This is a genomic window from Gorillibacterium sp. CAU 1737, from assembly GCF_039888655.1.
In the GTDB taxonomy this organism is placed as follows: domain Bacteria; phylum Bacillota; class Bacilli; order Paenibacillales; family NBRC-103111; genus Gorillibacterium.
Genome location: NZ_JBDQQO010000001.1, coordinates 630312 through 687982 on the forward strand (window position 1 = coordinate 630312; position 57671 = coordinate 687982).

General features: G+C 54.3%; 58 protein-coding genes and 1 riboswitch (2 of these 59 cut by a window edge). Of the genes, 51 read left to right on the forward strand and 7 right to left on the reverse strand.

Annotated elements, in window-relative coordinates; genetic code table 11:
- Positions 1-727 carry the 5' portion of a DUF1385 domain-containing protein gene (locus AAFN83_RS02905; protein ID WP_347766909.1) on the reverse strand. Its footprint begins 242 nt before the window's first position, so the window shows 727 of its 969 coding nt (coding positions 1-727); its start codon is at positions 725-727; its stop codon lies off the left edge, out of view.
- A 177-nt stretch (positions 728-904) separates the two neighbouring features.
- Between AAFN83_RS02905 and aroQ the strand changes: the two genes are divergently transcribed.
- The 4 genes from aroQ (at position 905) to AAFN83_RS02925 (ending at position 4514) form a co-directional block, all read left to right on the forward strand.
- A complete protein-coding gene (gene aroQ, locus AAFN83_RS02910) occupies positions 905-1348 on the forward strand; it encodes a type II 3-dehydroquinate dehydratase (protein WP_347766910.1) in 444 nt (147 codons plus the stop codon).
- A gap of 5 nt (positions 1349-1353) precedes the next feature.
- Positions 1354-2427 carry a M24 family metallopeptidase gene (locus AAFN83_RS02915; protein ID WP_347766912.1) on the forward strand — a complete coding sequence of 358 codons (1074 nt, stop codon included), beginning with the start codon at positions 1354-1356 and terminating at the stop codon, positions 2425-2427.
- Between the two features lie 104 nt (positions 2428-2531).
- The gene (gene efp, locus AAFN83_RS02920; RefSeq protein WP_347766914.1) at positions 2532-3089 is read left to right on the forward strand and encodes an elongation factor P; all 558 of its coding nucleotides are present in this window, start codon (positions 2532-2534) and stop codon (positions 3087-3089) included.
- Positions 3090-3257: 168 nt separating this feature from the next.
- Positions 3258-4514, forward strand: a complete 1257-nt coding sequence (locus AAFN83_RS02925; RefSeq protein WP_347766916.1) for an aspartate kinase — start codon at positions 3258-3260, stop codon at positions 4512-4514.
- A 90-nt stretch (positions 4515-4604) separates the two neighbouring features.
- On the opposite strand, the gene AAFN83_RS02930 is transcribed toward AAFN83_RS02925, so the two are convergent.
- Entirely contained in the window at positions 4605-5528 is a 924-nt protein-coding gene (locus tag AAFN83_RS02930; RefSeq protein WP_347767364.1) for a DMT family transporter, read from the reverse strand.
- 111 nt (positions 5529-5639) lie between these two features.
- On the opposite strand from AAFN83_RS02930, the gene pdxR reads away from it, so the two are divergent.
- Positions 5640-7064, forward strand: coding sequence for a MocR-like pyridoxine biosynthesis transcription factor PdxR (gene pdxR, locus AAFN83_RS02935; RefSeq protein WP_347766918.1), 1425 nt, complete (start codon positions 5640-5642; stop codon positions 7062-7064).
- A gap of 80 nt (positions 7065-7144) precedes the next feature.
- On the opposite strand, the gene AAFN83_RS02940 is transcribed toward pdxR, so the two are convergent.
- On the reverse strand, positions 7145-7603 hold the full coding sequence (locus AAFN83_RS02940; RefSeq protein ID WP_347767366.1) for a DUF441 domain-containing protein: 459 nt from the start codon (positions 7601-7603) through the stop codon (positions 7145-7147).
- A gap of 270 nt (positions 7604-7873) precedes the next feature.
- On the opposite strand from AAFN83_RS02940, the gene spoIIIAA reads away from it, so the two are divergent.
- The 18 genes from spoIIIAA (at position 7874) to AAFN83_RS03030 (ending at position 21090) form a co-directional block, all read left to right on the forward strand.
- Complete coding sequence (gene spoIIIAA / locus AAFN83_RS02945; RefSeq protein WP_347766919.1) at positions 7874-8860, forward strand: stage III sporulation protein AA; 987 nt, start codon at positions 7874-7876, stop codon at positions 8858-8860.
- Positions 8854-9375: a stage III sporulation protein AB gene (locus AAFN83_RS02950; RefSeq protein ID WP_347766921.1), complete on the forward strand. Its 522-nt coding sequence runs from the start codon at positions 8854-8856 to the stop codon at positions 9373-9375. The genes spoIIIAA and AAFN83_RS02950 overlap by 7 nt, the downstream gene beginning before the upstream one ends.
- 14 nt (positions 9376-9389) lie before the next feature.
- Positions 9390-9593 (forward strand): stage III sporulation protein AC, encoded by a 204-nt coding sequence (spoIIIAC, locus tag AAFN83_RS02955; RefSeq protein ID WP_347766923.1) that lies wholly within the window; start codon positions 9390-9392, stop codon positions 9591-9593.
- Positions 9594-9602: 9 nt separating this feature from the next.
- On the forward strand, positions 9603-9992 hold the full coding sequence (spoIIIAD, locus tag AAFN83_RS02960; RefSeq protein WP_347766924.1) for a stage III sporulation protein AD: 390 nt from the start codon (positions 9603-9605) through the stop codon (positions 9990-9992).
- A 42-nt stretch (positions 9993-10034) separates the two neighbouring features.
- Positions 10035-11195, forward strand: coding sequence for a stage III sporulation protein AE (gene spoIIIAE, locus AAFN83_RS02965; protein WP_347767368.1), 1161 nt, complete (start codon positions 10035-10037; stop codon positions 11193-11195).
- Positions 11196-11209: 14 nt separating this feature from the next.
- Positions 11210-11956 carry a stage III sporulation protein AF gene (spoIIIAF, locus tag AAFN83_RS02970; protein WP_347766926.1) on the forward strand — a complete coding sequence of 249 codons (747 nt, stop codon included), beginning with the start codon at positions 11210-11212 and terminating at the stop codon, positions 11954-11956.
- Positions 11957-11965: 9 nt separating this feature from the next.
- Complete coding sequence (gene spoIIIAG / locus AAFN83_RS02975; protein ID WP_347766927.1) at positions 11966-12604, forward strand: stage III sporulation protein AG; 639 nt, start codon at positions 11966-11968, stop codon at positions 12602-12604.
- Between the two features lie 25 nt (positions 12605-12629).
- The gene (locus tag AAFN83_RS02980; protein WP_347766929.1) at positions 12630-13394 is read left to right on the forward strand and encodes a SpoIIIAH-like family protein; all 765 of its coding nucleotides are present in this window, start codon (positions 12630-12632) and stop codon (positions 13392-13394) included.
- A gap of 239 nt (positions 13395-13633) precedes the next feature.
- Positions 13634-14134: an acetyl-CoA carboxylase biotin carboxyl carrier protein gene (gene accB / locus AAFN83_RS02985; protein ID WP_347766931.1), complete on the forward strand. Its 501-nt coding sequence runs from the start codon at positions 13634-13636 to the stop codon at positions 14132-14134.
- 16 nt (positions 14135-14150) lie between these two features.
- Positions 14151-15509 (forward strand): acetyl-CoA carboxylase biotin carboxylase subunit, encoded by a 1359-nt coding sequence (gene accC, locus AAFN83_RS02990; RefSeq protein ID WP_347766933.1) that lies wholly within the window; start codon positions 14151-14153, stop codon positions 15507-15509.
- A gap of 169 nt (positions 15510-15678) precedes the next feature.
- Positions 15679-16089 (forward strand): Asp23/Gls24 family envelope stress response protein, encoded by a 411-nt coding sequence (locus tag AAFN83_RS02995; RefSeq protein ID WP_347766935.1) that lies wholly within the window; start codon positions 15679-15681, stop codon positions 16087-16089.
- A gap of 106 nt (positions 16090-16195) precedes the next feature.
- The gene (gene amaP / locus AAFN83_RS03000; RefSeq protein WP_347766937.1) at positions 16196-16756 is read left to right on the forward strand and encodes an alkaline shock response membrane anchor protein AmaP; all 561 of its coding nucleotides are present in this window, start codon (positions 16196-16198) and stop codon (positions 16754-16756) included.
- 15 nt (positions 16757-16771) lie between these two features.
- Positions 16772-16999, forward strand: coding sequence for a DUF2273 domain-containing protein (locus AAFN83_RS03005; protein WP_347766939.1), 228 nt, complete (start codon positions 16772-16774; stop codon positions 16997-16999).
- Positions 17000-17052: 53 nt separating this feature from the next.
- Complete coding sequence (gene nusB / locus AAFN83_RS03010; protein ID WP_347766941.1) at positions 17053-17520, forward strand: transcription antitermination factor NusB; 468 nt, start codon at positions 17053-17055, stop codon at positions 17518-17520.
- A 47-nt stretch (positions 17521-17567) separates the two neighbouring features.
- Complete coding sequence (folD, locus tag AAFN83_RS03015; protein WP_347766943.1) at positions 17568-18434, forward strand: bifunctional methylenetetrahydrofolate dehydrogenase/methenyltetrahydrofolate cyclohydrolase FolD; 867 nt, start codon at positions 17568-17570, stop codon at positions 18432-18434.
- A complete protein-coding gene (xseA, locus tag AAFN83_RS03020; RefSeq protein WP_347766944.1) occupies positions 18418-19836 on the forward strand; it encodes an exodeoxyribonuclease VII large subunit in 1419 nt (472 codons plus the stop codon). The genes folD and xseA overlap by 17 nt, the downstream gene beginning before the upstream one ends.
- On the forward strand, positions 19833-20099 hold the full coding sequence (gene xseB, locus AAFN83_RS03025; RefSeq protein ID WP_347766946.1) for an exodeoxyribonuclease VII small subunit: 267 nt from the start codon (positions 19833-19835) through the stop codon (positions 20097-20099). Before xseA ends, xseB begins: the two co-directional genes overlap by 4 nt.
- Before the next feature lie 82 nt (positions 20100-20181).
- A complete protein-coding gene (locus AAFN83_RS03030; RefSeq protein WP_347766947.1) occupies positions 20182-21090 on the forward strand; it encodes a polyprenyl synthetase family protein in 909 nt (302 codons plus the stop codon).
- Positions 21091-21238: 148 nt separating this feature from the next.
- Here AAFN83_RS03030 and AAFN83_RS03035 read toward each other — a convergent pair whose 3' ends face one another.
- The gene (locus AAFN83_RS03035) at positions 21239-22282 is read right to left on the reverse strand and encodes a tyrosine-type recombinase/integrase (protein WP_347766948.1); all 1044 of its coding nucleotides are present in this window, start codon (positions 22280-22282) and stop codon (positions 21239-21241) included.
- Between the two features lie 85 nt (positions 22283-22367).
- Here AAFN83_RS03035 and AAFN83_RS03040 point away from each other — a divergent pair, with 85 nt between their 5' ends.
- The 8 genes from AAFN83_RS03040 to spo0A all read left to right on the forward strand — a co-directional run bounded on the left by AAFN83_RS03040 (position 22368) and on the right by spo0A (position 31139).
- Complete coding sequence (locus AAFN83_RS03040) at positions 22368-22934, forward strand: HD-GYP domain-containing protein (RefSeq protein ID WP_347767370.1); 567 nt, start codon at positions 22368-22370, stop codon at positions 22932-22934.
- A 101-nt stretch (positions 22935-23035) separates the two neighbouring features.
- Positions 23036-24919, forward strand: a complete 1884-nt coding sequence (dxs, locus tag AAFN83_RS03045; protein ID WP_347766950.1) for a 1-deoxy-D-xylulose-5-phosphate synthase — start codon at positions 23036-23038, stop codon at positions 24917-24919.
- Positions 24864-25787, forward strand: a complete 924-nt coding sequence (locus AAFN83_RS03050) for a TlyA family RNA methyltransferase (RefSeq protein WP_481810464.1) — start codon at positions 24864-24866, stop codon at positions 25785-25787. The genes dxs and AAFN83_RS03050 overlap by 56 nt, the downstream gene beginning before the upstream one ends.
- A 148-nt stretch (positions 25788-25935) precedes the next feature.
- Complete coding sequence (locus tag AAFN83_RS03055) at positions 25936-26424, forward strand: hypothetical protein (protein ID WP_347766952.1); 489 nt, start codon at positions 25936-25938, stop codon at positions 26422-26424.
- 5 nt (positions 26425-26429) lie between these two features.
- The gene (gene ahrC / locus AAFN83_RS03060; protein ID WP_347766954.1) at positions 26430-26879 is read left to right on the forward strand and encodes a transcriptional regulator AhrC/ArgR; all 450 of its coding nucleotides are present in this window, start codon (positions 26430-26432) and stop codon (positions 26877-26879) included.
- A 6-nt stretch (positions 26880-26885) separates the two neighbouring features.
- Positions 26886-28610 carry a DNA repair protein RecN gene (gene recN, locus AAFN83_RS03065; RefSeq protein ID WP_347766956.1) on the forward strand — a complete coding sequence of 575 codons (1725 nt, stop codon included), beginning with the start codon at positions 26886-26888 and terminating at the stop codon, positions 28608-28610.
- A gap of 140 nt (positions 28611-28750) precedes the next feature.
- The gene (gene spoIVB / locus AAFN83_RS03070) at positions 28751-30082 is read left to right on the forward strand and encodes a SpoIVB peptidase (protein WP_347766957.1); all 1332 of its coding nucleotides are present in this window, start codon (positions 28751-28753) and stop codon (positions 30080-30082) included.
- Positions 30083-30341: 259 nt separating this feature from the next.
- The gene (gene spo0A, locus AAFN83_RS03075; protein ID WP_347766959.1) at positions 30342-31139 is read left to right on the forward strand and encodes a sporulation transcription factor Spo0A; all 798 of its coding nucleotides are present in this window, start codon (positions 30342-30344) and stop codon (positions 31137-31139) included.
- Between the two features lie 83 nt (positions 31140-31222).
- Here the strand turns inward: spo0A and AAFN83_RS03080 are convergent, their stop codons facing one another.
- On the reverse strand, positions 31223-32506 hold the full coding sequence (locus tag AAFN83_RS03080; RefSeq protein WP_347766961.1) for an outer membrane protein assembly factor BamB family protein: 1284 nt from the start codon (positions 32504-32506) through the stop codon (positions 31223-31225).
- Between the two features lie 396 nt (positions 32507-32902).
- On the opposite strand from AAFN83_RS03080, the gene AAFN83_RS03085 reads away from it, so the two are divergent.
- Together AAFN83_RS03085 and AAFN83_RS03090 are read left to right on the forward strand one after the other, a co-directional pair.
- Positions 32903-33889 carry a UDP-N-acetylmuramate dehydrogenase gene (locus AAFN83_RS03085; protein WP_347766963.1) on the forward strand — a complete coding sequence of 329 codons (987 nt, stop codon included), beginning with the start codon at positions 32903-32905 and terminating at the stop codon, positions 33887-33889.
- Positions 33890-33918: 29 nt separating this feature from the next.
- Positions 33919-34197, forward strand: a complete 279-nt coding sequence (locus AAFN83_RS03090) for a HesB/YadR/YfhF family protein (RefSeq protein WP_347766964.1) — start codon at positions 33919-33921, stop codon at positions 34195-34197.
- A gap of 399 nt (positions 34198-34596) precedes the next feature.
- Here AAFN83_RS03090 and AAFN83_RS03095 read toward each other — a convergent pair whose 3' ends face one another.
- Complete coding sequence (locus AAFN83_RS03095) at positions 34597-34761, reverse strand: aspartyl-phosphate phosphatase Spo0E family protein (protein ID WP_347766966.1); 165 nt, start codon at positions 34759-34761, stop codon at positions 34597-34599.
- 267 nt (positions 34762-35028) lie between these two features.
- On the opposite strand from AAFN83_RS03095, the gene AAFN83_RS03100 reads away from it, so the two are divergent.
- From AAFN83_RS03100 to AAFN83_RS03170, 15 genes are all read left to right on the forward strand, one after another.
- On the forward strand, positions 35029-36483 hold the full coding sequence (locus tag AAFN83_RS03100) for a DNA-binding protein (RefSeq protein ID WP_347766968.1): 1455 nt from the start codon (positions 35029-35031) through the stop codon (positions 36481-36483).
- Positions 36484-36721: 238 nt separating this feature from the next.
- A complete protein-coding gene (locus AAFN83_RS03105) occupies positions 36722-37510 on the forward strand; it encodes a DUF2785 domain-containing protein (protein WP_347766970.1) in 789 nt (262 codons plus the stop codon).
- A gap of 122 nt (positions 37511-37632) precedes the next feature.
- Positions 37633-38481, forward strand: coding sequence for a DegV family protein (locus AAFN83_RS03110; protein ID WP_347766972.1), 849 nt, complete (start codon positions 37633-37635; stop codon positions 38479-38481).
- A 123-nt stretch (positions 38482-38604) separates the two neighbouring features.
- Entirely contained in the window at positions 38605-40287 is a 1683-nt protein-coding gene (locus AAFN83_RS03115; protein WP_347766974.1) for a spore germination protein, read from the forward strand.
- Between the two features lie 20 nt (positions 40288-40307).
- Positions 40308-41405, forward strand: a complete 1098-nt coding sequence (locus AAFN83_RS03120; RefSeq protein WP_347766976.1) for a GerAB/ArcD/ProY family transporter — start codon at positions 40308-40310, stop codon at positions 41403-41405.
- Positions 41398-42609, forward strand: coding sequence for a Ger(x)C family spore germination protein (locus AAFN83_RS03125; protein WP_347766978.1), 1212 nt, complete (start codon positions 41398-41400; stop codon positions 42607-42609). The genes AAFN83_RS03120 and AAFN83_RS03125 overlap by 8 nt, the downstream gene beginning before the upstream one ends.
- Before the next feature lie 204 nt (positions 42610-42813).
- Positions 42814-43653 (forward strand): DeoR/GlpR family DNA-binding transcription regulator, encoded by an 840-nt coding sequence (locus AAFN83_RS03130; RefSeq protein WP_347766980.1) that lies wholly within the window; start codon positions 42814-42816, stop codon positions 43651-43653.
- Positions 43601-44554 (forward strand): 1-phosphofructokinase, encoded by a 954-nt coding sequence (pfkB, locus tag AAFN83_RS03135; protein ID WP_347766982.1) that lies wholly within the window; start codon positions 43601-43603, stop codon positions 44552-44554. Before AAFN83_RS03130 ends, pfkB begins: the two co-directional genes overlap by 53 nt.
- A 27-nt stretch (positions 44555-44581) precedes the next feature.
- Complete coding sequence (locus tag AAFN83_RS03140; RefSeq protein WP_347766984.1) at positions 44582-45973, forward strand: PTS fructose transporter subunit IIC; 1392 nt, start codon at positions 44582-44584, stop codon at positions 45971-45973.
- Positions 45974-46075: 102 nt separating this feature from the next.
- Positions 46076-46528 carry a PTS sugar transporter subunit IIA gene (locus AAFN83_RS03145; RefSeq protein WP_347766985.1) on the forward strand — a complete coding sequence of 151 codons (453 nt, stop codon included), beginning with the start codon at positions 46076-46078 and terminating at the stop codon, positions 46526-46528.
- Positions 46529-46548: 20 nt separating this feature from the next.
- Entirely contained in the window at positions 46549-46821 is a 273-nt protein-coding gene (locus AAFN83_RS03150) for an HPr family phosphocarrier protein (protein ID WP_347766986.1), read from the forward strand.
- Between the two features lie 28 nt (positions 46822-46849).
- Complete coding sequence (gene ptsP / locus AAFN83_RS03155) at positions 46850-48592, forward strand: phosphoenolpyruvate--protein phosphotransferase (protein ID WP_347766988.1); 1743 nt, start codon at positions 46850-46852, stop codon at positions 48590-48592.
- 172 nt (positions 48593-48764) lie between these two features.
- Positions 48765-51146, forward strand: a complete 2382-nt coding sequence (locus AAFN83_RS03160; protein WP_347766989.1) for a GH36-type glycosyl hydrolase domain-containing protein — start codon at positions 48765-48767, stop codon at positions 51144-51146.
- Between the two features lie 83 nt (positions 51147-51229).
- The gene (locus tag AAFN83_RS03165) at positions 51230-52327 is read left to right on the forward strand and encodes a suppressor of fused domain protein (protein ID WP_347766990.1); all 1098 of its coding nucleotides are present in this window, start codon (positions 51230-51232) and stop codon (positions 52325-52327) included.
- 236 nt (positions 52328-52563) lie between these two features.
- Positions 52564-53523 (forward strand): copper amine oxidase N-terminal domain-containing protein, encoded by a 960-nt coding sequence (locus tag AAFN83_RS03170; protein ID WP_347766992.1) that lies wholly within the window; start codon positions 52564-52566, stop codon positions 53521-53523.
- A gap of 115 nt (positions 53524-53638) precedes the next feature.
- Here AAFN83_RS03170 and AAFN83_RS03175 read toward each other — a convergent pair whose 3' ends face one another.
- Positions 53639-53842 carry a hypothetical protein gene (locus AAFN83_RS03175; RefSeq protein ID WP_347766993.1) on the reverse strand — a complete coding sequence of 68 codons (204 nt, stop codon included), beginning with the start codon at positions 53840-53842 and terminating at the stop codon, positions 53639-53641.
- Between the two features lie 313 nt (positions 53843-54155).
- A riboswitch (cyclic di-AMP (ydaO/yuaA leader) is annotated at positions 54156-54401 on the forward strand.
- Between the two features lie 25 nt (positions 54402-54426).
- On the opposite strand from AAFN83_RS03175, the gene AAFN83_RS03180 reads away from it, so the two are divergent.
- The 3 genes from AAFN83_RS03180 to AAFN83_RS03190 form a co-directional block, all read left to right on the forward strand.
- Positions 54427-55254, forward strand: a complete 828-nt coding sequence (locus AAFN83_RS03180; RefSeq protein WP_347766994.1) for a C40 family peptidase — start codon at positions 54427-54429, stop codon at positions 55252-55254.
- 74 nt (positions 55255-55328) lie between these two features.
- Complete coding sequence (gene lpdA, locus AAFN83_RS03185; RefSeq protein WP_481810465.1) at positions 55329-56765, forward strand: dihydrolipoyl dehydrogenase; 1437 nt, start codon at positions 55329-55331, stop codon at positions 56763-56765.
- Positions 56766-57051: 286 nt separating this feature from the next.
- Positions 57052-57671, forward strand: partial view of a thiamine pyrophosphate-dependent dehydrogenase E1 component subunit alpha gene (locus AAFN83_RS03190; RefSeq protein WP_347766996.1) — the 5' portion only. 412 nt of this gene lie beyond the right edge of the window; 620 of the gene's 1032 nt are visible here — the first part of the coding sequence; its start codon is at positions 57052-57054; the stop codon falls past the right edge of the window.

The window sequence follows — 57671 nt, forward strand, 5'->3', positions numbered from 1 at the left end:
GTTGAATGGTCCGCTCCATCAAGCTGTGGTATTCAAAGATCGGGAAGGAGTAAATAATAACTCCCGTGATGACCGTCAATACCATGAAGCTGCTTCCGCAGCGATAATGAAGACGACTGTATTTCTGAACGTTGTCAACGGTCATGTCGGCACCCGCCTCATAAGCGCTGATTACCTTGTGTTCGGCTCCGTGATATTGAAACAGCCGTTTCACAGGGGGAGTCAATCCGATCACATAAATGTAAACGAGCAGAAGTGCAATCTTGATGATCCCTTCCAACAAGTTGTGAAGCACGAAGTTGTCGAATAGCCTGCTGAAGAGAAGGGACTCCACAAACATCGGAACGAGCGTGAAGAGCAGCTTTCCGGCCAGGAAGGAGAGAATGCCGACGACGGCTACTCCGAGAACAAGTCCGAATCGTTCGAAGAAGCCAGGCTCCTTCTTGGCGGCCTTCTCCTCGTCGCTTTCTTCTTCGGCGAAGATATCCGCCGAAAAGTTCAGATGCGCCGTTCCTTTAATGGAAGAATCGATAATGGCCACGAGCCCGCGCAGGAAGGGAACCTTTTTCAGCGTTTGAACCCAGCTTCGTTCCACTTTGGGAACCTCGAGAAAAGCGAGCTCCGAATTTTTGCGGCGCACCGCGGTAACATTTGCTTTTTGACCGCCGAACATGACGCCTTCAAGAACGGCCTGACCTCCGTAGGATGGAGTTTTTGGTTGAGACAAGGGGGTCACCTCTTTGCTTAAGTTCAGCAGGATAGATGCTTTCTTATATTGTAACCATTTTGGAGAAGAGTTGCCACTTGTTTGCGAGAAGCCCAACTGTAAAAAGAAGTTCTCAAAACCGGGACGGCTATGGTAAAATGGCTAAAGTTAACCGTGTCAACGGGATGGAGGACGGTCATGCGCAGCATCCTAGTGCTTAACGGTCCCAATCTGAACATGCTTGGCGTTCGTGAACCGCATGTCTACGGATCGGAGACCTTGGACGATATCGAAGTCCGGCTGTCGGAGCGGGCAAGAGAGCTGGGGCTGGAGCTGGAATTCGTGCAGTCCAACTACGAAGGCGATCTCATCACCAAAATCCATGAAGCTTACGGCACCAAAGACGGCATTCTGATCAACCCGGGAGCGTTCACCCATTACAGCTATGCGCTGCGGGACGCTCTTTCTTCGGTTCAACTGCCTGCCGTCGAAGTGCACCTCTCCAACATCTACAAGCGGGAGGAATTCCGCCACCATTCCGTGACGGCTCCCGTCGTAATCGGACAGATCAGCGGCTTTGGGTCTTACGGCTATGAGCTGGGCCTCGCTGCTCTTGTCCGCCATTTTGAAGAAAAAGGGTGACGACCATGGATGTAGTACGCGTGACAAAACTACGCAAGGAACTGGAGGAGCGCGGACTTGAAGCGATCCTCATTACGAATGAGTTCAACCGCCGCTATATCAGCGGCTTTACCGGAACCTCGGGCTACGTCCTCGTGACAGCTGATCGCGCATGGTTCCTCACGGATTTCCGTTACACCGAGCAAGCGGCAAGCCAAGCCGTCGGCTTTGAGATCATCATGCACCAGCCGAATGCGATTCTCTCGGTGAAAGAGCTCCTCGAAAGCGTACATATCAAGAAGCTGGCCTTTGAACAGGACGACCTCTCTTATGGAACGCATCAATCGTATGCTCGCGATCTGAGCGGCATTGAGCTGGTACCGGTATCCGGTCTCGTTGAAAAGCTTCGCATGTTCAAAGATGAAGCCGAGCTCGACATTCTCCAGCAAGCGGCGGATCTGGCGGACCGGACCTTCTCGCACATCCTGACCTTCCTGAAGCCGGGCGTAAGCGAGATCGATACGGCTCTTGAGATGGAGTTCTTCATGCGCAAGAACGGGGCGACCTCGTCTTCCTTCGACACCATCGTAGCTTCCGGTGAGCGTTCTGCTCTTCCGCATGGAGTTGCATCGGAGAAGGTGGTACAGACAGGCGAACTGGTCACGATGGACTTCGGCGCTCTCTATAAGGGCTACTGCTCCGACATCACCCGCACAGTCGGGATCGGTAAGGTGAGCCCCAAGCTGCGCGAAATCTATGACATCGTGTTGGAAGCAAACCTGAATGCCCTCGCCCATTTGAAGCCGGGTATGACCGGCAAGGAAGGCGATGCCTTGGCACGCAGCGTGATTGAGAAGGCTGGGTACGGCGACCGCTTCGGTCACGGAACCGGCCACGCGGTTGGGCTGGAGGTTCACGAACACCCCCGACTGTCCCTTTACTGTGACACGGTTCTGGAACCGGGAATGGTGGTTACGGTGGAACCTGGCATCTACCTGCCAGGCATCGGCGGTGTCCGTATCGAGGACGACGTCGTCATTACCGAAACGGGCATTCGAATTCTTACCCGCTCCACGAAAGATTTTTTGGAAATTGGGTAAAAATTCGGTATACTGGGGACGCTTGCTGGCAGCGAGCGTCCTAGGGTGAGAGAATTCCGGCTCACCTGAACTGGCAAGTCCCCATTTTTGAGGAGGTTGTACTAGTGATTTCAGTTAACGATTTTAAAACAGGCCTTACCATTGAATACGATGGAGATTTGTTCTCGGTTGTCGAGTTCCAACACGTTAAGCCGGGCAAAGGCGCTGCATTCGTGCGCTCCAAGCTGAAAAACCTTCGCAACGGCAACGTTGTTGAAAAAACGTTCCGCGCCGGTGAAACCGTAGCCCGCGCTCACGTAGAAAACCGTTCGACCCAGTTCCTGTACTCGGCTGGAACCGAGCATACGTTCATGGACACCGAAACCTACGACCAATTCGTCCTCACCTCCAAGCAATTGGAATGGGAATTGAAATTCCTCAAGGAAAACATGAGTGTCAACATCATCAGCTACCAAGGTGAAATCCTCGGAATCAACCTCCCGAACAGCGTAGTGCTGAAGGTCACCGAAGCCGACCCGAGCGTGAAGGGCAACACCGCTACCGGTGCCAGCAAGAACGCGACGGTGGAAACCGGCCTGGTCGTTCAAGTGCCGCTCTTCATCAACGAAGGCGACGAGCTTCTGATCGATACCCGGGAAGGCAAATACATCTCCCGCGCGTAAGCGATGCGGCAGAAGTGACGGGGGAAGGGGCGGACCTTGCGGGCCGCCCTCCTTTCTATACCCGTATGCCTTTTTTTGTTGAAACGTAACTTTACTGCCGCAATGCGGCATTCGTATAAAGGATTATTTTGGCGTTGAAGATTATGTTTAGGGGAAGAGGTGGACGCGTTGTCCTTGGTCGTGATGAAATTTGGGGGTAGCTCGGTTGGGGATGCCGAGCGGATAAAGCGAGTGGCATCTCGGATTGTGGAACGCAAGAAGGAGGGCAACCGTTGCGTGGTGGTTGTATCGGCCATGGGAGACACAACCGATGACCTCGTTGAACTGAGCCAGCAGATTGCCGGCAATACACCGCCTGCACGGGAGATGGATATGCTGCTCACCACCGGGGAGCAAATCTCGGTGGCGCTTCTCTCCATGGCCAGTCAACAGCTTGGGGAAGAAGCCGTTTCGTTTACCGGCTGGCAAGCCGGAATTCAGACGGAGGCTGTGCATGGCAAGGCGAGAATCCAGGAGATCAACCCGGAGCGCGTGCTGAAAGCACTCGAGCAGGAGAAGATCGTCGTCGTGGCCGGCTTTCAAGGGTTTACCGAGGAAGGCGAAATCACGACGCTCGGACGCGGAGGCTCCGACACAACGGCGGTTGCGGTTGCGGCTGCGATTAAGGCCGATCTGTGTGAGATTTACACGGATGTGGACGGGATCTACTCCACCGACCCGCGCATCGTCAAGGTCGCGCGCAAGCTGAAGGAAATTTCCTACGATGAGATGCTGGAACTGGCCAATCTCGGGGCAGCGGTGCTTCATCCGCGAGCCGTGGAATGCGCCAAGCACAACAAGGTGAATCTCGTCGTTCGATCGAGCTTTACCCATAACGAGGGCACGCAGGTGAAGGAGGAAGCAGTCATGGAGCAAGGGATTGTAGTGAGCGGGATCGCCTACGATAAAAATATCGCACGCATCAGCATTCTGGGAGTACCGGAGCGGGCGGGACAGCTGGCTGCGGTCTTTACGGCGCTGGCAAATGAGAAGATTGACGTGGATATCATCGTGCAAAGCGGAATCGTAGAGAATCAAGCGGAGTTTTCCTTCTCCTTGTCGGGTTCCGATGTCGATCGGGCACTTGCCGTGATCGAAGGCCTTCGCCCCACGGTTGGCTTCCGCAGCGTAAACTCCGAAACGGGCTTGGTGAAGGTGTCCATCGTCGGAGCCGGTATGGTCAGCACACCAGGTGTAGCGGCGAAGATGTTTGCAACCATCTCCGAGCTCGGCATTTCCATCAACATGGTCAGCACCTCGGAAATCAAAACCTCCTGTGTCATTAACGGCGAACGGCTGAATGAAGTGATTCAGGCCCTGCATACGGCATACGGACTGGACACCGATTCGGCCGTCTTTGTCGGCGGTCCATCGGAGCGTCGTTAATTCGTTCTCATAAGTTAGAAGGAAACACCTTTAGGTGACCACGCTCTTGATCATTCGGAGCAGCGGACACCTGAAGGTGTTTTTTTCTTCTCATGCTGCAATTTGTTCGTTGGTTTTTGCTTTGGCGATGACGAGAATTCCCATCACGATCGCGCCTCCTCCAAGCCATTGGACACCCGATATCGTCTCTTTTAATAGAAAATAGGAGAACAGCATGGAGCTAAATGGCATAAGGCTGGAATAGGCGGCCGCTGTATACCCGCTGCATCTTTTTACACCCCTGTACCATAAAACATAAGACAGCAAAGTCACGACCAGGCCATACCAGACCAAGGACAACCACCCCTGGACATCGAGATGAACAAGAGAGGAGACGGGATGCTCAAAAAGAGCAAGAGGGAGACAGGCGGCCAGTGCTAATGCCGATACAAGTAGAGATTGCTCCAATGGGGTCAGCTTGTTGCAGGAATTACTTTTCTTCCGGGTCGCCTGGATTCGAGACAGAAGTGAAAAGAGCGCTTCACTTGCGGCGGCGCACAAAACGAGGGCATTGCCGACTAAGCTCGAAGTGCTAAGCTTCATCCATTGGATTCCTTGAATCAGGAACAGACCAACCAGTGTACAGAGAATTCCCGCTGCCGCTATCCTACCCGCCTTCTCCCTGAGAGCAATCCGGATGAACAAGCAGGTGAGCGCAGGTGCGCAGCCAATCATGATCCCGGCTTCCATGGAACTCGTGAAGTGCAAGCCAACCAACAGAAAGGCCCGAAACAAAAATATTCCAAAGAAAGCCTGCAAGCCTATCATCATCCAGTCTGCTTTACGCAACTGACGAAGGGAGCAGACCAGGTTTGCTGCACAGAAGGGGAGGAGGAGAAGGAGCGCAAGAAGAAGACTGCATGCCGTAATCGTAAAAGGCTTCAAGGTGGGGAGGAACCGGACTGCAATGACAGAGGTTCCTGCCAGGGTAAAAGATAAGAATAAAGAAAGCCTGCCGCTCGAAATAAAAGCCATCGCTGCCACTCCTTCACGGGTAAAAAAGACTATGCTATGATCCTAGCAAGCCGCTTGGATGGCTTCCATATCCAGTTATGGTCATTTATTTCATACCAGTTGGAGGGTCTTATGTGGGATATTGTCTTGACTCGGCATCGGGAGCAATCCCTTTCCCGGCAGCTTTTCTTTCAGATCAAGGATCTGATACTAGAAGGAAAGCTGAATGCTGGAGAATTGTTGCCCTCTAGTCGGTTCCTTGCCAAGGAGCTCGGCATTTCTCGAAGCACCGTTACAGAAGCCTACGACATGCTGCAAGCCGAAGGCTTCGTGGCCGGTCGGCAGGGCGCTCGTCTGAACGTATTAGAAGGGTTAAGCTTGCATCAAGGATCAGCCAAGCGGTTGGGGTTGGAAAAGGGGAAAGAGCGCTGCGAGCCAACGCGCCCCTTCTGGATTGACTTCAAAACGGGACAACCGGATGTTCACCAGTTTCCTCATTCCAGGTGGAGGCAATTGCTGACACGGGCTTGTGATCGGTTACGCGAAGAAGATATGGGGTACTCGGATCCCGCAGGGTATGAACCGCTCCGCAATGAGATATGTGAATGGCTGTTTCGAACACGAGGAATAAATGCAGTCCCCCAAGATCTCTTCCTTACAGCGGGAACTACCCATGCCCTCAGTATCCTCGTTGACCTGCTTGCAAGCAAGGAGCTCCCGATTGCGGTCGAAGATCCATGCCATTCAGCAGTTATTGAAATCGTAAAGAGCCGGGGGTTCCCCTATACAGCCATCCCGGTGGACGAGCATGGACTCCAAACGGCTTTCCTTGCAGCCCATCCGTTTGCTGCCCTATCTGCCGTATATGTAACTCCCTCTCATCAGTTCCCGCTCGGCGGGATTTTTCCAGCCGAGCGCAGAGCGCAACTGGTTCGCCGCGCTCGCAGTAAGGGGTTCTACATCCTAGAAGATGATTACGACAGCGAATTTCGTTATGAAGGAGCGCCCATTACGCCCATGTATTCGATGGACCGTGAGCGAGTGCTTTACATGGGTTCATTCAGCAAAACGCTCTTTCCAGCCCTTCGGATAGGGTTTGTCCTGCTTCCGCCCGAGCTGCATGGGCCGTGGCTGCATGGCAGGAGATACCTCGATGTGCAAAATTCGATTCTGGAGCAAGCGGCGCTGGCCGAGTTTTTGCACACGAGAAAGCTGGACGCTTATATCAGGCAAAGCAACAAACGATATGCGGACAAGCGAAGGGTTCTTTGTGAGAGCATTTCGCACTATTTTGGGAGCAGAGCCGTCTTTCATGGGGATCGTTCGGGCCTTCACCTTGTCCTGCAAATCCCGGGAATGGCTTTTGGGGAGGAATTTCTCGCCAACTGCAAGGAAAAGGGAGTTAGGGTGGAGCCTGTTGAACGATATTGTCAGGAAAAAGGGAGGCATCCCGATAAGCTCCTTATGGGATACGGGCACTTAAGCCTTGAAGAGATTCCCATCCAGGTGGAGAGTTTTTATCACTTTTTGAGTGAGGTTGATCGTGGAATCCGATAGGAAATGACGATCCCAGCCTATAATAAAAACCCCCCGGCTATTGAGCGAACGAGCGCTTAATAGCCGGGGGGTTTTGATTTTTATCGACTGAACAGAAGCTGGAACGCCTTCAGCAAGAGGGAAGTCAAGCCCGCGGCGAGCAGCGGGCCGACGGGGATGCCGCGCAGGAAGATGATGCCGAAGATGGAGCCGATGACGAGGCCGATGACAATCTGAGGATCCAGCTTCAAGAGGATCAGCCCGCGGCCGTTCAGATAAGCGGCGAAGGCCCCGCCGATGAGAGCGAACAGACCGGCGGGAGTCAGCAGGACCGCCCCCACGTCGCGAAAGGTGATTCGACCGCTGGCAAAGGGCACGAGTACGCCGATGGTCAGAAAGAGCAGGCCGAGCTCGAGTCCTCTGCGCTCCAGCATGGGCAAAAATCGCTCCAGCTTCATCAGGTTGAAGGCGAGCAGCACACAGGCTGCCGTGGTGATGATGCTGGAGCGGCCGGCAAGGCCGACGACGATTAAGATCAACAGCATGAGGTTGCCGTTCATCACTGGAACATCAACTCCGCTTCACGGGAGATCCGCGCGCTAGCCGCGTGCTTCATTAAATGGCGTCTTGTCCCTGTAATGTATGAGCGGGTTGTCCGTGGTAGAACAAACGCCTAAACCAGGGGACAGGCGCATAGGCTAACAGCAGAGGAATGACAAGATTATCTTTTTGAATCACTCAAAATGAGAGAGTACTATTTTTGCGGACGGGGCATATATTGGGATCAGACAGGCAAGCGGCTTGACCAGATGCCACAGGAGGGACGAACCATGAACGATTCCATTCACGATCTGCTTCCGCCCGGAATCCAAGCGGTTCTCTCCAAGCTGCCTGGAGAGGTCGTGCGAACGCTGGAGGAGATTCGCATCCGCGAAGGCCGGCCGCTTGAGATTCTCTATGGAAGCCGGCACGGGTTCCCGGATGCGTTCGGCCGACTTTCGCCTTTCCCCGAACAAGCCTATATCCCGAGTAGGGAGGAGTGCGTCCGACTCCTGGACGTCTTGACTCGCCACTCCCTCTACAGCTTCGAAGAAGAGCTTCGACGGGGGTACATTACCGTAGCCGGAGGCCATCGCATCGGGCTCGCCGGACGGGCTGTACTGGAAGGCGGCAAGGTCAAGATGTTGAAGGACGTGACCTCCTTCAACATTCGCTATGCCCGCCAGGTGAAGGGCTGCGGCGGCCGAGTGCTTCCACAACTCCTCGACCGGGATGCAACCACGGTTCATCATACGCTGGTCCTTTCCCCCCCGCAGCAAGGGAAGACCACGCTGGTTCGCGACCTGGTGCGCCTGATCAGCGAGGGAACGCGCGAGCTTCCCGGCGGCCGGAAGGTCGGGGTTGTGGACGAACGGTCGGAGATCGCAGCCTGTGTCCGCGGAGTGCCGACCTTCGATCTCGGTCCCCGGACCGATGTGCTGGACGGCTGCCCGAAGGCGGAGGGCATGATGATGATGATCCGCTCCATGTCGCCGGAGGTGCTGGTGGTAGATGAGATCGGGACGCTCCAGGATGCCGAGGCGGTGTGGGAGGCGATGAATGCGGGGATTCGCGTCATTGCCACCGCCCACGGCCGCGACTTGGAAGAAAGCGGCGGTCGTCCCGCTTTGCGGAAGCTCTTGCAGGAGGGAATCTTTCGGCGCTTCGTCCAGCTCACCCGCCAAGGAGAACGCTTCGATGCAAGGGTGAAGGAGCTGGCCGGGCCAAGGCTGCGACAGGCACGAGCGCCTGACGAGCTGGAGGTGAGGCGATGCTGAAGACATTTGGCGCGCTCCTGATCCTGATAGCCGGGATCCTCTTCGGGCTCTTTCAATCGCAAAGCCTGGCTCGGCGGCCCAAGCAGCTTCGCCAGCTGGGGCTGGCCCTCAAGCGGCTGGAGACCGAGATCGGCTACGGCGCAACGCCTCTGCCTGAGGCGTTGAAGACGAGCGCCGTCTCCTTGTCCCCGCCGCTTGCGGCAATCTTTCTCGATGCGGCGGAGCGGATGACGGAGCCCGGCACCGTCCGGACGGCAGCAGAATGCTGGAGCGCGGCCGTTCAAAGGGGCTTTCCGAGGACGGCGCTCAAGGAGCCGGAGCGGGAAGCGATCCTGCAGCTCGGCGCCACGCTCGGCATCTCCGATACGCAGGATCAGTTGAAGCACCTGCATCTCGCCCTGCACCATCTGGCTGTGGAAGAAAGCCATGCATCCGACGAGGAGAGGCAATACGGCAAGATATGGAAAAGCCTGGGTGTGCTAGGGGCGGCGCTCGTCGTCGTGATCATGTTGTAGGACTGAGGTGCCTTATGAATATCGATGTCAACGCGATATTTCAAATAGCCGGAATCGGCATCATCATCGCGATGATCCATACCGTGCTGAAGCAGATGGGCAAGGAGGACATGGCCAGCTGGGTGACGCTGATCGGCTTCGTGGTGGTGTTGTTCATGGTGGTGAACATGCTGAGCAGCCTTTTCAAGGAAATCAAAACCATCTTCTTGTTCCAATAGGAGGACACCGTGGAAATCGTTCAGCTCGTCGGCATCGCCATCATCGCCACCGTCCTCGTTCTCATCGTGAAGGAGCAGAAGCCGATGTTTGCCTTCCTCTTGGCCATGTTCACGGGCATTCTGATCTTCCTGTTCCTTCTCGGTAAAATCTCATCGATCATTCAGGTCTTGGAGGACCTGGCCGCCAAATCGCAGGTGAAGCCGGTGTTCTTCAAAACCATCCTTAAGATTATCGGGATCGCTTATATTGCCGAATTTGGTGCCCAAATTGTGCGCGATGCCGGACTGGAGGCGATCGCCTCCAAGATCGAACTCTCCGGCAAAATTCTCATCATGGTCATGGCGATCCCGATCATCACCGTCATCGTCGAGACCGTCATTCGTCTCATACCTGCATGACGGGCCAGTTCGCTTCACCGGAGGGATGCCGACGTGCGCTCAATGAAATCGATCCTGCTCATTCTCGTTCTCTATCTACTCGTCGCATGCGGCCAAGCGTTCGCCGCCGAACCGGAGCCGACCGCTCCCGCCCCTTCAGGAGCGCAAGGCGTGAAGACGGACGGCGTGGAAACCTTCTGGAACCAACTCATGCACGATTACGGCGGATACCTTCCAGGGAGTCAAGTTCCTTCGTTCAAAGAGGTACTCGCCGGACACGGACCGGGAATGAAGTCCATGCTAAGCGGTCTTCTGAACTATCTGTTTCATGAGATTGTTGTCGGAGGCCGCCTGCTTGCAACCCTTGTTGCCCTTACCGTGTTCAGTATGATTCTGGAGACGCTCCAGACGGCTTTCGAAAAACAAGCCGTAAGCAAGGTGGCGTACTCCATCTGTTACCTCGTGCTGATGATCCTCGCGGTGAACAGCTTCAACCTGGGCATCAGCTACGCCAAAACCGCGATTACCAGTATGGTGAACGTCATGATGGCGCTTGTTCCACTGCTGCTCTCCCTCACAGGGTCGATGGGCAATGTGACATCGGTGACGGTGCTTCATCCGTTTATCATCTTCATGATCCACACGGTCAGCACGCTCGTGCACTTCGTCATCTTTCCGCTCCTGTTCTTCTCGACGCTGCTCAGCATCGTCAGCTCGATCAGCGACCGCTACAAGGTCACCCAGCTCGCGAAGCTGTTGCGCAATGTAGGAATCGGCGCGCTTGGCCTCGCCGTAACGGTCTTCCTCGGGGTGCTTTCGGTTCAGGGGGCGACAAGCGCGGTAACCGACGGGGTCACGCTGCGAGCGGCCAAATACGTGGCGGGCAACTTCATTCCGGTCGTCGGCCGAATGTTCACGGACGCGTCGGATACCGTCATCGGAGCTTCGCTGTTGGTGAAAAACTCGATCGGCCTCGCCGGCGTGTTCATCCTCATTCTGATCTGCGCGTTTCCGGCACTCAAGATCATGGCCCTCGCCTTCATCTATCAGCTTTCGGCCGCGGTCATCCAGCCTCTTGGCGACAGTCCAATCATTGGCTGCCTGCAAACCATCGGCAAGAACATGATGTACGTCTTTGCCGCGCTAGCCGCGGTTGGCCTCATGTTCTTCCTCGCCCTTACCATCCTGATCACGGCGGGGAACGTCTCGCTCATGATGCGGTAAAGGAGGGGTAGCGATTGGCCTGGCTTAGCTCATGGATCAAGGAGATCATCGTCGTGGTCCTGCTTGCGACCTTCGCGGATATGCTGCTGCCGAACAAATCCATGCAGCGGTACGTGAAGACCGTCATCGGTTTATTCCTGCTCATGATCCTGCTCACGCCCGTCCTCCATCTGTTCCGGATGAATTGGGACACGGACCGGCTGCTTCAATCCATTCGGGAGCAGTCCGGGAGCGCCTTGGTCATCCCAACGAACGGGCAGGCGGCAAGCACGTCACTGGGAGCCATTCAACAGGAAGCCGAAAGACTCAAGGCCATGGACGGGGCGGCAGCCAAGCAGATCGTAGAGGACAAAGCGAAGGCAGCCATCAAGGAGGAAGTGGAGAGCCGGTTTGGAATGACGGCGAGAGAGGTGGCCGTGACCACAGAGGTGGACTCGGCGGGAACCCTTCTACTCACTTCCGTTCACATCACGCTGGAGGAGGAGAACAGCCAACTGTCAGTTCGGGCAGAGGAGAAGGCTGGGTTTCGCCCCATTGCTCCGATAGCGGTTATGGCTCCGATCGCTCCCTTCGACCAGTCTGCAGGAGAGGGAGAGGAAGCGCAAGAAGCATTGGCCCCGAGCAGGAATGAACTAGAAGAGCGAACGCTCTCTCGGAGGGCGGACCCGATCGTGGACTATATCGCTTCGACTTGGCAAGTGGAACCCGAGCGCATTGCCGTTGTCCGGGAACGGACGGAAGAAGGAACGAGCAGGAGGTGAGGAGTCGAGATGGCCGATTGGAAAAAGAAGCTGGACGACTGGCTCGGAGGAGGAGAAAAGGGAGAGAAGCGCCCGAAGCTGATGCGCTTTCTCATCCTGCTCGGACTGGTTGGGGCCCTGCTGATGGTACTGAGTCAGATGCGCGTGAAGCAGGTAGATCCCGGCGCTACCGGACGGGCATCGCCGCCGGGAGCGACGGAATCGGTCCAGCCTGCTTGGGGAGCCGAAAGCAAGAGTCAAACCCCTTTTCATGATTACGAGCAGGCTTATGAATCCGAGTTGAAAGAAATCATGGAAAAGATTGTCGGTGTCGGTCAGGTAGAGGTGCTCGTCACCATCGATTCTACAGAGGAATCGATTGTCGAGAAGTCGGTCAAGCAAACCCAGCAGACGACGAATGAGAAGGATCAGGCGGGAGCAACCCGCCACGTCACGGATGTTTCGAACAGCGGAGAAGTGGTGCTCTATCAGGTGTCCGGCAACCAGGCTCCCTTGATTGTCAAAACCATAAAACCGAAGATTCGCGGGGTTGTGGTCGTTGCGGAAGGGGCGGAGAACCTGACGGTCAAAAAGCTGCTCTTGGAAGCGGTCGAACGGGGGCTTGACGTTCCGGTAAACCGAATCTCGGTCATACCCCGAAAGCAATAATTCATTCTCAAGGAGGAATTGCACAATGAATACGAAAAGACAAACAATTTGGCTCGTCTCCATGCTCAGCTTGATGGTCGTCCTGTCCGCCTACTACCTGTTCACCGAGGATGTGGACAAATTGAAAGGAACGGCTGCCGACCCGGCCGCTTCTGAACAAGTGAATCTCACCCACCAGGATGCCACCGACGCCGCAGCGAAGAACACCGCCAAGGACTCCGACAGCAAAGGAACGGCCCTCGACAGCCTGACCGACCCGACAGCAGCAGACCCCGCCGCTGTTTCGACCACAGGATCGGAGAAAAATGCAGAGAAGACCGCCGATAAAGCCGGAGAGCCGGCAGATGTTCCCGCCACTGCGCAGGAGCATACCGACGCTGACGCCAATAAGCTGACCGATGAGCAGATCTTGGATAAGGTGGCGAACCAAGCCAACTCAGAGCAGGATTTCTTCACCTACACCCAGATCCAACAAAACGATCAATTGGCGAAACAGCTGGATTCTCTTCAAACCGTCATGACGGATTCGACCCAAAGCTTCGAAGCGCAAGCCAAGGCCAATGAAGACTACGACATGCTGGAGAAGCAGCAAGCCAAAAAGACGAGCATCGAGGAGCAGCTCCTCAAGGACGGATATGCGAACGCGCTCGTGCAGCAGGAGAGCGGCAAATGGAAGATCATCGTCCAGTCCGGTAAGCTGGAAAAGAGCCAGGCCGTCAGCATCATCGACCTCGCCTCCCAGGTGCTGAACGTTTCCCCGGATAAAGTCGTCATCCAGTACCACAAGTAGAAGCATCGACCCGATTCGAACGGGTGCATGAAGTCTGCCGGGTGAGCTTCTCCGGCAGGCTTTCTCTTCTTTTTGGCCTGCTCTTAATAGCAACTCATAATTAGCGTTAAATTCGGATAGGATATATGATATAATACGAGCGTTGCAAGATGGGTCGATGGATGTCCCGCCTGGTGCGGGCCTCCGTTAGTAAGGGAAGCATTCGCCGACAGGCAGCATTATCAAAGGAGTGAAAGCCCTTGTTCAAGCTGAATGAAATCAAAGAATTGATCAAAGTGGTCGATCAATCGTCCTTGCAAGAATTGGAGATCCAAAACGAGGGCTTCAAGCTCTTTTTGCGTAAACCCGGCAAGACCGAATCCGTTCTTGTTTCGTCTACCCCGCTCGTATCGGGATACAGCGCTCCCCAAGCCATTCCTGCGCAAGCGGCTCCCAAAGCCGAGGCTACCACGGCTTCCACTTCCGCACAGGAGGCAGCACCGGTTCCGGCAGCGGCCGATCTCCATACCATTGTCTCTCCCATGGTAGGAACCTTCTACAGCTCGCCGTCCCCCGATTCTCCTGTATTCGTGAACCCGGGAAGCAAAGTAACCGAGAAGACGGTCGTTTGCATCATCGAGGCGATGAAGCTGATGAACGAGATCGAAGCGGAAGCGAAAGGGGAAATCGTCGAGGTGCTCGTGGACAACGGACAGCTCGTCGAATATGGACAACCCCTCTTCCTGCTGAAGAAGCAGTAAATCGGGAGGACAATTCATGAAATTTCATAAGATTCTGATCGCCAATCGGGGCGAAATCGCGGTTCGGATTATCCGAGCCTGCCGGGAAATGGGCATTTACACCGTAGCCGTATACTCCGAGGCGGATCGCGATTCGCTGCATGTAAAATTGGCTGATGAAGCCTACTGTATCGGTCCGGTTCTGTCCAAGGACAGCTACTTGAACCTGACGAATATCATGACCGTTGCTACCTTGACGGAAACGGATGCCATCCACCCCGGCTACGGCTTCCTCGCGGAAAACGCCGACTTTGCGGAGATCTGCGCACGCTGCGGGATCGTCTTCATCGGTCCGTCTCCCGATGCCATCAACCGCATGGGAGACAAGGCGGTAGCCAAGCAGACGATGAAGGAAGCCCAAGTGCCGGTCATCCCCGGTTCGGACGGCCTCATAGTGGACGTGGAGGAAGCGGTGCTCATCGCCCGTGAAATCGGCTATCCCGTTATCATCAAGGCAACGGCCGGCGGCGGCGGCAAGGGGATTCGGATTGCTGAGGACGAGGACACCCTCGTTCAACAGATCACCATAGCACAGCAGGAAGCTCAAAAGAACTTCGGCAACGCAGGGGTCTATCTGGAGAAGTTCTTAACGGGCATGAAGCATGTCGAAATTCAAATCATCGCGGACAGCCACGGAAATGTCGTCCATTTGGGCGAACGAGACTGCTCCGTTCAGCGGCGGCGGCAAAAGCTGGTCGAGGAAGCACCTTGCTCAACCCTGACTCCCGAGCTGAGAAGTGCGATGGGGCAGGCCGCGGTACGTGCTGCAAAAGCCGTGAATTATTCAGGTGCAGGAACACTCGAGTTCCTCCTAGGGCCGGACGGCAACTATTACTTCATGGAGATGAACACCCGTATTCAGGTGGAGCACCCCGTTACGGAATACGTAACCGGTGTCGATCTGATCAAAGAAATGATTCGGGTTGCGGAAGGCGAGACGCTTTCTTTCCGCCAGGAGGACATCCGCTGGAACGGCTGGTCTATCGAATGCCGCATCAACGCCGAAGACCCGTCCCGCAATTTCATGCCATCACCCGGTCAGATTCGCTTCTATTTGCCGCCGGGCGGGCTCGGTGTGCGGGTTGACAGCGCAGCATACCAAGGATACTCCATTCCTCCGCACTACGATTCCATGATCGCAAAGCTGATCGTATGGGGGCAGACACGGGAAGAAGCGATCGACCGGATGAAGAGGGCACTGAACGAATTTGCCATCGAAGGCGTCGCGACGACCATCCCGTTCCATCTCAAGTTGCTTGAGCATGAGGTCTTCCTAAAAGGGGACTTCGACATCAAGTTCCTTGAGGAGCATGATGTGAACGATCCGACTTCTTGACGCTTCGGAAGCGGCATTTTTCGGGAACGATCTCAAGTTTGTCATAATTCCCTCGAAATGCTATAGTAATGAAGTAAGACAAACATTGCCTGCAATCCCTATCGGATGGTTATGGACCCATGGTTCGGCAGGCGGTTTGCATCGCTTCACGTGGAGGTTAGAAGAAGATATGAGCACAATTATCCCGGATTACGAGAAGACGGATATGGGCAATATCCAAATTGCACCTGAAGTCATTGAAGTCATTGCCGGTCTGGCTGCTGTGGAAGTAGAAGGCGTTGCCGGCATGAGCGGAGGTTTCGCGAGCGGAGTTGCTGAGCTCCTCGGCCGCAAAAACCTGGCCAAAGGCGTGAAAGTAGAAGTCGGCCAACGCGAAGCGGCCGTCGATGTGTCCATCGTGATCGAATATGGCTTCAAGATTCCGGAAGTAGCCGGCAAGATTCAAGACAATGTCAAGAAGGCGATCGAATCGATGACCGGTCTCGATGTGGTGGAAGTGAACGTACAGATCCATGACGTACAGTTCAAGAACCAAGAGAAGGTTGTTGAAGAGGATACGCCAGTCAACCGCGTCAAGTAAGCAAGGTAACGCTGTTGCCTCACACCAATTGATCGGAATGAACCCCCTTAGCTTCCGCATGCCCGGATAGCGGGGGGGTCCTTTAGTTCAGGAGGGACATACCACCGTGGCCAAAATCATTGACCGCTTTTTGCTCTTTATCTTCAGCCTGGTCGCCATCTTTGCTATGGTCGTTCTGCTTCTCTGCTCCTTCGGGGTCATCGCGTTTGAAGACTCCCGTACGTTCCTGAGGGATGTCTACTTCGACCGTCAGACGTCTGCCATCGTGATCGCGGGAAGCTGCCTGATGCTCATCGTAGCGGTGCGGCTGTTCTACCTGTCGATTCGCACCTCTTCTCCGGCGATCCCTTCGATCGATCAGCGAACCGAGCTTGGTGATGTTCGCATCTCAATCGATACGGTCGAGAATTTGGCGCTCAAGGCAGCTGGACGTACACGCGGGCTGAAAGATTTGAAAGCCCGGGTGAAGGTGGATCAGGCGGGGCTCGAAATCGAGATCCGTACCGTAGTGGATGGAGAGACTTCGATTCCGGCGATTACGGAAGAAGTTCAGAGCTCCATCAAATCTTATATTGAAGAGATCACCGGTATTCCGGTAGCCCGTGTATCCGTGTATGTGGCGAACGTCGTTCAGAGTGCGCCTGCCTTCAAGAGCCGGGTGGAATAGGAGGGATCGGGCTTCATGTGGCGTGAACTATGGGAGCGGCACAGCGGTAAGCTGATCGGCTCCGCATGCGGCCTGGTGCTGGGAATCGTCTATCTCATCGCTGGGTTTTGGGACATGCTGATCTTTGCTTTCCTGGTCTATATCGGTTATTATGTGGGAAGAAAGCTTGACCGGCGGGAGCCGCTGTTTGAACGTGAGGAGCTTCTTCAGTGGCTGACGGAGAGATGGCGAATGTTCAGATGAATCACAGAGGGACGGCCTTTTTGGGCTGTTCTTTTTTTGGAGGGTAAATGTAGATGAAACGAAGAGTAGCACGAGAGATCGCAATCCAAAGCTTGTACCAGATGCAGATGAACGAGGTCAGCTCGCACGATGCCATCGTTGCGGCGGTAACCGAGGCAGAGCATGACAATGAAGCGGAGCTCAAGGTCGAAGGGGAAGCCATCGCCATTGAGTTTATTCAAGAGCTGGTGGAAGGAACCACGGCAAGGCTGAGCATTCTAGATGAGATGCTGGGCGACTATTTGAAGGGCTGGAAGATCGACCGCTTGTCGAAGATCGACCGCGAGGTCCTTCGCCTTGCTGCCTACGAGATGGTGTTCCGCGAGGATGCGCCCCCTAAGGTCGTCGTAAACGAGGCCATTGAGCTCGCCAAGCATTTTGGCACCGAGGAATCCGGTAAGTTCGTTAACGGGGTCTTGGGGAAAATGATTTTGGAGCTGGACGCGCTGAAAGCCAAGTATTCCGGAACGACCGCCTCTTAAACGCATCCAATTTGGATCATACCGACGAAGGGAAGGGGAGAGTTCGCATGACCGCACAGATCATCAATGGAAAAGAACTGGTGCAATCCATTCGCGAGGAGATCAAGCAGGACGTGCAAAGCATGGCCAACCAAGGCAAACAGCCCGGGCTGGCTGTTGTGCTTGTGGGAGACGATCCCGCATCCGCCGTCTACGTTCGCAACAAAGCGAAAGCTTGCGAGGAGGTAGGCATCTACTCGGAGGTTCACAAGCTGCCCGCCGAGACGTCAGAGTCCGAGTTGTTGACCATGATCGGACAATTGAACAAGGATGACCGCATCCACGGCATTCTGGTTCAGCTTCCCTTGCCCAAACACATTCATGAGGAAACGGTCATCGACAGCATCTCGGTTCACAAGGATGTAGACTGCTTCCATCCGGTGAATGTCGGCAACCTGATGGTTGGAAAAGACGGCTTGCTTCCCTGTACGCCTTCTGGAGTCATTCAAATTCTCAAGCGCTTGGAGATTCCAGTTGCAGGCAAGCATGCAGTTGTCATTGGACGCAGCAATATCGTCGGCAAGCCGATGGCGATGCTGCTTCTTCGCGAGAATGCGACGGTAACCGTCTGCCACTCCCGCACGAAGGACTTGACCGAGATCACCAAGCAGGCGGACATTCTCGTGGCTGCCATCGGCCGCGCCAAGATGATCAAGAAAGAGCATGTGAAGGACGGAGCCGTCGTCATTGACGTCGGGATGAATCGCGACGAAGCCGGCAAGTTGTGCGGAGACGTAGACCTGGAAGATGTCCGGGATACCGCCAGCTACGTTACGCCCGTACCCGGCTGTGTCGGACCGATGACCATCACCATGCTTTTGCAAAATACCCTTCAAGCGGCTCGGCAGACGGGATCTTATGTTTCCGCCGAATGAGGCGAAGCCGGACGGTCAGGGACAAGCCGTCCTGTCCATTCGTGACCTGAACCGGCTCATCAAAAGGAAGCTGGAGGGAGAGCCGCTCCTTCAAGACATTTGGATTCGAGGAGAAATCTCGAATTTCACCCATCACTCCAGCGGCCATATGTATTTCACGCTGAAGGATGCGGACAGTCGTCTGAAGAGCATCATGTTTTCCTCTTATAATGCGAGACTGCCGTTTCTTCCTCGCGAGGGGACGCGGGTTCTCGCCAGAGGCAGCGTCTCGGTCTATGAGCGGGACGGGCAATATCAGTTCTATGTGACCCAGATGCAGCCCGACGGAGTCGGCAGCCTGTATCTGGCCTATGAGCAATTAAAGAAGAAGCTGGAGCAAGAGGGGCTGTTTGCCGCGGAGCGCAAGCAGCCGCTTCCTCGCTACCCGCATACCATCGGCGTCATCACATCGCCGACCGGAGCAGCGGTTCGGGACATTCTGATCACGCTGAAGCGACGCAGTCCATCCGTTAACATCCTGCTGTACCCGGTGCTCGTGCAGGGTAAGGGGGCCGCTCCATCCATCGCCGCTGCCATTGACGAGATGAATCGGATGGGCGAAGCCGATGTGCTGATCGTCGGGCGCGGCGGCGGCTCGCTGGAAGAGCTGTGGGCCTTCAACGAGGAGATCGTCGCCCGCAGCGTCTATGCGTCGCGCATCCCGGTCGTCTCAGCCGTAGGGCACGAGACCGACTTTACCATCTGCGACTTCGTAGCAGATCTTCGCGCGGCGACACCGACAGCCGCAGCCGAGCTGACCGTTCCGCATCACCTGGAGCTGAAACAGCAGGTGGCGATGCGGACAGCCCACATGCAGCGCGCGCTCGTTCATCAGCTGGAGCGGCAGCAGGAGCGTCTTGCGAAGCTGCGCCGCTCTCAGGTGCTGAGCCAGCCGGAGCGTATGCTCCAGCAGCCTTCCCAGCGACGAGACCGCTTGCAGGAGCAGCTGGTCTTCCGCATGAAGGGGCTTGTCGCTTCGCAGCATCAGCGCCAGCTGCGCATGGAGCGGAGGCTCGAATCGCGCAGCCCGAAGGAGCAGGCGAGCCTTGCTCGCACGCGCACGAATGTAGCGGCCAAGCAGCTTCAGCAAGCGATGGCTTCCATTCATCGCGCCAAAGCGAGGGAATGGGAGGCAACGCTGCGCCAACTGGATGCCCTCAGCCCGCTGAAGGTGATGAGCCGCGGCTACAGCCTGGTCTACGAGGAGGACGAGAAGAAGCTCGTTCGCTCCGTCCATCAGGTTCAGCCCGGCGATCTTCTGCGTGTGCGGCTGGGAGACGGCAAGCTGACTGCTTCGGTCTGGGGGATTGATTCGACCGAGAGCGGCTCAGACGGAGAGACAAGGGAGGAGAAGCAGGGATGAACGCACAACCTCAAGGGGAGAACGAGGCGGCTGCGCTTTCGTTCGAGGAGGCCATGCAGCGGCTGGAGGAAATCGTCAGCAGGCTGGAATCGGGAGACGTTCCGCTGGAGCAAGCCATCGAGTGGTTTCAAGAGGGAATGAAGCTGTCTCATCTGTGCGGCCAGAAGCTTGAGCAAGTGGAGCGCAAGATCGAAATGCTGGTCTCGGAAAATGGCTCCCTGGTGAAGAAGCCCTTCGCTGTCGAAGGAGACGATCGGCCGTAAGCAACCAAGTGAAGCCTTCCGGGAAATACGGAAGGCTTTTTGCTCGGATATACCAGATTTCGCGATGGGGGAGTCAAGAACGATGACCGAGAAAGCAAAGAGCTTTACGCAGTACTTGGCGGAACAAACGAGCCGCGTCGAAACTCATCTGGCGGCATCGGTCTGGCCAAAGGGATGGGACCTGCATCCGAAGCTCAAGGATGCGATGACCTATTCTCTATTGGCCGGGGGCAAGCGGATGCGGCCTGTCCTGACACTGGCTGCGGCAGAAGCGCTCGGCGGGAACGTGGAAGCCGCCATGCCGGTTGCTTGTGCAGTCGAGCTTGTCCATACTTACTCGCTCGTTCATGACGATCTTCCCGCCATGGACAATGACGATTACCGGCGAGGGCGCCTCACCAACCACAAGGTGTTTGGCGAAGCGATGGCGATTCTGGCAGGGGACGGGTTGTTGACGCATGCATTCCATCTGATAACGGAGGCAGGCAAGCTTGGAGCTCCTGCAGATGTGTGCCTGAGCATCGTGGAAGACCTTTCTCGTCTGGCAGGCCCTCTGGGCATGGTCGGTGGGCAGGCGGCCGATATGGAAGGGGAGCAAGGCGTTACCGACGTGGAAGGCCTGCAAGCCATTCATACGCACAAAACCGGGGATCTCATCGTCTTCTCCCTTCTTGCAGGAGGACGCATCGCAGGAGCCACGGAACGGCAGCTAGAAGCCTTAAAGACCTTCGGGTACTCCATCGGGCTTGCCTTTCAGATCCAAGATGACATTCTTGACTTGACCGGCGATGAAGGGAAGCTGGGAAAGCCCGTGAAGAGCGATGAGCGGCAGCATAAAGTGACCTATCCCTATTTATTGGGGTTGGAAGCCTCTCGCGAGCGCGTAACCGAGCTTACCGAAAGAGCGATTCGAGCGGTGAGTGAAGCAGGTTTTTCCCAGCCGGATCGGTTGATCGAGCTAGCCCAATACTTAATGAATCGCGACCATTAACAGACGCCTTATAGACCGTCAGGGAAATAATCCTAACGGTCTATTTTTTATGTATGACCCTCTCGGAACCTTCGTGTCGTACAATATCACTTATCCGACTTTTCTCCCCATTTTTTTCATATGTCTTTACTCAAATAATTTTCCATTTTTACATTATATACTCTTGTAAGCTGTCGTGCACGAAATCAGGTGCACCCTTTTTTAGTTGTTCGACTGTATGCAGGTACCGCTGGGTTGTATTGATGTGAGAATGCCCCAACGATTCTTGAACTTGCTGGAGCGAAGCTCCTTGGAGCAAGGCAAGTGTCGCATTCGTATGCCTTAGCCAGTGAGGAGTAACCGGTTTCTCGATGGAACTCGCACGAGCCGCGTTCTTAATGATGCGTTCGACCTGGCGGACCGTTATCGGGAATAGGGGGAAGTCGTCATGGAGGCTTTCCATCCTTTCTGCAGCGCATGACTTCGCGTAATTACGGAAAAGATCCCATAAGAACGCGGGAATCTTCACGTCTCTCGTCTTACCGCCCTTCGCCTTTTTTATGCTCAGGTAGACGGAGGATTCAAGCAAATCGGCTTGAAAATCACCCCAACGAATGTTCACAAGCTCGGACACCCGGAGGCCCAAAAGCAAGAGAGAAAGCCCGATCAAGTAGTTGCGCATCCCGCCCCCCTTCAAGGAATGAAGCAGTTTTCCGACTTCTTTTTTCGTGAGGTAATGGTTCCGGCTCGTGACCGCGATGGTTGGAATCCGGACTGTTAAGGTAGGATTGGACGAAAAAAGGGCTATGCTCGGATCGCTTCCCCATCGATAAAAGGACTTCAGGGGAGCCAAAAAAGCAGCAATGCTGGCAGGAGCAAAGGCTCGATCAGGAGCAATTCCATGTTGAAGAGAAAGCTTGAACGCTTCGATTTCGCGCCATGAGACCTGCTTTAGGGGCAAATGGGGGATGAAGTCGCGAAATCGTTGGATGGCTCGGCTGTAATTTCGTTTTGTATTTGGCGAAGTGCAGCAAACAGTCAGGAACATTTGAACAATTTGATCATCAGAATATGACTTCCCTTTTCTGGATGTGTCGGACAGCCACTGATTCGTATTCATGTTGTTCATGGTTGAAAATCTCACCCTCTGGTTGTGATGTGTCGGATAAGTGATATTGTACGACATCCTGGAAATGGGCGGACAATAAGGCATTTAAAGGAGAAACAGAACCTTGGACGGAATGCATTCCTTCAACGATTTTTTTCGATTGGGCCCAAAACAAAATGCTATGGAATGGATGGAGTTTTTGTCAAGAAAGCATCCAGCTATGTATCGGCATTGCGTTAGGGTTGCCATCTTGGCGGACAAGCTGGCGGATGAACTGGCTTTGGATGATGCCTCCAAGAGGGCGCTCATCATCGGAAGCTTTTTGCATGATGTCGGAGTTGGCTTGTTCCCCTCCGAGCTGTGGATTCCTCAAGCGAAGCTGACGAGCGAGCAACTCAACATCCGCTTACTGCATGCTCAGGCTGGAGCGGATTTAATGCGCTCTCATTCGGAGCTGGGACCGGAGGTGCTGGAGATCATTCGGCATCACCATGAGCACTATGATGGGAGCGGGTACCCGGATGGCCTCGCAGGTGAAAAAATTCCCTATCTGGCCCGGGTGTGTGCTGTTTTGGATGATTTTGATCGATTGGTCAATGATTCCTTTGAATCGGGCGGACAGCCGTGTAGGGTCGCACAAGCGCGAGAGGGGATTCGGGAGGGGGCTGGAACCCGGTATGACGAAGCGATCGTCGAGGCGTTCATGGATATTCCGGTTTCGGTTTTACAGCTGTATGTTCTATCACCACCGGTGTAGCCGTCACCCCTTTGTCACAAAAATGCTCCTTCGTTGAGTGTGTTTCCCTTGTTGTGGTATAATGGACGTTGCGATTACAACGAGAAACGGGGGAACCTTACGTGCTCGAACGAATTCAGGAGCCCAAAGACCTGAAGGCTTTGTCGATCGAGGATATGGAGCCGCTCGCCGAAGAAATTCGACGGTTCTTGATCGAGAAGTTGTCGGTTACTGGCGGGCACTTGTCCTCCAACCTGGGGATCGTTGAACTGACCCTGGCGCTTCATTACTATTTTAACAGTCCTGATGATAAACTCATATTCGATGTAGGCCACCAATCGTACGTTCACAAAATCTTAACCGGACGTAAGGATCAATTTGACTCGCTGCGGAAGTATCACGGGATGTGCGGCTTCATCAAGCGCTCCGAGAGTGAGCATGATGTATGGGAAGCCGGACACAGCAGCACCTCCTTGTCTGCTGCGATGGGGATGGCCATGGCCCGCGACTTTCAGGGCCGAACCAATCAGGTTGTAGCCTTGATTGGGGACGGAGCTCTGACCGGTGGAATGGCTTTTGAGGCCTTGAACCATATCGGACATGAGCAGAAGAAGCTCATGGTGATCTTGAACGACAACGAGATGTCGATTGCGCCAAACGTCGGGGCCATGCACAACTACCTGATGAAGATCCGGGCGGGCCGCCATTATAAAAAGGCCAAGGAAGAGATTGAAGCTCTCTTGAAACGCATCCCCGCCGTCGGAGAAACGCTCGCCAAAACAGCAGAACGGTTCAAAGACGGCATGAAGTATTTTTTGATTCCGGGCGCTCTTTTCGAGGAGTTGGGCTTTACGTATTTCGGCCCTGTGGACGGGCACAACATTTCACAACTGCTCGATACCTTCCGCCAGGCGGACAAGGTGAACGGTCCGGTATTCATTCATGTTCTCACGCGCAAAGGAAAGGGCTACACGCACGCCGAAGCCGATTCCCACGCCTGGCATGGAGCGAGCGCCTACAAGATCGAGTCCGGCCAAATGATCAAAGCGGTCGGTGCGCCAATGTATACGGAAGTGTTCGGTAACATGTTGATCGAGCTTGCGGCTCATGACGAGCGGATCGTCGCCATCACCCCGGCTATGCCGGGCGGCTCCGGGCTTATGAAGTTTGCGGAGCGCTATCCGAAGCGGATGGTGGATGTCGGCATCGCCGAGCAGCATGCGGCAACGGTATGCGCTGCACTCGCTCAGGAGGGCATGAAGCCGGTCTTTGCCGTCTATTCGACCTTCCTGCAGCGGGCGTACGACCAGGTTGTGCATGACATTTGCCGACCGAAGCTGAATGTCACGTTCGCGATTGATCGGGCCGGGTTTGTCGGGCCGGACGGGGAGACGCATCAAGGGGTTTATGACATCGCCTTCCTGCGGAACCTCCCGAATATGGTCCTCATGATGCCCAAGGATGAGAACGAGCTTCGCCGCATGATGGTGACGGCTCAGCAATATGATGCAGGTCCCATCGCCTATCGCTATCCGCGAGTCAACGGTACCGGCGTAAAGCCGGAGGAGATCATTGAACCGATCCCGATTGGCACCTGGGAGACCGTTCGCGAAGGCGAACGGATCGCCGTGCTGGCTGTTGGCCCTATGGTGCAGCTGGCGGAGGAAGCAGCTGATTTGCTTCGTCCCCTTGGAATCTCGCTTCATATCGTCAATGCACGCTTTATCAAGCCGCTTGACGAAGAGATGCTATTGAGGCTGGCCAAGGGCCGGTACCAGATCCTCACGTTGGAGGAAGGCGCGCGGCTCGGAGGCTTTGGCAGTGCAGTGCAGGAATTCTATGCCGACCACGGCCTCACCCTTTCGATCAAATGCATGGGTGTGCCCGATTATTTCGTCGAGCATGGATCGATCAAGGAGCAGCGGCAGGAAGTGGGCCTCACCGCCGAGAATGTGGCGGCTCAGGTTCAGCAGATGCTTCCCCGGTCGAAACGGCAGAGAGCCTGAGCCACTTAGCTCAAGCTCCGTTATTGAAGAGAAGGAGACGAATCCCCTGAGCGACAAAGAACGAATCGACGTCCTGCTCGTGGAGCAGGGCTTCTACGAAAGCCGCGAGAAAGCAAAGGCCGCCCTCATGGCAGGCCTCGTCCTCGCGGATGAACAGCCGGTGGAGAAGGCGGGAACCAAGATCCCCCGAACCTCAGTCCTGAAGGTCAAAGGAGCGCTGCATCCCTATGTAAGCCGTGGCGGATTGAAGCTGGAGAAAGCGATCAAGCATTTCGGACTGGATGTGACGGGGGCGGTCATGCTGGACATCGGTGCCTCCACCGGGGGCTTCACCGATTGCGCTCTCCAAAACGGAGCCAAGCACGTCTACGCTGTAGACGTGGGGTACAACCAGTTGGACTGGTCGCTTCGCAACGACCCTCGTGTAACCGTCATGGAACGGACGAATTTCCGCTATCTGACGCGTGCTGACCTTCCGGAGGAAACGCCGGATTTTGCGACCATCGATGTTTCCTTTATCTCCTTGAAGCTCATCCTTCCGCCGTTAGCTGGCATTCTCGAGCCGAACGGGAAGGTGGCGGCCCTGATCAAGCCGCAATTTGAAGCAGGCCGGGAGAAGGTTGGCAAGTCCGGAGTCATTCGGGATCATGGGGTGCACCGGGAAGTACTCGAAACCGTGCTTCGGTTTGCCGCTGATACGGGCTATGGCCTAAACGGATTGACGTTCTCTCCCATCACCGGCGGCGAAGGGAACATTGAGTTTCTTGCTTTGTGGGAATGGATTGGGGAACCGCAGACTTTAACAGGAGATCTGGATCGCCTGATTGCCGATACGGTTGCCCAAGCAGCCGGAACCTTTGGCTCCTAACCCCTATAAGCTCAGGTTGATGAATTGCATATATTCCTCATGAACAGGCTCATCGAAACGCGATGAGTCTTTTTTTGAAAGATCGAAAGCTTTTTTCCTGGAGAAGGATTTCGACGAAAAAAGGCGAATATATATTCGGGTGATGGGAATGAAAAATGGAGATGGCTACATTGTCATCCTCTTACTGGTGCTTTTTGTGATCTGGGGGTCTTTTCAAATCAGGCGCTGGTGGAATAGGCTGCCGGATCGACCCCTGCATATAGAACCTGATGAGGAAATACCGGTAACCGACGCCGTTGCCTTGTTAGAGAATGCCGGCTACGAGGTGTTGACCGTCAAGCGGCGCATTCCGCTCTTCATTCAAGTGGATGGAGGCGCAGACGCCGGCGGTGCCGAATGGGAAAGCCGCCTCTATGTGGACCATTGGGCTCAAGTGGAGGAAGACCTGTACCTCGTCAAGGTGGAACGAGAACGCCAGCCTTACGAATGGACAGGCAGCAGCATTCGGGATCGATTGCTCCCCTACGCTTTGCTATATGAAGAAGCGGCTGGGATTCTTGTGGTAAGTCCCCATAACGGGAAAATTCGCAAAATTGAATTCGAAATTGATCGCCAAAGCTTGGAAAAGAGAGGATAACGGGTATGAAAGGAAAACGACATCTGAAGATCAAGGAAATTTTGACTTCCTTGGAGATTGAAACGCAGGAGGATCTCGTTGAATCTCTGAGGGAAGCTGGGTTTAACGTGACGCAGGCCACCGTCTCCCGAGACATCAAGGAAATGCACCTGATCAAGACGCCGACCGTCGACGGCCGCTATAAGTACGCGGTTCCGGCCGAGCAGCGGTTTAACCCGGAGCAAAGACTGAAGCGGGCCCTGATGGACCAATTCGTGAGCATCGACTTCACGGAAAACCTTGTCGTCATGAAGTGTACGCCCGGAACGGCGAATGCCCTCGGCGCCATCCTTGACGTCATGGATTGGGAAGGCATGATGGGCACGATCTGCGGAGACGATACGATCCTGGTCATCTGTCGAACCAAAGAACGCAGCGAGGAATTTGTAAACGAAATCATGAGTTTGCTGGGGTGATTCAACTTGCTGAGGGAATTGACAATCCGCAATTTGGCGGTTATTGAGTCGGTCCATCTGACGTTTGACCGAGGCTTTCAAGTTCTGACAGGGGAGACCGGCGCGGGGAAATCCATCATCATTGATGCGCTTGGCCTGATCGCGGGAGGACGTGCTTCCACGGACCTCGTCCGGTACGGTCATGAGAAGGCGGAGATGGAGGCCATGTTCGACCTGGACCCGGATCACCCTGCATGGCAAGCGCTTGAAGGGATCGGGCTTGGAGCGGACCGCACAGAGCCGCTCATGATCCGCCGTGAAGTGACGACGGCCGGCAAGAGCACCAGCCGCATCAACGGGCAACTCGTAAACCAGACGATGCTGCGTGAAATCGGGGAATGGCTGGTCAACATCCATGGCCAGCATGAGCATCAGTCGCTGATGCGCCCGGAAGGACATATCGGCTGGCTGGACCTTTTTGGCGGGGAAACGGTAGCACAAGCATCCGCCAGCTATCAAGCAACGTATGAGCGCTACACGACCATACACCGGCAATTGAGGGAACTGCAGGACAGCAGCAAGCAGGCTCTGCAGATGCAAGACCTGTATCGGTTCCAGGTGGAGGAGATTACCGGTGCCAAGCTGAAGCCGGGGGAAGAGGAAAAGTTGCTCGAGGAGAAGCGTAAGCTGGCAAACGCGGAGAAGCTGTTCTCGAGCGTTCACGACTCTTATGAAGTGCTAGCCACCGGCAAGGGACTTCAGGCACTAGGTAAGGCCATGCAGAAGCTTCAGGACATTGCTGCCCTGGATCCTGCGATCCTTCAACCGGTGCTGGAGCAGATCCAATCCGCGTATTACCAGGTCGAGGATGCTTCGTTCCAGCTTCGGGATTACCGCGATCAGATCGAATTCAATCCGGCGCGTATCGACCAGATTGAGCGCCGCCTGGACGAGCTGTCCACCCTGCGAAGAAAATACGGGGACAACGTCGAAGAAATCCTGGCTTATGTAGAGAAGATTCGGCACGAGCTGGAGCTCATCGACAACAAAGACGAGCATGTCGCCAAGCTGCAAGTCGAGCTGGAGCGTGAACGCAAGGTGCTGCTTGATTCCGCTGTTACGCTCTCCGCTCTTCGCAAGCAAGCGGCAAAGGAGCTAGCGGAGGCGATTGAACGCGAGCTGCAGGAGCTGCAGATGCAGCGCACTCGCTTCGCCGTTCGCATCGAACAGATGGACGACGCGGGCGGACCGGAGCTGGAGGGTCGTCACATCCGGTTAACCCCCACGGGGATCGACGACGTGGAGTTCCTCATTTCCGCGAACCCGGGAGAACCGCTCCGCAGCATCAGCCGAATCGCCTCTGGTGGTGAGCTGTCCCGGATTATGCTGGCGATGAAGACGATCTTCGCCAAGGTCGACCGCATTCCGGTCCTCGTCTTTGACGAAGTGGATACCGGGGTCAGCGGCCGAGCGGCTCAAGCCATTGCCGAGAAGCTGTCCCGACTGTCAGCCGATTGCCAGGTGTTCTCCATTACGCACTTGCCGCAAGTGGCCTGCATGGCGGATGAGCATTACCTCATTCAAAAGGGTGTTGAAGACGAACGCACCTATACGAGGGTGTATCGACTCGATCACGAAGGCCGGGTGCTGGAGCTTGCCCGGATGCTGGGCGGCGTCGAGGTAACGGAGACGACGAAACGCCATGCGGAGGAAATGATCTCCATGGCAGCCCGCCAGAAATCTCCTGCGTAAGTTGGGAAAACCCCAGGAATGACGCGGGTTTCCCGGTAACATTTTGATTCATAAAACCGAACAGCCGGGGTTACCTTATAGTTACGCTGATGACGAAATCCATCGCTCATCGGGCAGTAAAGATAAGGAGCGTGATCCGCTTGAACTCCGGCAATCGGTATCAATGGGTGGGTATCATCCTCTCCCTGGCGATCATCCTCTTGGGATTCTCCGCGCCTCTCCAAAGCTTGAGCACCATGCCGTCCCATTACCGCATGTTTAGCGGACAGGTAACCCGGCTCCCCCTCTCCATGCCGGTGCTGGCTCAAGTCTCCGTCGATCATCCAGACGTTCTTCAAGTCAACGGCCTCCATCAATATTTTTCCCAAGTTAGCTTAAAAGAACCCATTCAAGTCGCCTCTGCCAAAGCCGGTCACACGGATCTTCGGTTCAAGGTAGGAAAAATTCCTCTGCGTACCGTGCATGTCCAGGTCATCCCGGAGGTTAAGGTAATTCCCGGGGGGCAGACCATTGGCGTGAAGCTGAAGTCGGCCGGTATCCTCATCGTCGGCCATCATCAAATCACTGTTGCAGGCAACCAAAAGGTTTCACCTGGGGAAGAAGCCAAGCTTCAACTCGGGGACATGATCATCAGCATGAATGGCGTCCCCATTCAGGAAGTGGAAAAGGTCGGGCGTTACACCGAGGAAGCCGGAAAAAGCGGCAAGCCGCTAAACCTCGTTGTCATTCGACGCGGGGAGAAGCTGAACATCAAGCTCAAACCGGCTTATGACATTCTGGACCGATCTTATCGGCTGGGGCTCTATATCCGCGATTCGGCGGCCGGTGTCGGAACCTTGACGTTCTTCGCTCCGGACCGTCAAACGTATGGGGCGTTAGGCCACGTGATCACGGACATGGACACCCAGATGCCGATTGCCGTCGGCGGAGGGGAGATCGTTCATTCCAACGTGACGTCGATCGCCAAAAGCCAAAATGGCGACCCCGGCGAGAAGATCGCGCACTTTTACCGAGAAGGGAAGACGCTTGGCAACATCGAGAAGAATACGTCCTTCGGGATCTTCGGCAAAATGGAGGACGTTCCCGATCATGGTGTTCAGGAGCAGGCGATCCCCGTTGCCTTCGCCCACGAAGTAAAACCAGGGCCCGCGCAAATTTACACCGTGGTCAGCGGACAGAAGGTCGAGAAGTTTGACATCGAGATTACGCACGTCTCCCGGCAAGACTTTCCCGCGACAAAAGGGCTTGTCCTCAAGATAACGGACAAACGGCTATTGGAGCGAACCGGCGGGATCGTGCAAGGGATGAGCGGCAGTCCCATTATACAAAATGGCAAGATGGTCGGCGCAGTCACCCACGTGTTCGTCAACAATCCGGCCAATGGCTATGGCTGCTTCATCGAATGGATGCTGCGTGATGCGGGTCTCATGGAGGAAGCGTCTGCAGGCCAGAGCCAGCGTACCGCGAGTTAGAACAGGAGGATCGCTCCCGACATCGGTCGGTTCCCGCAAAGGGGCCAGGCGATTCGGGGGCTTTTGCACAAACAGGATGAAACCAAGGGGAAGCAGAGAAGATGGTGTCGATCGAAGTCGGAAATAAGATAAAATTATTAAGTATACTCAATTTTTCAAAAAAATGAAATAAAAAAATGTTTCGACAGAAGGAATCTGCTTTGCCGTGTCGAATACATATCCTGGAAGGGGCGAAAAGAGGAAAGAGGAGGATATTAACTTGCAAAAGATCGAAGTGGTTTTGGCAGATGACAACCGGGAATTTACAAACTTATTATCGGAATTCATCAGCGATCAGGAAGATATGTCTGTTGTGGGGGTAGCCTATAACGGGAATGAAGTCATTCGCTTCATGGAACAAGCGAAGAAAGTTCCCGATGTACTCATTCTGGACATCATCATGCCGCATCTGGATGGCTTGGGCGTATTGGAGCAGCTTCGGGAAATGAACCTGCAGCCGCAACCCAAGGTCATCATGCTGACGGCGTTTGGCCAAGAGAACATCACCCAGAAGGCTGTTCAACTCGGAGCATCTTATTACATCCTGAAGCCGTTCGACATGGACGTGCTGACAAACCGGATTCGTCAACTCGCAGGTACCGCCCCAACATCGGTGTCCCATTCGATCTCCTCCAAGACCAACGTCGTTCCGATGAACAAGGGCAAGAACCTGGATGCGAACATCACCAGCATCATTCATGAGATCGGTGTTCCTGCCCATATCAAGGGCTACCAATACCTCCGGGAAGCCATCACAATGGTGTACAACAACATCGAAATCCTGGGTGCGATCACGAAGACGCTGTACCCTGCGATTGCCGAAAAATACAAAACGACGCCTTCCCGCGTGGAACGCGCCATTCGCCATGCAATCGAGGTCGCCTGGACGCGCGGCAATATCGACAGCATCAGCTTTATCTTCGGCTACACGATCAATATCAGCAAGTCGAAACCAACCAACAGCGAATTCATCGCGATGGTCGCCGACAAGCTGCGGATTGAGCATAAGGTGAGCTGAAGCCTTACAGGCAAGGTTTGAACGTGTCATGGCTATTAGCGCCATTCCTCCGGGAATGGCGCTTTCTCATTTCCGTAATCCAGTTATAGATCATATCGACGAAGCTCATAGGAGTTCCAGTACAAAACATAAGGCTGACTGCCTTGCTGAAGATACAGAGGCTTCAGTTGCGCGGTGATGGTATCGCGCTTCGAAAAAACATTCAAATCCACAGGAAGGGGTACGGGCTTCAAGGTTACCGGGTCCAGCAAGCGATAGCCTGTATTCTTGTAATTGGAATTGTACTCGCCTAGGAACAGGTAGGGATCCGCCATATAATCCCTTCCTTCGTAGTAGCTCTTGTTCATAACCGCCAGCACTTGAGAAGAGAAGCTTGCGGTTGTCTTACCAGTGGCGGGGTCGATTGCCGTCAGTTGACGGTCTCGGCCGTCCGCGTTCGTGTTCGTGTAGACGAAAGAATTCCCGAATCGGTATAGGTTGCTGCCTGCATCGGCTTGAAGGGTCCATCTGGTTTTTCCGGTATTGTGGATCCCAACCAATCTCGTCGCAACACTGGCGCCTTTCTCGATGGTTCTCACTTCAGCAACAGCCGAACCATCGCTTAAGAAGCGAGGGCTGTAGCGCTCATTTGTCTTTTTGGATATTCTCCACAGCTTGTCGCCTTTCAAGTTATAAACCTCAACATAGGAGGCTTGGTGTACCACCACATGATTGTCGATGATCTCCATGTCATGCGTTACACTAAAGGTTCCTTTGGGTGCCTGTTGAAATCCCTTTCCTACAGGCTTCTGCCAAATCACCTTGCCTTGCGCGTTATACTGAACCAGACGGATCGTTCCATCCTTTTCGGCTCTAGCGGCATAGAGGATGCCTCCGTTCAGGTAAGTTATGCGGAAAGCATTGAAGTTCTTGATGGCGCCGGTCATTCGATATTCCGCTTTCGGTTTACCGTCTGTACCAATCCGTTGGACCGTGATGTCGTTCTCGGTATGATATTCCATGAAGACATTCCCGTCCGGGGTGGCGCGAAATAGATTGCCCGGAGAAACGACGTTATAACTGATATCTTTAAGGGCAACCCGATAAACCCAGTTCACCTTTCCGCTCGCGGAGATGGAGATAAGGCTGCTAAAGGCTGAGCCGTTCACGGGCCTCGACATGAAGTAGCTTGTCCCGTCCTTTGCAAGCTGTGGATCGGAGTAGCCGTACTTTTGAATTCCATTGATTTTGTCCAGGTTCACGGTCCATTTCAATACTTGCTTGGAAGCTTCAGCGGCTTTCGTTTCTTCTGCATGGAGGGAGCTTGCCGAGTGGCCAAGCAGAGTCAGGCAAAGGGTGGAAACCAATACCTTGTGGATGAGTTTCATTTTTGATTCACCTCATTATCGTCAGTTCCGTTCAACGTCATTCCCATACATAGCACACGACATCAGGAGAGGGCAAGGTAAGATAAGGAAATCTGGCGGAAAAGTAATCCTATCTGACGGCTAGCAGTGTTCCGTAGACAATGTGGTATTCGACCGTCATCGGCAATAGAATCTACGCCAATACCCTCTATTTCACGGGTCAAACGAGGAATTAATCAAACGCTTCCTTGCCTAACGAATAAAGGAAGAGCCCAAAAGACGTCCTGGCTGACAGGAACGTCTTTTTTGTATGGTAATTTTGCCCCGCCGGCTTGCTGGACTTGGATAATTTCGTTCAATTGGATAAGATGATAATGTAGATGGAAGGATGAAAGGGAATCATGGAGGGAATGGAAGATGTTTAAACAAGAGTTGCTTGCCCGGCACTGCTCCTATCAAATAGGCGGAACGGCTCACTATTTTTCAGCACCACCTTCGCAAGATGAATTAATCGCCGTATTGCAAGCGTGCAAATCACATGGTCAGGCCTATACGATATTCGGAATGGGCTCAAACCTGCTTTTTCCCGATCGTCCTCGCGAAGACCATGTATACATCTCGTTAAAAAGGCTTGCTTATTGGGAAAACCGCGCAGCTTCCTGGTTTGTTTCCGCGGGGGTCCCCATGTCCATGCTGGCCCTTGTCGGCCTTCATTCTCGTATTCCCGACTTTGAGAGAACCTATCTGCTGCCAGGGAGTTTGGGTGCAGGGATTTATATGAATGCCAAGTTTGAGCAGTTCCAAATCAGCGATGTGATAAAACGTGTTTGCTTCCTCGATTTGGACCAGGATCAGTTGATCCCCCAATGGATCGAGGTCTGCGACTGTCAGTACGGCTATAAAAAGTCCATTTTTCAAGAGCACAACTGGCTCATTCTTGGAGCGGAACTGACGGTAACCCCTGCCGGAGAGAAAGAGCATGATTTGCAAATGGCGTTAAATCGGTGGCTGGATCTACCGGATTCAGCAAATCTGAAGACCTTTTACGATTTCTTTTCGCAAGAAGTGAAAGGGCTTGAGGATAAAGGGACCCCTATTCCCGATACGCTGAATCGAATTGAACAATATCGCAACGGCAAGTATCATTTCTCTTATCCGTCCTGTGGTTCCGTATTCAAGAACAATTACGATTATGGTACGCCCATTGGGGCCTTGGTGGAGCAGCTCAATCTGAAAGGACTTACCCACGGAGGAGCGATGATTTCACCGCATCATGGCAATATCATTGTGAACAGCAACCAGGCAAGCGCTCAGGATATCGCTTCTTTGTTAACCGTTATCATAGACGAAATCCATCGGAACTTTGGTTTTGTTCCAGAGCCGGAAGTCGTCATTCTTAATTAGCACTAATAAAGAGAAAGAGGGGAATCCAAATGAAACTTACGATCTCGGATGCCGCAATCCAAACCTTTCAAGAGGAATGGGGATTCCAGGATGGCCAACAGGTACGAATTTATGCAAAGTATGCGGGAGGCGGCAGCGACGCATTTTCAGCAGGGATTAACATGACGGCCACTCCGATTGATCCTGCCTTTGTCGAATCCATCGGCGGGTATCACTTTTTTGTGGAAAAGAGTGATGAGTGGATCGTGAAAGATAAGCAGGTTAAGATCGACAGCAACCAGGAAGGGATCTTCTTAAGAAGTGAATGAGGGTAGAGATGGAACCAAATCCAATTCTTAAATTCCATAGAAAATAAATACCACTTGATCATTGGTTCCCAAAACCAAATGACAAGTGGTATTTTTTAGACATGCCATAGACTGATCTCAACAAGCAGTGTCTCAATGTCTTCCCTACAGTGTTTGTTTTCAGAATACACTCTTCTATCCCTAAAGACATGAGCAAGGAGCTTCTGATTTAATAAAGAGAGGCAGAGAGAGTAGATCCGCTAGGATCAGAGGATGATACTCCGCCTTACATTCGTTTATTAATTCAAGAACATCTTCCTTCAATCCATTCACTCCCAGCTTACTGTCCATGGATAAGTCGCATGATAGCTTAGGAGATCCTTCCTGAAAGCGGAGATGAGAGGACAAGAGAAGCAACCGTCACGGTTCTCGCTCCAGGGGTATCTTGGGCTCCAGCCGCCGTGTAAACCCATTCAGCAGCCGGTCCAGCTCTCTTGATTTCTTGAGCACGCGGGGATCGGATATCCCATACTTCTGTGCCAGCTCATGCATTTCTTTTCGTTTCTCTTCTATGCTACCATCCATCGTCTTCGTAAACCTCTTTTTTTCTTTTCTCTTCCTCATTTTAGTTGTAGTTACCAAAAAGAGAGAAAAAGAATCTTTACATGTAAATAGGTGCTTTCCTTGCGAGGAGGGTGCCTTTTTGTCATAGAAAACTAGAAATAGAGATTTATGAATATTATTCTTGATGTTTTAATGATTTTGGTATACACTTTTGATACGGGAAGTACCAATTATATGAAAATTATGATAATGATAGGGTAAAGTGTTCGCAGAGGTGAAAAAAAAGACATGCTCCATCCGATGCATTTCGAGAAACGCGATCTCTATCAGGAGATAAAGAAGGAAATAGAAGCGCAGGGCTATACGCTTTCCAGCCTATCTCAAAAAATGTCGGTTAACCGCGGCCTGCTAAGCGGAAGCCTTAACCGTCTATCGAAGCCGATCCCCATTTCGTTAATGGACCGGCTAGCTCTTGCGCTCGATCATCCTGAAGGATGGCTGTACCCGGAGTACATCGAAGAATGCTTCCAGGAGGGGAAGGCTCATTGGCGACGGATCAAGGCTCTCCTGCTTCGCTGCCTGGATCTGAAGAAGCATGATTTGGTCAATACCATCCTGGATCGGCTTATGGAGGAGCCCCAACACCTCGCAGCGGTGTTTAAAATGGCGGAGGAGCTGTTTCTGGAGGGACGAAGAACAGATTCGATTCCGTTTTATCGATGTGTGATTGAGAATGAGATCAAGCAGCACTCGGAACGCTTTGCGATCAGCCACTACCGCTGGTTCCGGGCCGAGATCAGCAAGAAGCTGGATGTGGAGGGTTATCAGGAAGCGGTAATGCGTTTTGCTCCCTTTCGAAGGCGGCTGCCGGAGCCTTACCAGTTGGACGGATTGCTGCATCTGGCCAATGCTTGCTTCCTCCTTCACAAATGGGATGAGGTGAGGGACTTGGCTGCGGAGATGCTGTCTCTCGTTAAATTAATCTTAAATCGAAATAAAAACCGCAAAAGAAAGGAAAATAAGACAGAGTATTCCATAGAAAGACATTTAGTGGTATATTATGGACATAGCTACTTGTTATGCGGCAACACCCTCGAGAAGCAAGGCAAGTTTGAGCAGGCGCTAGAGTACGTGTCCGCCTATCAGGATTTAAGCTGGTTTGATGATCTCGATGATAGCGGCCGGGAAGACGTGAGACGCTTTTCCATCTTTGCCGATGCCAATCGACTCAACTTGTACATCCTCATGGGGAAATTCGAGTACCTGTCGGAGTATCTAGCGTTTCTGGATCGTCATCCCGAGGAGAAGCTGCCGGGGCTGCTCACGTTACTGGAATCCTCGCTCTATCATCAAGAGAATATCGATACCATCCTGCCGTACTTTCAACAGGATATTACGGAGCTGGTAACCCGAATGGATGAGGACGAGGGCCGCACTTATTACGCTCCTTCGTTTCATCGGAACCATTGCACGCAGCTTCTGTATGGACTGGCGATCTACAGCATCACCCGAGGACGTCTGGAAGAGGGAATCGATTACTTGCTATTGGCCCTGCAGCAATGCTTTTCCTCAAACAACAAGCATCTTGCCATCGTATGTGCGGCCTGGTTTGAAAAATGCAGAGACCAAGTGAGCAGAAACCAGGTCGAACGATATGAAACCATAATGGAGGGGGTGATTCAAAATGAAAAAATGGATGTCGGCTTTGTTGCTGGTCCTCGTTATCAGCGCTTCGACTACTAGCGTTCTTGTGAAGGAGCAAGTGCCTTCCGGAATCGCAAGCCTTAATTCGCATGGAGAAGGAACCTAATGATTGATCAAGAAGTGGACTCCCCCACCTTTATCCGGTTTTAAGCCGAATAGAGGGAGGGGGAGCTTTTTTTATATAGAAAAGCAGCTCTACAAATGGAAAAGCAAATGGTATTTTAATAGAGTGCGAGCAGCGTGAGAGAATTTTCCTTCAAGATAAGGAGTGGATCAATTGAACGAGACAGAGGTTCACCAACAGGGATGGGAGCAAGTCAAGCAAAAGGTAAGCGAGCTGGGAGCGACCGATTCGGATACACGGGAAGGGGCCTATTCCTTTCTGTCCTCGTGGGTGATGCAGGAGGATGAACGGGGCAAGCCTCAGTTGGATGAACTCTTGCAAGAATCACTGTCGGGTCGGGGGCTGTTCCTCGGGATCGGAGAGAAGGAGGGCGATCACGTCTTCAAGCGTACATTCAGCTCCTTGCTGATTGCCTTGCTCCTTGCGCGCGATAACCGTGAATCCTATTTATCGAGAGATCGCTTTCAAAATACATTGCAAGCTCTCGTCCATTATTGTCAGCAGGAAAACGACTTTCGCGGATATGTAGAGGGCAAAGGATGGGCGCACTCCGCTGCGCATGTGGCGGATGCCCTCGACGAATGCGCGTTGAGCCGTCATGCAGGCGGCGAGGAGTGTGCCGAGATCTGGGTGGGGATGCGTGCTCTCCTCGAAAGGCCGGAGGAAGTCTACCAGCGGGAAGAGGACGAGCGGCTTGCTACGATCATTGTCTCGATGCTGGAGAAGGAGAAGGTATCCTTTGACACGGTTTGCGAATGGTTGAAGCAGATGGAGCCGGCGCAATCCAGGAGCTTGGAAAGCTATACCCGGAACACGAACCGTAAGCATTTTTTGCGCTGTTTGTTCATAAGGCTTTATGACGCAGCGCTTGATTCGGGTGGATCGGAATGGAAGCTGAATCAGCTGCTTGAGCTGGAAAAATCTTTTAATCGCTTTCGATAATAGGGCGCTTGCCCTTTCGTACAGGGTGAGAGTTTCCCTTCCGTACAATTTCTTTTTTGGCTGGAATGGGTTACGATAAGGGAAGCCAGGCAGCGAGCTTTGGCAAAAAAGGAGATTGATGAATGGCCGTACGAATTGTTACCGACGGAAGTGCAGATTTGCCTCAGGCGATAATGGAAGAATTTGATATCATCCAAGTTCCTTTATTCGTATGCTTCAAGCACGAGCAATTCCCTTCTACGATGGATCGGCAAGTCTTTTACGAGAAAATGAAAACCGAGAAGGAGCTCCCGAAGACGAGCAGTCCTTCTCCGCATGCCTTCTATGAGCAGTTTCAGACAGTGGACGAAGCCGATGATATCATCTGCATCTCCTTGTCTTCTGCGCTCAGTGCAACTTACCAGCATGCGGTCATGGGAAAGCAGCTTGTGGAGGAGGAGAGCTCGGGTAGAGAACGCATTCATGTGATCGACAGCAAGAACGCTTCTCTCGGTCTCGGTTTATTGGTGTACCAGGCCGCTCGTCTTGCCAAGCAGGGAAGCTCCCTGCAGGAGCTGCTCCAGTACATCGGCAAAAGCATTCCGGAGGTGAAGAACTACTTCGTACTGGATACGCTAATGAATGTCGTCAAGGGGGGGCGCCTGGACCATGTCCGCGGAGCGATCGCCTCTGTTCTTAATATCAAGCTGATCATGAAAGCGAGTGCGGAAGGCAGTCTCGAAGTCGTGGAGAAGGTGCGCGGCTCGCAGAACGCGATCCTGAAGATGATCGACCGGATCGGGGAGACGGTCAAGAACGCAGAAAAGACGGTGCTTGGCATCGCCCACAGCAACTGCGAGCAGAAGGCCAAGGAAGTCATGCGAACGATCCTGTCCAAGTACCCCTTCAAGGATATCATCTTCTCGGAGATGGGACCGGTCATCGGAACCTATGCAGGTGAGGGAGCCATACTCGTGGCCTGCATGGATTAGTACGAAAGAGAACAAACCTAAACCGTCCGTTTTATCGTTTCTTTTTGAAGCGATGAAGCGGGCGGTATTTTTTTGGATGGAACATGAAAATACTAAGGAAACCTTATCCATTTGGAGGCCTTCATGCAGAGTTCCTTATTCCTCACTCCCTTAAAGCTGAGCATGTTTATTCAGGCGGGGTGGATCACCCTCGTTCCTCTTCTGATCATGCTCACGGTGCGAAAACTGCGCAGCTACGAAAAGGGTACCGCTGGGATGAGCCGCACGGGGCCGCTTGAGGCCGATCCAATCGAGGACAGCGGTGCGGCGCCATCTCAAGAGCAAGGCCTCCTGAATGACGCTCCGGGGGAGTATCGAGGATTCCTGCAGCAATTCCGAGATGCGTCTCAAGATATGGCGGATGTGAATGAGCATTCTCTATATTTGAAAAACTTGAAAGCTCCCGCAACCTTGTTCTTTTTGAACGGATTGACGGATAAGCCCAGCCTGGACCAGTTTGTCATGCGGCCTTTACTGGAGTGGGCCAACCAAACGGAAGGGGAGAACCTCCCAACAGGGGGAGACTTGAGAACGCTGCTGATGGAGCAGGTGCTGCTCGTTTCCGAAATGGAGGCTGTCCCCGATGTGGAGACCGCATTGACGAGTGTGCTGTTTGGATCCACCGTTCTTTTACTGGAAGGGCTGCCCGGGGTGCTGATTTTGGGCTCGTCGAGAGGCAACACCCGTTCGATAGAGGATCCGATCTCCGAATCGATCCTGCGCGGTCCGCGAATTGGCTTTACGGAAGCGCTCAGCGACAATACCGCTATGCTGCGAAGGCAGGGGAAAAGCAAGCATTTGGCGATGGTATCCTTCCGGGTGGGAACCAAGGTTGAGAAAACCTTGATCGTGGCGTACTTCAAAGACATTGCCGACCCCGAGCTGGTGGAAGAGGTCAAGCGGCGTGTTCAAGCCATTGAGATGGACGAAGTATTGGAGACGGGGTATGTCGAGCAATGGATCGAGGACGACTTCCTCAGTCCTTTTCCGCAGGTTCAAAATACCGAACGGCCCGATCGAGTCATCGCAGCCTTGCTGGAAGGAAGAGTCGCCCTCCTGCTGGATGGTTCTCCATTTGCGCTGTTGGTGCCGGTTACCTTTTCCATGATGCTGCAATCGCCGGAGGACTACTACGAACGATGGCTGCCCAGCTCGTTCATCCGCATGCTGCGATTTGTCGCGACCTGGATCTCCTTGTTTGCTCCTGCACTCTATATCGCGTTCATCTCCTTTCACCCGGGGCTGTTTCCGACGAAGCTGGTGCTGTCGATCGTCAGTACTCGAAAAGGAGTCCCCTTCACAACCCTGATCGAGGTGCTGATCCTGGAGGTGTCCATTGAGATTTTACGAGAAGCAGGCCTGCGGCTGCCGAAGCCGATCGGTCCTGCGATGGGAATTGTCGGCGGGTTGATCATCGGCCAAGCAGCGGTTAACGCGGGAATTGTCAGTCCGATTCTGGTCATCATCGTCTCGGCCACCGCCATCTCGTCCTTCGTAGCGCCGATCTATAGCGCAGGAATCGTCATGAGGATGCTCCGGTTCCCTGCCATGTTCTCGGCTGCCCTGTTCGGTCTGTATGGATTGATCATGTTCTTCCTCCTGCTGTGCATTCACATGACGAGGCTTCGAAGCTTTGGTGTCCCTTATACGCAGATGCTGGCGCCGAAGAGCTATGGGGATTGGAAGGACTTCTTCCTGCGAGCTCCCCTGCGCTTCATGAGAAATCGACCAGCTGTGTTTCGGAGCCAATCGAGGAAACGGAAATAAGAACTGGAAGGAGCGATGTCATGGAACTGGATAAGAAAAACGAACGATTGACGACGGGACAAGCCCTTTTCCTGTTCATTGGCTCCATGATGGGCTCGGAGCTGATGACGCTTCCTCGGGAGGTTGCTCAAACGGGGAAGGTGCCGGATGTTTGGATATCGATCATCATCAGCGGGTTGTTTTACGCATTCATCTCGTGGATCATGGTCAAGCTGGCGGAGTGCTATCCGCAGCAGACGTTCTATGAGTTCATTCAAAGGCTGATCGGGTCGTGGGCAGGGAAGGCAATCGGACTGCTTCTTGTGATCTACTTTCTCGTTTTTGCCGGATTTGAGCTGCGCTCCGTGAACGAGGTAACCTCCTTCCTCCTGCTGGAAGGGACGCCTACCTGGGCGATATCCAGCGTTTTCTTATGGCTGTCTCTCTATATGTGTGCCGGTGGTCTATTTGCCATCGGTAAGATGTGTCAAGTGGTCGTTCCCATCTTTCTCTGCGCCTTGACGGTCATTTGCTTGATCGGCCTCTTCCTGTTCGATTCGAATTATCTCCGGCCTGTTCTGTCGGAAGGAGCCATGCCTGTTATCCGAACGTTACGAACGACGCTCTTTTCCTTTTCCGGGCACGAGTGCCTGCTGTTTATCCTCTATCAAATGGAGAAGCCCCGCGAAGGAAGGAAGGTCGTCGGATACGGGATTGGCATCACCCTGTTCTTTTACGTGGCTTCCGTAATCGTCAGCATTGGAGCTTTCTCAGTAAAAGGTGTGGTGACGAGAACCTGGCCGTTTGTGGATGTCATTCGAGGCGTCGAGCTGAGTTTTCTGTTTCTGGAGCGTCTTGAATCGCTCCTGCTGTCGATCTGGATCATGCAGGTTTTCATCACCTTCAGCATCTGCTATTATTTGGCCGCGCTTGGCGTATCCAAGGTATTACGTCTGCCGATAGCCGCCGCTCTGTTCATCCTTCTTCCCCTGGTTTTTCTCCTCTCTCTATTGCCCAAGGGCATCTCGGACTTGTTTGCCGTCGGTCAGTTGCTCGGGTTGGTGTCCTTCCTGTTCTTTTCCATTGCTTCTGTGCTGCTTCTCTTGATTGCTAAGGCGAGGAGTTGGAGGCATGGATGATGGAGGGAAGCGCAAGGGTTGGGTTTGCCTGTTTGTCATCGCGGGTATGGCTGGCTTGCTGACGGGCTGCTGGAGCGGAGCCGCGATTGAAGACCGGAATCTGGACATTGGCGTTGCCTTCGATCTGGTCGAGCCAGGCGGAGACGAAGTGAAGCAAAAACCGATTGGCAGCACCCCCGAGAAACCGATCATCCAGCGAACGGTGCAATTCGCCCTGCCTCAAAGCGGGGGCTCGTCCGGCGGCTCTGAATCGTCGGGTGCCCCTAAAACCTACTTCAACCTCGAGCAAACAGGGGAGTCCATTCTGGAAATCATTCGGGAGGTTAACCTGAGGGCCAATTCGTCCGCCGGCTTTCATCTGAAGAGCATCATCATTAGCTCCAAGCTGCTGGAGAAGTTCCCGATGCATGATTTGCTTGATTTCTTGCTGGCTGACAATGACGTGCGGCTTAGTCCGCAAGTCTTCATCAGCACAGGAAAGGCAGCCGATGCGCTGCGTACGACTACCGTACCGGATCAAATCCCTGCGATTAGCCTGCGCGATATTCTCAAAAATCGCAACAAGACAGCTCGGCTGGTCAAGCCGATGACACTGGCAAAAATCATCGGTCCTCTGCGCAACGAAAGCAGCTTTGTGCTGCCGAACGTGCTGACGGCCAACAAGCAAGTGAAGATCGCAGGAGCCGGGATTATTAAGGGAGGAAGCCAAACCTACGGCGGCTACCTCACCGAAAAAGAGGTCGAAGGGCTTCAGTGGCTGCGCGGAGAGGTGAAGGGAGGCATCGTCAAATGCAAGCCGAGCCCAGGCAATCAACCTATCCAATACGAGGTTTTATCGGCGAACAGCAAGATCAAGGCGATGCTTCGAAAGGGAAAACTGTCGTTCCGCGTCTCTATCACTACAAGCGGTCGGTTATCGGAAAGCTATCGCTCCGTTCAAGATAAAGGGAATCCTGGCCTTGTGCACGAAATCGAGAAGGAGACGGCGAAGGAGATTCAAGCCCTTGCGCAAGGAACGGTCGACCGAATGCATCATCTGCATGTAGAGGTCGCCGGATTTGGTAACGCATTGCGCCTGCAAAACACCAAAAAGTGGCGGGAGGTGAAGCCGCAGTGGGATGAGGAGTTCGGGAATATTCCCATTCGCATCGAGGCGAAGGTCCGACTCGTGGACCAGGGAGCATCGACGATGAGTGCTGAATAAAGGGGTGCATGACGATATAAGGCTAAGTAAGCTCATATCTGATTGTATTTGCTGATTTTTTGCTCATTTATTCTCGGAAAGCGCTTTACAAAAAAATGATGAGTACTTATAATCATAAATGAGCAAGACAAACACTTTATGTAAGCGAATACAGATATACATCATCACAAATGAGCAACAGCATAGTCGGGAGGGATTCACTCCATGCTATTTGAAGAAGAACGCAAGCAAGCAACAGCCGAGTATGTCATGCAGCAAGGACGGGCCTCGGTTCCGGAGCTCGCCCAGCATTTTCAAGTCTCGGAATCCACCATTCGAAGGGATTTGCGCGATCTGGAGGCACAGAAGCTGCTGCGGCGTACGCATGGGGGAGCCGTGGCTCTTAAGCAGCTGGAGGCGGTGGAGCCGACCTTCGTGGAGAAGGGGGACCGCTACCAGGATCAGAAGAAGGCCATCGCGCAGGCAGCACTGGCTATGGTGGAACCAGGGGACTCGTTGTTTTTGGATTCGGGAACGTCCACCTACGAGCTTGCCAAGCTATTGAAGGGCTTCTCGGGCACGCTTCGGGTGGCCACCAACTCGGTCATGGCAGCCTATGAGCTGTCGAACGAGGCCCATATCGAGCTCGTTCTTACCGGAGGGATGCTTCGCCCCGAGACGATGGCCATGGTCGGCCCCTTCGCCGAGAAAACCATTGGCGCTTTGCGGTTCGACAAGCTGTTTCTCGGAACGAACGGGTTTGATGCCGACAACGGGCTGACCACCCCGAATGTAATCGAGGCCGCAACGAAAGAGCGCATGATTGCATCGGCCAGGCAGGTCATATTGCTGGCGGATCACAGCAAATACGGCCACGTCAGCTTCGCCCGGTTCGGAAGTCTAGAGGATGTCACGACGGTCATTACAGATGGCAGCCTCTCTGGAGCCGCTCTGGCTGAACTGGAAGCCGTCGGGATTGAAGCCCGGCGGGTCGAATCAGGAGGAGATGAACATGAGACGAACGGGTCCCGTATTGACGGTTACGCTGAATCCGGCGATCGATAAAACCGTAACCTTGCCCGCTTTTGAATACGGCGGATTGAACCGGGTCCAGCAGATGCGGGTAGACGCCGGCGGCAAGGGCATCAATGTCGCGAAAGTATTGAATAGCTTTGGCATCCCCGTAGAAGCCTGGGGCTTCGCTGCCGGGCATCAGGGTAACGTCATCCGCGAAAAGCTGAATGCGGCGGGCATCCCATCCAAGCTTCTGGAAACACCAGGGGAGACGAGGGTGAACCTGAAGATCGTCGACGAATCCACCAAGGAAACCACCGAGCTAAACGAGCCGGGCGTTCCTGTGGATGAGGAAACCTTGCGGCGCTTTGAAAACGAATTCAAGCAGGCCGCTGAGCAAGCCTCTGTGGTGGTCCTGGGGGGGAGCCTCCCGCCGGGAGCCCCGCCTGATTACTACCGACGGCTGATCGAGCTCGCTAATGAGCAAGGGGCCGCCGTCATCCTCGATGCGGATGGAGAGGCACTAGCGGCCGGAGTCAAAGCAGTACCTTATGCCATCAAGCCCAACATCCATGAGCTGGAGCGGCTCGTCCAGCAAAAGCTGGACTCGACAGAAGCCATCATCCGCACAGCCCGAACCCTGATCGACCGGGGCATCACCTGCGTGCTGGTCTCCATGGGAGGAGAGGGCTCGCTCCTCATTACGGCAGAGCAAGCGATTGCCGCAAAGCCGTTCCCCATTACCCCGCAGAGTACGGTAGGGGCAGGAGATTCGATGGTAGCGGCATTGGTCTACGGTATTCTACAGGAGCTGGATGCGGAAGCAATCGCCCGCTGGACCTCGGCGGCGGGGACGGTGACAGCCTCAAAGCCGGGAACGCAAGTCTGTACCCTTGATGAAGTGAAAGAATCGTTGTCCAAAGTCCCGATCACTCATGAATTGACTAGCTAGAGCAAAACCTAAGGGGGCGAAACGAAAGTGAAGAAAATCCTCGCTGTAACCGCGTGTCCGACTGGAGTGGCCCACACCTATATGGCTGCGGAATCGTTGCTGAAGACCGCCAAGAACAAGGACATTCCCATCAAAGTGGAAACCCGCGGTGCCGTTGGAGTGGAGAATGAGTTGACCCCGCAGGATATCGCAGAAGCCCATGCCATCATTGTAGCAGCCGATACCGACGTGCAGGAAGCTCGTTTCGCTGGCAAACCAGTAGTGCGCGTGCCGGTGGCCCAAGCGATCAAGAATCCGGCCGGGCTCCTGGAGGAGGCGCTGAACAAGCAAGCATCGGCTGCTGCAACACAGGCGGATCTGGGCAAGCAGGTCGAGGATCTGAAAGCGGCCCGGAGCGCTACCCGCAGCGGAGCGTATAAGCACCTGATGACCGGTGTCTCTCATATGCTTCCGCTCGTCGTGGCAGGCGGGTTGTTGATTGCCCTGTCGTTCATCTTCGGTATCGAGGCCTTCAAGCAGGAAGGAACGCTGGCCGCTGCTCTCATGAACATTGGCGGCAATGCAGCCTTCGCCTTGATGGTCCCGATCCTCTCCGGCTTCATCGCCTTCTCGATTGCCGAGAAGCCAGGCCTTGCTCCCGGACTCATCGGCGGGATGCTCGCATCGAGCACCGGCGCCGGCTTCATCGGCGGAATTATCTCCGGCTTTCTTGCCGGGTATATCGCACTCGCTCTTAAGAAATCCATCAAGCTTCCTCGCAACCTGGAGGGCTTGAAGCCGATTCTGCTCATTCCGCTGCTTGCGTCCGGCATTACAGGTCTGCTCATGATATATGTCGTTGGCAAACCGGTCAGCGCGCTCATGACGGCCCTTACCACCTGGCTCAGCGGGCTCGGAACAACCAATGCGATTGTGCTGGGCCTCATCCTGGGGGCCATGATGGCCTTCGACATGGGCGGGCCCTTGAACAAGACAGCCTACACCTTTGCTGTCGGATTGGTAGGCAGCGGCGTATACGGCCCGATGGCTGCGGTTATGGCTGCGGGTATGACCCCTCCGCTCGGCCTCTGGCTGGCAACGCTCCTTGCAAAACACAAGTTCACGACGGAAGAGCGCAACGCAGGGAAAGCGGCCTCGATCCTCGGGATTTCGTTTATCACGGAAGGGGCCATCCCCTTCGCGGCGGGTGATCCTCTCCGGGTAATCCCATCCATCATTGCGGGCTCCGCAGTTACCGGCGCTCTGTCGATGGCTTTTGGAGCGACGCTCCGCGCACCGCACGGCGGCATCTTTGTCCTCCCCATTCCAAACGCGGTCGGACACCTCGGGCTGTACGCCTTGGCCATCGTGATCGGCACGATTGTAACCGCTCTCATCCTGAGCGTGATCAAGAAGCCGGTTGAGGAACGGACGGCTTAATGAGAAGCGTCTGTATCAGGATGGATCCAATTAACAAGAACACGGGAGAAGCGAAGGAACCGTATTCCCTCGCTTCTCCACCCAATAAAGGAGGAACCTGCTGTGAACATCAACTCTCTCTTGCATGAACAAGCGATCTTCATTCCGCTCGAACAGACGGAGAAGACGACGATCATCTCTCACCTCATTGATGGACTCGTTCAAAGTGGAGCGGTAACCGATAAAACCGAATACCAGCGAGCCGTGCTTGCCCGTGAAGAAACGGGATCCACCGGTATAGGCTTCGGCGTCGCCATCCCGCACGGGAAGTCGAAGGGAGTTGCGGAAGCGGGGCTTGCTTTTGCCAAGCTGAGTACCCCTGCGGACTGGAATTCGCTTGACGGGGAGCCGGTTAAGGTTGTGTTTCTAATCGCGGTGCCCGAGGCGGCAGAAGGCAACAGTCACCTGCAAATTCTGATCGCGCTGTCCCGTAAGCTGATCGATTCCGATTTCCGGGAACAGCTGATGGCTGTCAGCAGTTCCACGCAGCTCAAGGAGCTACTCGCAACGATTTAAGGGAGAAGGAGGAACCCATCATGGCGGTTCAACAAGTAACGATACAAAATGCATCCGGCTTCCACATTCGGCCGGCTCAATTGTTTATCGAGAAAGCGGTCCAATTCCAGTCGAAAATTCTAATCAAGCCGGAAGGCACCACCGTCATCGCGGACGGTAAGAGCATTCTCAACCTCATGACACTGGGATTGGAAAAGGGCTCTGTCATCACGATTGAGGCAGAAGGGCCAGACGAAACGGATGCTGTGTCACAGCTAGCCCAACTGGTGAACAGCGGCTTTGGCGAAGCCTGACCGCTAGGCAGGGTAAGGAGGGGTTGACATGAAAGCCATTACGGGAAGGGAAGCCTTTATCGGCATCGGCGTGTCAGAGGGCGTTCGCATCGGCAAAGCGTTCGTGTACAAGCCGCTCAAGCTGAGTGATGTAGAGCCCGGGAAGGCGGAACATCCTGCGGAAGAGCTAACTCGGTTGGAGAAAGCGAAGGCAAGCTGTACCGAAGAATTAATCGGTGTCATCGAGCAGACCAAAGCCTCGCTCGGGGAAGAGAAAGCCGCTATTCTAAAAGGACAAGTAAGCTTTCTGAACGACCCGGCCTTCTATCCGCCGATGCAGAAGCTCGTGGAAACGGAAGGCTGGACAGCGGAAACAGCGGTTCAGAAGACCGTCCAGCAAGTGGCCGCCATCTTTGAGGGCATGCCGAGCGAGTACATGCGCGAGCGTGCGGCGGACGTGCGCGATGTGGGGACCCGCCTGCTCGTTCATCTGATGGGACAAGACGGGGCGCGGCTGTCCGATATCCGCGAGGAGGTCATCCTCGTGGCGGACGACCTGACCCCCTCAGATACCGTGCAGCTGAACAAGAACCTCGTGTTAGGGTTCGTTACTCGCATCGGCGGGAAAACGTCGCACACCGCCATTCTAGCTAATTCACTCGGTATTGCCGCCGTGCTTGGTGTGGGGGAAGCGCTCGACTCCATTCCGCATGGAGTCTCTCTCCTCATCGACGGCACGACCGGCATCTGCATGGTAGAGCCGGATGAAGCAGCCCGGGCAACGTATACAGCCAAGCAGCAGGAAGAACAGGCGGAGCGCGAACGGTTGAAGGCGTTCAGCTCTCGTCCCGCGGTGTCGAAGGACGGCTTCAAGATTGAGATCGCCGCGAACATCGGAGCGCCTGAGGAAGCGGAAGGGCTGGTGGAGCGGGGAGCGGAAGCTGTCGGTTTGTATCGGACCGAGTTTCTGTTCATGAGCGAAACGAAGATGCCCGGCGAGGACGTACAGATGAAGGCGTACGCCCAAGCCCTGAAAGCGATGGAGGGTCGCCCGGTCATCATCCGAACCCTCGATATCGGCGGAGACAAAGAGCTTCCTTATCTGGAGCTGCCGCACGAAATGAATCCGTTCCTCGGCTATCGAGCCATTCGCCTTTGCCTGGATCGCAAGGAGCTGCTGCACACGCAGCTGCGAGCCATTCTGCGGGCAAGTGTTCACGGTTCGGTCAAGATCATGTTCCCGATGATCTCGGGTATCCCGGAATGGAGAGCAGCGAAGGCGATGTTCGAGGAAGCGAAGGCTGAGCTTCTCGCCGAAGGGAAACCGATCGGAAAGAAGGTGGAGGTCGGCATCATGGTCGAGATTCCTTCGGCTGCTCTCCTGGCGGACCGCCTGGCGCGGGAAGCAGATTTCTTCAGCATCGGGACCAATGACCTCGTGCAGTATACGGTGGCGGTCGATCGCATGAACGAGAAGGTGTCTTATCTGTACGATTATTTCCATCCTTCCGTCCTGCGGTTGATTCGCGAGGTGATTGAGGCATCGGTTCGCCATGGCAAATGGTCGGGCATGTGCGGCAGCATGGCCGGTGACCCGCTTGCAGCCCCGCTGCTGCTGGGCATGGGGCTTAAGGAGTGGAGCATGTCCCCTTCCTCCATCCAGCGGGTGAAGGAAACCGTGAGCACGTTGGACCGAGAAGCTTGCGTGAAGCTTACAGATGAGGTCATGCAGTTGGATACACCGGAGGAGATTCGCGAGCGGTTGAAGCTCTTTTTGCAGGAAGCTCGCTGATCCTTTAGGGAAAGAAAATGGAAGTGAAATGAAAAGTTCAGCTGCGGGGTGGATTCCTCGTATCTGGACTTTTTCGTTTTTTGTGCAACCGCTTCACTTAGGAGTTTCGTATAATAGAGGGGAGTACCAGTGAACAAGATTGAACAAGAATACAGCGAGATTGAGGTGTCCTATGATTCATCCATCGGAGACAGGCGAGTTTTACGAGCTTACGAGCCCTACGGCGCTTCCCAAAGCATCGGGCTTTCTATGGAATGACACGATGATGATTCACATGAATTGCCGCGGGTATGCGGTTGCCCAGTTCATGCAGCCGGAACCGGCCAAGTATTCGCATGCGCCCAATCTGGAGATGAAGACGTTCATGCAGCCGGAGCAGCCGTACTACGCGCATCACCCCGGCCGTTTCCTTTATGTAAAGGATGAGGAGACCGGAGAGATCATCTCCGCTCCCTATGAACCGGTTCGCCGGGAGCCTGACCGCTACCTGTTTCGCGCAGGGAAGGCTTCGATCGAATGGAAGATCGAGAGCTTGGGCCTTCATATTGAGTTGAGCTTGCGGTTGCCCCGAGCCGAGCCGCTCGAGCTGTGGCGGATGAGCGTGAGGACGCTGTCCGGAACGAAGCGCAAGCTGAGCCTGTATCCTTATTTTACCGTGGGCTACATGTCGTGGATGAATCAGTCCGGTGAATATCGGGAGGACCTGCAAGCGATGGTGGCCACATCGGTTACCCCTTATCAGAAGGTTCAGGACTATCCGAAAATAAATGGTTTAAAGGACAAGACCTTTCTTCTTGCGGAAACGAAGCCTGACGCTTGGGAAGCCAGCCAGGATCGGTTTGAAGGAGAAGGCGGACTGTGGTCTCCGTCCTCTTTGAAGGAGGACCAACTGGCAGGGGGAGATGCCCGTTACGAGACGCCGGTCTGCGCCCTGCAATATCGGGTGGAATTGAACCCGGGTGAAGAGAAGGAGTTCCGCTTCCTGTTTGGCCCCGCTCGGACCGAGGAACAGATTCGCGCAATGCGAGAAGCTTATTTTGGTGCACGCAGCGCAGACGGCCGAACGGGATTTGAGCGGGCGGAGGAAGAGTACGCCGCCTACATTGCGGAAGGAATCGGCTGCTTGGACATCCAGACACCCGATCCAGGGCTGGATAACTTCGTCAACCATTGGCTTCCCCGCCAGATGGACTACCACGGCAAGACCAATCGGCTGACCACGGACCCGCAGACCCGCAACTATCTGCAGGATAACATGGGCATGAGTTACATAGAACCAAGTATAGCCCGGGCCGCCTTCCGAACGGCTCTCCGGCAGCAAAAGGCATCTGGCGAAATGCCGGACGGAATCATTTTGCATCCCGATGCGGAATTGAAGTACATCAATCAGGTGCCTCATTCGGACCATTGCGTGTGGGTGCCGATCTGCTTGAGCACCTATCTGGATGAGACAGGCGATACCTCGATCCTGATGGACGAGATTCCTTTTGCCGATTCGGCGGAATCCGTCACCGTGCTGGAGCATATCAACCGGGCGATGCAGTGGCTCATGCGGACTCGCGACGAGCGCGGACTCAACTACATCGACCAGGGAGACTGGTGCGATCCAATGAACATGGTCGGCTACAAGGGCATCGGCGTATCCGGCTGGCTCACAATGGCGTCGGCGTACGCCTTCCGGGTATGGGCTGACATCTGCGAGGAAGCGGGTCATGCGGTGGTCGCGGCCGAGTTCAGGCAGCAGGCAGACGAAACCAACGAAACGGTGAACCGGTACCTGTGGGACGGCGATTGGTATGCACGGGGCATAACGGATGATCAGGTGGTCTTCGGGGTTAAGGAGGACAAGGAAGGCCGCATCTTCATCAATCCTCAAAGCTGGGCGCTGCTCTGCGGAGCGGCGGATGAAGAGAAGCAGCAACGGCTGATCCGTTCGGTCGAGGAGCAGCTTGAAACGCCTTACGGGGTCGAAAAGCTGGCCCCTTCCTATACCGCCATGCGAGAGGACGTTGGACGGGTGACGCAAAAGCACCCGGGCACTGCGGAGAACGGCGCAGTCTATAATCATGCTGCTGCATTTTATATCTACGCCCTCTATCAGGTCGGTGAGAAGGAGAGCGCCTATCGGCTTTTGCGCAAAATGATTCCCGGCCCGAACGAGGAAGACATCCTGCGGCGGGGGCAGTTGCCGATCTTCATTCCGAACTACTATCGAGGCGCGTATCGGCAGTTCCCGCACACAGCCGGGCGTTCGAGCCATCTGTTCAATACCGGCACAGTGCCATGGGTGTACCGCTGCCTGATCGACGGACTATTCGGTGTTCAGGGAACACCGCAGGGATTGGCCATTCGGCCGCAGCTGCCGGCGGAATGGAACGAAGCTTCCCTTACGCGTCGATTCCGCAGCGCAGAGCTTCGGATCGCGATCAAGCGTCAGCCGGGAGTCTCCACCGCCGAAGTGTATGTAGACGGCGTGCTTGTGGAGGACGGCCTCCTTACGGACTTGAAAGAGGGACATACGTATGAGGTGCTCGTGAAGCTGCCGTTGAAGTAAATCCGAGGCATTTCGTCGTGAGTTTCCCCTAGAAACGATAGACGATAAACGATAAATACGAGAATAGGGAGGAAAATCGAAACATGGCCGAACCCTTGCAAGAGCCAAAAATCCTTATCGAAAGCTGGTCTCCAGTGAGCGAGATTCAGGCTTTCGTCGAAGAAACCGAGGAATGCGTTTACTTTTACTTGTGGGCGTTCCCCGGCCGGGAGGATGCGACGGTTCGATCCTGCTGGGTATGCAACAAACAAGCGGCACCGGCCGCTCCGGATTTTGAGGCGATGCAGCAAGGCAGGCCTCCGATGATGCCTGCGGCTTACTGCGATCATCCAGACGGCCGAAAGCCTCCGGAACCAGACACTCTGGAGATCGTCTGGTTTAAAGAGGGCGATGCGGCAGCGCTGCTGGAGAACGGCTCGCTGCTCGCAGTCATCCCAGGTTGGTCCGGGGAAGGAGGCTTTCACGGGTATGCCCTATTCAGCAACGAGGCCGGTCCCTTCGCCTGGCCGCTGAAGGAGGCGGAACCGGTCCTGGTAGAACGGGTAGAACGGAGCCGTCGTTTTTGGGAGACCTTCACCCCGGAAAGGTGGGGACAGGCGCAGCAACAGTACCTTGCAGTCCTGGAAAGCTTCTTAGGTGGACCGCATGAGAAGTATTACGCGATTGACGGCGGGCATTTCCCGCCGAAGGCGATGATTACGGCACACAAGGAGGAAGTGCTGTATGCCTTTACCCTTGGCGTAAGCCTCATCCCGCAGCCGAAGGTGGAGCAATACCTCGGGGAAGAGGGGGACGACTCCCGCCGCATTGAGCTCGCTTTCGCTGCGCGCATAGGCGCCTTGGCGGATGAAAAGCCCGTCCTCGGCTACTTGTCCGCCCAAACCGGACTTCCGTGGGGGCTGTTGACCTGGCTCGGTCACGGTCATACCCTCTCGTGCGCAGAGGTTCCAGGCTTCCCTTATGTCCTACTCCTAAACGGTACTCTGGCCGTTGGAACTCCCTCGCCGGAGCTGCCTGAGTTGGATGGGGAGCGTGTAAACGTGCTGTGGGCCATTCCAATCACGGAAGCAGAATACCAAGTAGCAACCGAACAAGGAAGCGAAGAATTGCTTCGTCTCTATAAGGGAGAGGCCGAGCAATTGGCGATCTTCACGGGAGAGCCCAAGTTTATCAGGAGTTAAGCATACAGGAGAGAGCTGCCGTTCTTTTGGCTTTTTTAAGCCGAAGAGCGACAGCTCTTTTTTGATGAAACAGACGCCTCTTCAGTGATTCATGGGTCTCGTGATTCAGTGATAAATAAAATAGTTCACAGCGATAATGGAAAATGCAGGATACCAGCAGACTGCGTCGAATTCCTTATGTCGGCTTGCAGGAAACCGCGCCTGGATGCCCAACATCATGAGAAAAGAGGGAAATGATGATCAAGAGAAAGAAAACTGCTTTAACCGCCTTATTGGCGGCTACCCTGCTGGTGGTGCAAGCACCAATTGCACTGAAGGCATCGGCCGCCGCCCAGCAAAGTCCGGTCGTGTACATCGACGGGGTCCAATTGAATTTCAGCCAACAGCAGCCGGTTGTACTCAAGGGGCGAACCCTGGTGCCCATGCGAGCCATCTTTGAAGCGCTTGGTGCAACGGTACAGTACGACGGAAAAACAAAAGCGATCACAGCTACCAAGAAAGATGACTCGTTTGACAAGTACGTAGGGGACAAAACGATAAAACTGCAGTTGGATTCCACGAAAGCAACAATACAAGCGGAGCCGTCCAAGGAATTTGCCGAGAACGCTGTTAACAAGAATGTCACCCTGGACGTACCGGCCCAAACCATTCATAACAGCACGATGGTCCCGCTCGCTTTCGTCGGGGAAGCCCTCAACTGTCATGTCAAATGGGACGGAAAGCAAAACCGGGTTGACATCTTCAAGCCGCAGGTATCGGAATCCTGGTATGTGCAGGGTACGTTTACGGATGAGCTCATCGAAACTGAAGATCCTGCTGAAGACTATCAGCTGGAAGAGCTTCCTGCAAACACCGAAAGAGTTTTCCTGCGAAAAATCATATATGGCGACCAGGAGGCATTCGTCTACCATAGTCGAATTGAGGGGTTCATTCAGCCCTCTGATGAAGAGGGCAAAGAAACTGAGACGAAGGAACCTTTTAAGATGCAAGCGATGATCAAGGGAGTATATCAGCATGAAACATGGCTGGGTAATTATTCATTATCCTATGACATAGAGGGCTACTCCTATGTATCGGTGGAAAGTTCCTTCCATCTTGGGCCTTATTATGAAAACGAGATGCCCGATTTGCGCTACATTCCTTTTTCGCTCTACAAAGCTTTTTCGGATGCCTACGAGAAAGGGTTGCTTAGCTAACTACGCGGGGTGAAACCCGATCATTGAGCCCTAGAGCAAACAAGCCTCCAACTCTCGCAAGGGAGATGGAGGCTTTTATTTGATTTGGTTAATTCAAGGGTCTAAGGGTTCCGTCTTAAAAGGAAAAACCCGCAAATGTTTGCGCGGCCTTGTAAAGCACATAGAGCAAAATGAGATAGGCGACGATCGTAAGCCAGGTAAACTTCCGCTTTTTGCGCAGCTTCTTCTTTTTCTCCTTGTCGTCCCAATCATCCTGTACGTCCAGACGTGCCTGGTGGCGAATGACTTCTTCCTCGTAGACCGGATCGTTCTTGTCCATCGTCAGCCCTCCTCCATCTCAAGATATGAGGGGATTTGCAGGGATATGAACAAGCAGGGCTGTTGTTCCCAGAACTTCCTTATACCGAATTGTATATACTAAGTGATATACTCAAGATGCAAGCGCAAGGCTTGCTTCATAACCTTTTTTTCTCCTTTTTGCCGCTGGATATAGGGATCCGGCGGTTTTTTTGCGTGTAGAATTCGTGAGAAATTGCCGTTCTATGGGAGTAGGAGGTTCTTCCTATTTTGCGGAAATGACCATGATTTGCCATTGTCTGAGCCGATTCCGCATGGTACCGTAGGATAGAAAAAGAAACCAATAGCCGAATCCGGTTCTGTTTGGCCGGTACGGGGGATGTATTTGCCGGGTATATCGATCGGGGAACTTCTAAGCAAGACCTCGGGAGCGAGTGCCAACGGCGTAACCTGCGTTTCTTGCTTGTTCAGCGAGAAACATGGGTTAGTGGGGTGAATGTCAGGCCGGGTAATCGGCTGGCTAGGGAGGGACCTCTTCCCGAATCCGTCAACTAACCTCGGAGGCATTAGGAGGAACAGAAGCTGAAACCGATCATCAAGAGTCTGTTGCTAACGTCTGCTGTTTTCGTTTCCGGTGCTCTTTTTGCCACTTCGACTGAAGCGGCTGCCTTACCCGTCAAGGTCCAATTGAACGACAGCCTCCTTTCCTTCCCCGACGCCCAACCGTTTGTGGATGATAACAGCCGGACTCAAATTCCGGTGCGGATGGTGGCGGAAAAGCTGGGGTATTCCGTTTCTTCGACCCCGGTTGGAAAACAAGTGAAGGTGACGATCTCGGGAAATGGGCGTACGGTCGTCCTGCAGACGGGATCCAACCGCGCGGAACTGAATGGAAAAGGGATCACGCTCGATACGAGCGCCATTTTGTCGGACAATCGCACTTATGTGCCCCTGCGGTTTATCTCCGAATCCTTTGGAACGGAAGTGGACTGGGACTCCAAGACCCAGCTCGTTATCGTCAGTTCGGATGGCAAAGACCATTCGCCTGTTCTCAAAGCGGTAAGCCCGGCGACGATCCTCGTGACCAACTCGCAGAAGTACCTGGGTATTCCTTATATGTGGGGCGGAAATACCACGAGTGGATTTGATTGCTCCGGCTTTGTCCAATTCCTGCTCAATCAGCAAAAGGTATCGGTTCCGCGTACGGCGGACGGCATGCGGCAAAGCACGGGAACGTCTGTTTTTGCGCCCACTCCGGGGGATCTCGTCTTTTTCTCGGACAGCCAAAAGGCGCCGGCCAGCCACGTGGGTATCTACCTGGGAAATGGGAAATTCATCTCCGCCACCAACTCAAAAGGGGTTCAAATTACCCCGCTTACATCCGGGTATTGGGGCAATCGTTATTTTACGGCCAAACGGGTCTTCTCTTCCTGAGAAGGTCCGTTTTCATTTTGGATTGTCATTCGGTGGAACAAACGGGTACAATGAGGGACGTATGAATTGCCGTAATGGAGGGGATCGCGTTGTCCAAACCCTATGAAGTTGTCGTACTGGGCGGAGGAATCGGAGGCTACACGGCTGCCATTCGGGCTGCTCAGCTCGGCAAGACCGTAGCCCTGGTGGAAAAGGAGAAGCTCGGGGGAACCTGCTTGCACCGAGGGTGCATTCCCACGAAGGCGATGCTCCGCAGTGCCGAGGTCTACGCCGAGTTTCGGGAAGCAGCCGAGTTTGGCATTGAGGCCGAAGGCTTTCAGATCAACATGGGCAAGGTCCAAGAACGCAAGAATCGAATCGTAGAGCAACTGCACAAGGGCGTGCAGTTTTTGATGAAGAAGAACAAGATCGACGTCTATTCCGGCATGGGCCGGTTGATCGGACCGTCGATCTTTTCCCCGCGCGCGGGCAGCGTTGCCGTAGAGCTTGCGGGTGGCGAAACCGAGACGCTCGTGCCTGAGCACCTCATTCTCGCAACCGGCTCCCGGCCCCGCTCGCTGCCGGGACTCGTTCCCGATGGCAAGCGGATCTTGACGAGTGATGAAGCGCTGGAGCTTCAGGAGGTGCCCAAGTCGGTGATCATCATCGGCGGCGGCGTCATCGGCTCGGAATTCGCGTCGCTGTTAAGCGACATGGGGTCTGAGGTGACGATCGTCGAGTTCGCCGATCGCCTCCTTCCCATGGAGGACAAAGACGTGTCCGTCGAACTGGCGCGCCGGTTCAAGAAGGACGGCGTCAAGGTGCTGACCGGTGCTCGGGTGCTGCCGGAATCCGTCCAAGCGGACGGCGAGGGCGTGAAGCTCAGCGCCGAACAGGCATCCGGGATTGCGGAGCTGTCGGCCGAGCTCGCCATTGTGGCGGTAGGCCGAGTGGCGAACACCGAAGGAATCGGCTTGGAGAACACCGATATCGTGGTGGACCGCGGCTTCATTCGCACGAATGAATACATGCAGACAGCCGAAAACCACATCTACGCCGTAGGCGATGTCAACGGTCGCATGCAACTCGCCCACGCGGCTGCTCATCAGGCGATTGCAGCCGTGGAGCGCATCGCGGGCATGGAGGCTCATCCGTTCCGCGTGGAAGAGGTTCCGCGCGCCGTATACACACGCCTGCAGGTGGCAAGTCTCGGCTTGACCGAGCAGGAGGCGAAGGACGCGGGCCGCACGATCAAGGTCGGCAAGTTCCCCTTCAAGGCGCTTGGCAAAGCGCTCGTTCAAGGGGAGACCGCCGGCTTCGTGAAGGTTGTAACTGACGCGGCTACGAACGATCTGCTCGGCGTGCACATGGTCGGCGGCCATGTGACCGAGCTAATCGGGGAAGCCTCGCTCGCGAGCTTCCTCAACGCCACCGCCTGGGAAGCCGGGCAGGCGATCCACCCGCACCCGACGCTGTCGGAGGCGCTGGCAGAAGCGATGCTCGCGGTGGATGGCAACGCGATCAACATGTAACGTTCATCGAGCCTTACGACGGGGATTTCTCTTTCCGTTATAAGGCTCGATTGCTTTTTGCGCGATCACGGGTTTTAACGGACATTTTCTGCTCTTCAAAAAAAGTCCACAACAAGCACGCCCAAACGGGTCAAAAAGTGTGCATCGGGCAGGCGGACTGTGCTATAGTATCCTATAGGGTCAAGTATTAGGACCAGGTAATAAAAGTTCATTCCAACCCGCAGCCGGAATGAGGCAGAAGCCTTGCCTTTTCGACTAGAGCGGGGGGATAAGGAGGCAGTCTCCCATGACGATCGGTCAACTGACAAAGCATCGCAGCTTGGGAATTTCCGACGAGAAGGCTGTACAGATGTACGAGCTGATGGTGCAAGCGCGCAAATTCGATGAAATGGTACTGCTGCTTCAACGGACGGGGAAGGTTGCCTTTTTCGTCTCGGGGATCGGGCAAGAGGCTTGCCAGGTTGCAGCAGCGATGGCCTTGGAGCCGCATAAAGATTACTTTTTGCCCTATTATCGCGACTACGGGTTCGTGCTCGCGGCCGGGATGACCTTGCAGGAGCTGATGCTCTCCGCCTTCAGCAAAGCGGATGATCCGACGAGCGGCGGCCGGCAGATGGTCGGCCACTTCAGCCACAAGAAGCATCACATCGTGACGGGCTCCAGCCCCGTGACCACGCAGGTGCCGCATGCGGTCGGCTTCGCACTCGCCGCTAAGATGAAGAAGCAGGATTTCGTCTCCTATGTGACCTTCGGAGAAGGCTCCAGCAACCAGGGCGACTTCCACGAGGGCTGCAACTTTGCCGGAGTGAACAAGCTCCCCGTTATTTTCCTGTGCGAAAACAACCAATACGCCATCTCCATTCCGGCTGACCGCCAGTTAGGCGGGAAGGTTAGCGACCGGGCGCT

Coding starts and splice junctions, on each gene's coding strand:
- AAFN83_RS03100 (WP_347766968.1), top strand. CDS start 35,029: ATGCTCCATCCGATGCATTTCGAGAAACGCGATCTCTATCAGGAGATA.
- AAFN83_RS02930 (WP_347767364.1), bottom strand. CDS start 5,528: ATGGCTTTTATTTCGAGCGGCAGGCTTTCTTTATTCTTATCTTTTACC.
- AAFN83_RS03040 (WP_347767370.1), top strand. CDS start 22,368: ATGGAGTTTTTGTCAAGAAAGCATCCAGCTATGTATCGGCATTGCGTT.
- pdxR (WP_347766918.1), top strand. CDS start 5,640: ATGTGGGATATTGTCTTGACTCGGCATCGGGAGCAATCCCTTTCCCGG.
- pfkB (WP_347766982.1), top strand. CDS start 43,601: ATGAGACGAACGGGTCCCGTATTGACGGTTACGCTGAATCCGGCGATC.
- AAFN83_RS03050 (WP_481810464.1), top strand. CDS start 24,864: ATGTGGCGGCTCAGGTTCAGCAGATGCTTCCCCGGTCGAAACGGCAGA.
- AAFN83_RS03125 (WP_347766978.1), top strand. CDS start 41,398: ATGGATGATGGAGGGAAGCGCAAGGGTTGGGTTTGCCTGTTTGTCATC.
- AAFN83_RS03080 (WP_347766961.1), bottom strand. CDS start 32,506: ATGAAACTCATCCACAAGGTATTGGTTTCCACCCTTTGCCTGACTCTG.
- AAFN83_RS03110 (WP_347766972.1), top strand. CDS start 37,633: ATGGCCGTACGAATTGTTACCGACGGAAGTGCAGATTTGCCTCAGGCG.
- lpdA (WP_481810465.1), top strand. CDS start 55,329: ATGGAGGGGATCGCGTTGTCCAAACCCTATGAAGTTGTCGTACTGGGC.
- AAFN83_RS02950 (WP_347766921.1), top strand. CDS start 8,854: ATGCTGAAGACATTTGGCGCGCTCCTGATCCTGATAGCCGGGATCCTC.
- AAFN83_RS03175 (WP_347766993.1), bottom strand. CDS start 53,842: ATGGACAAGAACGATCCGGTCTACGAGGAAGAAGTCATTCGCCACCAG.
- xseB (WP_347766946.1), top strand. CDS start 19,833: ATGAACGCACAACCTCAAGGGGAGAACGAGGCGGCTGCGCTTTCGTTC.
- AAFN83_RS03120 (WP_347766976.1), top strand. CDS start 40,308: ATGGAACTGGATAAGAAAAACGAACGATTGACGACGGGACAAGCCCTT.
- folD (WP_347766943.1), top strand. CDS start 17,568: ATGACCGCACAGATCATCAATGGAAAAGAACTGGTGCAATCCATTCGC.
- spoIIIAG (WP_347766927.1), top strand. CDS start 11,966: ATGGCCGATTGGAAAAAGAAGCTGGACGACTGGCTCGGAGGAGGAGAA.
- spoIIIAC (WP_347766923.1), top strand. CDS start 9,390: ATGAATATCGATGTCAACGCGATATTTCAAATAGCCGGAATCGGCATC.
- AAFN83_RS03085 (WP_347766963.1), top strand. CDS start 32,903: ATGTTTAAACAAGAGTTGCTTGCCCGGCACTGCTCCTATCAAATAGGC.
- AAFN83_RS03030 (WP_347766947.1), top strand. CDS start 20,182: ATGACCGAGAAAGCAAAGAGCTTTACGCAGTACTTGGCGGAACAAACG.
- AAFN83_RS03130 (WP_347766980.1), top strand. CDS start 42,814: ATGCTATTTGAAGAAGAACGCAAGCAAGCAACAGCCGAGTATGTCATG.
- AAFN83_RS03005 (WP_347766939.1), top strand. CDS start 16,772: ATGTGGCGTGAACTATGGGAGCGGCACAGCGGTAAGCTGATCGGCTCC.
- AAFN83_RS03035 (WP_347766948.1), bottom strand. CDS start 22,282: ATGCCTTATTGTCCGCCCATTTCCAGGATGTCGTACAATATCACTTAT.
- AAFN83_RS03170 (WP_347766992.1), top strand. CDS start 52,564: ATGATCAAGAGAAAGAAAACTGCTTTAACCGCCTTATTGGCGGCTACC.
- AAFN83_RS03160 (WP_347766989.1), top strand. CDS start 48,765: ATGATTCATCCATCGGAGACAGGCGAGTTTTACGAGCTTACGAGCCCT.
- nusB (WP_347766941.1), top strand. CDS start 17,053: ATGAAACGAAGAGTAGCACGAGAGATCGCAATCCAAAGCTTGTACCAG.
- xseA (WP_347766944.1), top strand. CDS start 18,418: ATGTTTCCGCCGAATGAGGCGAAGCCGGACGGTCAGGGACAAGCCGTC.
- AAFN83_RS02940 (WP_347767366.1), bottom strand. CDS start 7,603: ATGAACGGCAACCTCATGCTGTTGATCTTAATCGTCGTCGGCCTTGCC.
- AAFN83_RS03095 (WP_347766966.1), bottom strand. CDS start 34,761: ATGGATGGTAGCATAGAAGAGAAACGAAAAGAAATGCATGAGCTGGCA.
- AAFN83_RS03150 (WP_347766986.1), top strand. CDS start 46,549: ATGGCGGTTCAACAAGTAACGATACAAAATGCATCCGGCTTCCACATT.
- AAFN83_RS03090 (WP_347766964.1), top strand. CDS start 33,919: ATGAAACTTACGATCTCGGATGCCGCAATCCAAACCTTTCAAGAGGAA.
- ahrC (WP_347766954.1), top strand. CDS start 26,430: ATGAAAGGAAAACGACATCTGAAGATCAAGGAAATTTTGACTTCCTTG.
- AAFN83_RS03055 (WP_347766952.1), top strand. CDS start 25,936: ATGAAAAATGGAGATGGCTACATTGTCATCCTCTTACTGGTGCTTTTT.
- accC (WP_347766933.1), top strand. CDS start 14,151: ATGAAATTTCATAAGATTCTGATCGCCAATCGGGGCGAAATCGCGGTT.
- spoIIIAE (WP_347767368.1), top strand. CDS start 10,035: ATGAAATCGATCCTGCTCATTCTCGTTCTCTATCTACTCGTCGCATGC.
- AAFN83_RS02980 (WP_347766929.1), top strand. CDS start 12,630: ATGAATACGAAAAGACAAACAATTTGGCTCGTCTCCATGCTCAGCTTG.
- AAFN83_RS02995 (WP_347766935.1), top strand. CDS start 15,679: ATGAGCACAATTATCCCGGATTACGAGAAGACGGATATGGGCAATATC.
- spoIIIAA (WP_347766919.1), top strand. CDS start 7,874: ATGAACGATTCCATTCACGATCTGCTTCCGCCCGGAATCCAAGCGGTT.
- aroQ (WP_347766910.1), top strand. CDS start 905: ATGCGCAGCATCCTAGTGCTTAACGGTCCCAATCTGAACATGCTTGGC.
- ptsP (WP_347766988.1), top strand. CDS start 46,850: ATGAAAGCCATTACGGGAAGGGAAGCCTTTATCGGCATCGGCGTGTCA.
- AAFN83_RS02915 (WP_347766912.1), top strand. CDS start 1,354: ATGGATGTAGTACGCGTGACAAAACTACGCAAGGAACTGGAGGAGCGC.
- AAFN83_RS03115 (WP_347766974.1), top strand. CDS start 38,605: ATGCAGAGTTCCTTATTCCTCACTCCCTTAAAGCTGAGCATGTTTATT.
- AAFN83_RS03165 (WP_347766990.1), top strand. CDS start 51,230: ATGGCCGAACCCTTGCAAGAGCCAAAAATCCTTATCGAAAGCTGGTCT.